The organism is Enterococcus sp. E4-150, assembly GCF_035726465.1.
GTDB classification, from domain to species: domain Bacteria; phylum Bacillota; class Bacilli; order Lactobacillales; family Enterococcaceae; genus Enterococcus_B; species Enterococcus_B faecium.
The window spans coordinates 171,094-228,764 of the sequence record NZ_JAPRGK010000002.1; the positions used below are offsets into that span (position 1 = coordinate 171,094).

At 38.4% G+C, this 57,671-nt stretch carries 56 protein-coding genes, 1 tRNA gene, 1 pseudogene and 1 other annotated feature (2 of these 59 only partly in view); of the genes and pseudogenes, 13 read left to right on the forward strand and 45 right to left on the reverse strand.

From position 1 onward, the window contains the following. Positions 1-203, forward strand: a pseudogene (locus tag OZ002_RS02845) (carbohydrate ABC transporter permease); its annotated part reaches 254 nt to the left of the window's first position; the annotation flags it as partial. Between the two features lie 156 nt (positions 204-359). Here the strand turns inward: OZ002_RS02845 and rbfA are convergent. From rbfA to rpsB, 15 genes are all read right to left on the reverse strand, one after another. Next, positions 360-707, reverse strand: coding sequence for a 30S ribosome-binding factor RbfA (gene rbfA, locus OZ002_RS02850; protein ID WP_002294142.1), 348 nt, complete (start codon positions 705-707; stop codon positions 360-362). A 26-nt stretch (positions 708-733) separates the two neighbouring features. Continuing rightward, positions 734-3,040 (reverse strand): translation initiation factor IF-2, encoded by a 2,307-nt coding sequence (infB, locus tag OZ002_RS02855; RefSeq protein WP_002288511.1) that lies wholly within the window; start codon positions 3,038-3,040, stop codon positions 734-736. 12 nt (positions 3,041-3,052) lie between these two features. Then, positions 3,053-3,364 (reverse strand): YlxQ-related RNA-binding protein, encoded by a 312-nt coding sequence (locus OZ002_RS02860; RefSeq protein WP_002288509.1) that lies wholly within the window; start codon positions 3,362-3,364, stop codon positions 3,053-3,055. Next, on the reverse strand, positions 3,361-3,654 hold the full coding sequence (rnpM, locus tag OZ002_RS02865; protein WP_002288501.1) for an RNase P modulator RnpM: 294 nt from the start codon (positions 3,652-3,654) through the stop codon (positions 3,361-3,363). The genes OZ002_RS02860 and rnpM overlap by 4 nt, the downstream gene beginning before the upstream one ends. Positions 3,655-3,675: 21 nt before the next feature. Next, positions 3,676-4,851 carry a transcription termination factor NusA gene (gene nusA, locus OZ002_RS02870; protein ID WP_002288500.1) on the reverse strand — a complete coding sequence of 392 codons (1,176 nt, stop codon included), beginning with the start codon at positions 4,849-4,851 and terminating at the stop codon, positions 3,676-3,678. A gap of 23 nt (positions 4,852-4,874) precedes the next feature. Continuing rightward, complete coding sequence (gene rimP / locus OZ002_RS02875; protein ID WP_002288499.1) at positions 4,875-5,348, reverse strand: ribosome maturation factor RimP; 474 nt, start codon at positions 5,346-5,348, stop codon at positions 4,875-4,877. Positions 5,349-5,491: 143 nt separating this feature from the next. Continuing rightward, the gene (locus OZ002_RS02880) at positions 5,492-9,844 is read right to left on the reverse strand and encodes a PolC-type DNA polymerase III (protein ID WP_002294138.1); all 4,353 of its coding nucleotides are present in this window, start codon (positions 9,842-9,844) and stop codon (positions 5,492-5,494) included. Positions 9,845-10,055: 211 nt separating this feature from the next. Beyond that, positions 10,056-11,765 carry a proline--tRNA ligase gene (locus OZ002_RS02885; RefSeq protein WP_002297401.1) on the reverse strand — a complete coding sequence of 570 codons (1,710 nt, stop codon included), beginning with the start codon at positions 11,763-11,765 and terminating at the stop codon, positions 10,056-10,058. A gap of 67 nt (positions 11,766-11,832) precedes the next feature. Beyond that, a complete protein-coding gene (gene rseP, locus OZ002_RS02890) occupies positions 11,833-13,101 on the reverse strand; it encodes an RIP metalloprotease RseP (RefSeq protein WP_002294136.1) in 1,269 nt (422 codons plus the stop codon). Positions 13,102-13,261: 160 nt separating this feature from the next. Further along, on the reverse strand, positions 13,262-14,062 hold the full coding sequence (locus OZ002_RS02895) for a phosphatidate cytidylyltransferase (protein ID WP_156248964.1): 801 nt from the start codon (positions 14,060-14,062) through the stop codon (positions 13,262-13,264). Beyond that, positions 14,059-14,871 (reverse strand): isoprenyl transferase, encoded by an 813-nt coding sequence (locus tag OZ002_RS02900; RefSeq protein ID WP_002294134.1) that lies wholly within the window; start codon positions 14,869-14,871, stop codon positions 14,059-14,061. Before OZ002_RS02900 ends, OZ002_RS02895 begins: the two co-directional genes overlap by 4 nt. A 194-nt stretch (positions 14,872-15,065) precedes the next feature. Next, on the reverse strand, positions 15,066-15,623 hold the full coding sequence (gene frr, locus OZ002_RS02905) for a ribosome recycling factor (protein ID WP_002293875.1): 558 nt from the start codon (positions 15,621-15,623) through the stop codon (positions 15,066-15,068). Positions 15,624-15,625: 2 nt separating this feature from the next. Continuing rightward, positions 15,626-16,348: a UMP kinase gene (gene pyrH / locus OZ002_RS02910; RefSeq protein WP_002293877.1), complete on the reverse strand. Its 723-nt coding sequence runs from the start codon at positions 16,346-16,348 to the stop codon at positions 15,626-15,628. A 135-nt stretch (positions 16,349-16,483) separates the two neighbouring features. Further along, the gene (gene tsf, locus OZ002_RS02915) at positions 16,484-17,365 is read right to left on the reverse strand and encodes a translation elongation factor Ts (RefSeq protein WP_002293878.1); all 882 of its coding nucleotides are present in this window, start codon (positions 17,363-17,365) and stop codon (positions 16,484-16,486) included. 98 nt (positions 17,366-17,463) lie between these two features. Next, a complete protein-coding gene (gene rpsB / locus OZ002_RS02920) occupies positions 17,464-18,246 on the reverse strand; it encodes a 30S ribosomal protein S2 (protein ID WP_002293880.1) in 783 nt (260 codons plus the stop codon). Positions 18,247-18,604: 358 nt separating this feature from the next. Here rpsB and OZ002_RS02925 point away from each other — a divergent pair, with 358 nt between their 5' ends. The 3 genes from OZ002_RS02925 (at position 18,605) to phnX (ending at position 21,170) form a co-directional block, all read left to right on the forward strand. Further along, a complete protein-coding gene (locus OZ002_RS02925) occupies positions 18,605-19,084 on the forward strand; it encodes an arginine repressor (protein WP_002293881.1) in 480 nt (159 codons plus the stop codon). 216 nt (positions 19,085-19,300) lie between these two features. Then, positions 19,301-20,392 carry a 2-aminoethylphosphonate--pyruvate transaminase gene (phnW, locus tag OZ002_RS02930; RefSeq protein WP_002317790.1) on the forward strand — a complete coding sequence of 364 codons (1,092 nt, stop codon included), beginning with the start codon at positions 19,301-19,303 and terminating at the stop codon, positions 20,390-20,392. Next, positions 20,385-21,170, forward strand: a complete 786-nt coding sequence (gene phnX, locus OZ002_RS02935; RefSeq protein WP_125179156.1) for a phosphonoacetaldehyde hydrolase — start codon at positions 20,385-20,387, stop codon at positions 21,168-21,170. Before phnW ends, phnX begins: the two co-directional genes overlap by 8 nt. Before the next feature lie 345 nt (positions 21,171-21,515). Here phnX and argS read toward each other — a convergent pair whose 3' ends face one another. From argS to arcA, 4 genes are all read right to left on the reverse strand, one after another. Continuing rightward, a complete protein-coding gene (gene argS / locus OZ002_RS02940; protein ID WP_002306430.1) occupies positions 21,516-23,207 on the reverse strand; it encodes an arginine--tRNA ligase in 1,692 nt (563 codons plus the stop codon). Positions 23,208-23,282: 75 nt separating this feature from the next. After that, positions 23,283-23,480 (reverse strand) — a binding site (T-box leader). A gap of 147 nt (positions 23,481-23,627) precedes the next feature. Continuing rightward, positions 23,628-24,575: a carbamate kinase gene (gene arcC / locus OZ002_RS02945; RefSeq protein ID WP_002288434.1), complete on the reverse strand. Its 948-nt coding sequence runs from the start codon at positions 24,573-24,575 to the stop codon at positions 23,628-23,630. A gap of 114 nt (positions 24,576-24,689) precedes the next feature. After that, positions 24,690-25,709 (reverse strand): ornithine carbamoyltransferase, encoded by a 1,020-nt coding sequence (gene argF, locus OZ002_RS02950; RefSeq protein ID WP_002288437.1) that lies wholly within the window; start codon positions 25,707-25,709, stop codon positions 24,690-24,692. A 90-nt stretch (positions 25,710-25,799) separates the two neighbouring features. After that, positions 25,800-27,029 carry an arginine deiminase gene (gene arcA / locus OZ002_RS02955; RefSeq protein WP_325082849.1) on the reverse strand — a complete coding sequence of 410 codons (1,230 nt, stop codon included), beginning with the start codon at positions 27,027-27,029 and terminating at the stop codon, positions 25,800-25,802. A gap of 460 nt (positions 27,030-27,489) precedes the next feature. Here arcA and OZ002_RS02960 point away from each other — a divergent pair, with 460 nt between their 5' ends. Beyond that, positions 27,490-28,191: a Crp/Fnr family transcriptional regulator gene (locus tag OZ002_RS02960; RefSeq protein ID WP_002288442.1), complete on the forward strand. Its 702-nt coding sequence runs from the start codon at positions 27,490-27,492 to the stop codon at positions 28,189-28,191. A 609-nt stretch (positions 28,192-28,800) separates the two neighbouring features. On the opposite strand, the gene tsaD is transcribed toward OZ002_RS02960, so the two are convergent. The 7 genes from tsaD to galE form a co-directional block, all read right to left on the reverse strand. Next, entirely contained in the window at positions 28,801-29,817 is a 1,017-nt protein-coding gene (gene tsaD / locus OZ002_RS02965; RefSeq protein ID WP_002306427.1) for a tRNA (adenosine(37)-N6)-threonylcarbamoyltransferase complex transferase subunit TsaD, read from the reverse strand. Beyond that, positions 29,814-30,278 carry a ribosomal protein S18-alanine N-acetyltransferase gene (gene rimI / locus OZ002_RS02970; protein WP_002293888.1) on the reverse strand — a complete coding sequence of 155 codons (465 nt, stop codon included), beginning with the start codon at positions 30,276-30,278 and terminating at the stop codon, positions 29,814-29,816. The genes tsaD and rimI (OZ002_RS02970) overlap by 4 nt, the downstream gene beginning before the upstream one ends. 6 nt (positions 30,279-30,284) lie before the next feature. Beyond that, positions 30,285-30,827: a ribosomal protein S18-alanine N-acetyltransferase gene (rimI, locus tag OZ002_RS02975; protein WP_002293890.1), complete on the reverse strand. Its 543-nt coding sequence runs from the start codon at positions 30,825-30,827 to the stop codon at positions 30,285-30,287. Then, on the reverse strand, positions 30,811-31,533 hold the full coding sequence (tsaB, locus tag OZ002_RS02980; protein WP_231596130.1) for a tRNA (adenosine(37)-N6)-threonylcarbamoyltransferase complex dimerization subunit type 1 TsaB: 723 nt from the start codon (positions 31,531-31,533) through the stop codon (positions 30,811-30,813). Before tsaB ends, rimI (OZ002_RS02975) begins: the two co-directional genes overlap by 17 nt. 190 nt (positions 31,534-31,723) lie before the next feature. Further along, on the reverse strand, positions 31,724-32,704 hold the full coding sequence (locus tag OZ002_RS02985) for a LacI family DNA-binding transcriptional regulator (protein WP_156248963.1): 981 nt from the start codon (positions 32,702-32,704) through the stop codon (positions 31,724-31,726). 23 nt (positions 32,705-32,727) lie between these two features. Then, positions 32,728-34,212 (reverse strand): UDP-glucose--hexose-1-phosphate uridylyltransferase, encoded by a 1,485-nt coding sequence (gene galT, locus OZ002_RS02990; RefSeq protein WP_156248962.1) that lies wholly within the window; start codon positions 34,210-34,212, stop codon positions 32,728-32,730. An 11-nt stretch (positions 34,213-34,223) separates the two neighbouring features. Beyond that, a complete protein-coding gene (galE, locus tag OZ002_RS02995) occupies positions 34,224-35,213 on the reverse strand; it encodes a UDP-glucose 4-epimerase GalE (RefSeq protein WP_049142479.1) in 990 nt (329 codons plus the stop codon). Between the two features lie 248 nt (positions 35,214-35,461). Between galE and OZ002_RS03000 the strand changes: the two genes are divergently transcribed. Further along, positions 35,462-35,629 carry a DUF3042 family protein gene (locus tag OZ002_RS03000; protein WP_156248961.1) on the forward strand — a complete coding sequence of 56 codons (168 nt, stop codon included), beginning with the start codon at positions 35,462-35,464 and terminating at the stop codon, positions 35,627-35,629. A 61-nt stretch (positions 35,630-35,690) separates the two neighbouring features. Here OZ002_RS03000 and OZ002_RS03005 read toward each other — a convergent pair whose 3' ends face one another. From OZ002_RS03005 to OZ002_RS03050, 10 genes are all read right to left on the reverse strand, one after another. After that, complete coding sequence (locus OZ002_RS03005) at positions 35,691-37,502, reverse strand: FAD/NAD(P)-binding protein (protein ID WP_325082852.1); 1,812 nt, start codon at positions 37,500-37,502, stop codon at positions 35,691-35,693. Then, positions 37,499-37,864, reverse strand: a complete 366-nt coding sequence (locus tag OZ002_RS03010) for a DUF488 domain-containing protein (RefSeq protein ID WP_002288459.1) — start codon at positions 37,862-37,864, stop codon at positions 37,499-37,501. Before OZ002_RS03010 ends, OZ002_RS03005 begins: the two co-directional genes overlap by 4 nt. 162 nt (positions 37,865-38,026) lie before the next feature. After that, on the reverse strand, positions 38,027-38,422 hold the full coding sequence (locus tag OZ002_RS03015; RefSeq protein WP_002293900.1) for a rhodanese-like domain-containing protein: 396 nt from the start codon (positions 38,420-38,422) through the stop codon (positions 38,027-38,029). Positions 38,423-38,439: 17 nt separating this feature from the next. After that, positions 38,440-39,402: an ROK family glucokinase gene (locus OZ002_RS03020; RefSeq protein WP_002293901.1), complete on the reverse strand. Its 963-nt coding sequence runs from the start codon at positions 39,400-39,402 to the stop codon at positions 38,440-38,442. Then, the gene (locus tag OZ002_RS03025; RefSeq protein ID WP_002293902.1) at positions 39,402-39,614 is read right to left on the reverse strand and encodes a YqgQ family protein; all 213 of its coding nucleotides are present in this window, start codon (positions 39,612-39,614) and stop codon (positions 39,402-39,404) included. The genes OZ002_RS03020 and OZ002_RS03025 overlap by 1 nt, the downstream gene beginning before the upstream one ends. A gap of 20 nt (positions 39,615-39,634) precedes the next feature. Continuing rightward, a complete protein-coding gene (locus tag OZ002_RS03030; RefSeq protein WP_002289885.1) occupies positions 39,635-40,333 on the reverse strand; it encodes a rhomboid family intramembrane serine protease in 699 nt (232 codons plus the stop codon). 19 nt (positions 40,334-40,352) lie between these two features. Next, on the reverse strand, positions 40,353-40,895 hold the full coding sequence (locus OZ002_RS03035) for a 5-formyltetrahydrofolate cyclo-ligase (protein ID WP_049142477.1): 543 nt from the start codon (positions 40,893-40,895) through the stop codon (positions 40,353-40,355). A 131-nt stretch (positions 40,896-41,026) separates the two neighbouring features. Continuing rightward, on the reverse strand, positions 41,027-42,031 hold the full coding sequence (locus OZ002_RS03040; protein ID WP_002293903.1) for a FecCD family ABC transporter permease: 1,005 nt from the start codon (positions 42,029-42,031) through the stop codon (positions 41,027-41,029). Next, positions 42,028-43,017, reverse strand: a complete 990-nt coding sequence (locus OZ002_RS03045; protein WP_002293904.1) for a FecCD family ABC transporter permease — start codon at positions 43,015-43,017, stop codon at positions 42,028-42,030. Before OZ002_RS03045 ends, OZ002_RS03040 begins: the two co-directional genes overlap by 4 nt. Then, the gene (locus OZ002_RS03050) at positions 43,014-43,820 is read right to left on the reverse strand and encodes an ABC transporter ATP-binding protein (RefSeq protein ID WP_002293905.1); all 807 of its coding nucleotides are present in this window, start codon (positions 43,818-43,820) and stop codon (positions 43,014-43,016) included. The genes OZ002_RS03045 and OZ002_RS03050 overlap by 4 nt, the downstream gene beginning before the upstream one ends. Positions 43,821-43,985: 165 nt before the next feature. On the opposite strand from OZ002_RS03050, the gene OZ002_RS03055 reads away from it, so the two are divergent. Beyond that, positions 43,986-44,942 carry an ABC transporter substrate-binding protein gene (locus OZ002_RS03055; RefSeq protein ID WP_002293906.1) on the forward strand — a complete coding sequence of 319 codons (957 nt, stop codon included), beginning with the start codon at positions 43,986-43,988 and terminating at the stop codon, positions 44,940-44,942. A gap of 76 nt (positions 44,943-45,018) precedes the next feature. Here the strand turns inward: OZ002_RS03055 and OZ002_RS03060 are convergent, their stop codons facing one another. After that, positions 45,019-45,537, reverse strand: a complete 519-nt coding sequence (locus tag OZ002_RS03060; protein WP_002324997.1) for a dihydrofolate reductase — start codon at positions 45,535-45,537, stop codon at positions 45,019-45,021. An 87-nt stretch (positions 45,538-45,624) separates the two neighbouring features. Further along, complete coding sequence (rpmG, locus tag OZ002_RS03065) at positions 45,625-45,789, reverse strand: 50S ribosomal protein L33 (protein ID WP_002320810.1); 165 nt, start codon at positions 45,787-45,789, stop codon at positions 45,625-45,627. A 214-nt stretch (positions 45,790-46,003) separates the two neighbouring features. Here rpmG and OZ002_RS03070 point away from each other — a divergent pair, with 214 nt between their 5' ends. Further along, positions 46,004-46,450, forward strand: a complete 447-nt coding sequence (locus tag OZ002_RS03070) for a DUF2188 domain-containing protein (protein ID WP_002293914.1) — start codon at positions 46,004-46,006, stop codon at positions 46,448-46,450. Between the two features lie 193 nt (positions 46,451-46,643). On the opposite strand, the gene asnB is transcribed toward OZ002_RS03070, so the two are convergent. The 4 genes from asnB to OZ002_RS03090 all read right to left on the reverse strand — a co-directional run bounded on the left by asnB (position 46,644) and on the right by OZ002_RS03090 (position 50,964). Further along, positions 46,644-48,539, reverse strand: a complete 1,896-nt coding sequence (gene asnB / locus OZ002_RS03075; RefSeq protein WP_123840048.1) for an asparagine synthase (glutamine-hydrolyzing) — start codon at positions 48,537-48,539, stop codon at positions 46,644-46,646. 324 nt (positions 48,540-48,863) lie between these two features. Next, positions 48,864-49,838: a choloylglycine hydrolase gene (gene bsh / locus OZ002_RS03080; RefSeq protein WP_123840049.1), complete on the reverse strand. Its 975-nt coding sequence runs from the start codon at positions 49,836-49,838 to the stop codon at positions 48,864-48,866. A gap of 327 nt (positions 49,839-50,165) precedes the next feature. Beyond that, positions 50,166-50,253, reverse strand: a tRNA-Ser gene (locus OZ002_RS03085). 144 nt (positions 50,254-50,397) lie between these two features. Further along, positions 50,398-50,964 (reverse strand): TetR/AcrR family transcriptional regulator, encoded by a 567-nt coding sequence (locus OZ002_RS03090; protein ID WP_156248949.1) that lies wholly within the window; start codon positions 50,962-50,964, stop codon positions 50,398-50,400. A gap of 255 nt (positions 50,965-51,219) precedes the next feature. Here OZ002_RS03090 and OZ002_RS03095 point away from each other — a divergent pair, with 255 nt between their 5' ends. Both OZ002_RS03095 and OZ002_RS03100 read left to right on the forward strand, forming a co-directional pair. Then, the gene (locus OZ002_RS03095; RefSeq protein WP_002293921.1) at positions 51,220-52,551 is read left to right on the forward strand and encodes a DUF1576 domain-containing protein; all 1,332 of its coding nucleotides are present in this window, start codon (positions 51,220-51,222) and stop codon (positions 52,549-52,551) included. After that, on the forward strand, positions 52,517-52,870 hold the full coding sequence (locus tag OZ002_RS03100; RefSeq protein ID WP_002293923.1) for a hypothetical protein: 354 nt from the start codon (positions 52,517-52,519) through the stop codon (positions 52,868-52,870). The genes OZ002_RS03095 and OZ002_RS03100 overlap by 35 nt, the downstream gene beginning before the upstream one ends. 91 nt (positions 52,871-52,961) lie before the next feature. Here the strand turns inward: OZ002_RS03100 and OZ002_RS03105 are convergent, their stop codons facing one another. Beyond that, positions 52,962-53,381, reverse strand: coding sequence for a cupin domain-containing protein (locus OZ002_RS03105; protein WP_002306407.1), 420 nt, complete (start codon positions 53,379-53,381; stop codon positions 52,962-52,964). Continuing rightward, positions 53,382-53,726: a carboxymuconolactone decarboxylase family protein gene (locus OZ002_RS03110; RefSeq protein WP_002293927.1), complete on the reverse strand. Its 345-nt coding sequence runs from the start codon at positions 53,724-53,726 to the stop codon at positions 53,382-53,384. It lies immediately after the preceding gene. Between the two features lie 348 nt (positions 53,727-54,074). Here OZ002_RS03110 and OZ002_RS03115 point away from each other — a divergent pair, with 348 nt between their 5' ends. Continuing rightward, complete coding sequence (locus tag OZ002_RS03115) at positions 54,075-54,671, forward strand: TVP38/TMEM64 family protein (protein WP_002287776.1); 597 nt, start codon at positions 54,075-54,077, stop codon at positions 54,669-54,671. 123 nt (positions 54,672-54,794) lie between these two features. Further along, on the forward strand, positions 54,795-56,594 hold the full coding sequence (locus OZ002_RS03120; RefSeq protein ID WP_156248948.1) for a glycerophosphoryl diester phosphodiesterase membrane domain-containing protein: 1,800 nt from the start codon (positions 54,795-54,797) through the stop codon (positions 56,592-56,594). Between the two features lie 277 nt (positions 56,595-56,871). Here OZ002_RS03120 and OZ002_RS03125 read toward each other — a convergent pair whose 3' ends face one another. Further along, a complete protein-coding gene (locus tag OZ002_RS03125; protein ID WP_002297633.1) occupies positions 56,872-57,084 on the reverse strand; it encodes a hypothetical protein in 213 nt (70 codons plus the stop codon). 462 nt (positions 57,085-57,546) lie between these two features. Here OZ002_RS03125 and OZ002_RS03130 point away from each other — a divergent pair, with 462 nt between their 5' ends. Continuing rightward, a protein-coding gene (locus OZ002_RS03130; protein ID WP_002293931.1) for a hypothetical protein crosses the window boundary here: on the forward strand, positions 57,547-57,671 show its 5' portion. The gene runs 25 nt beyond the window's last position; 125 of the gene's 150 nt are visible here — the first part of the coding sequence; it begins with the start codon at positions 57,547-57,549; its stop codon lies off the right edge, out of view.

A 57,671-nucleotide genomic window follows, 5' to 3' on the forward strand; every position in this document is an offset into this window, starting at 1 on the left:
GCGTAATCGGAAATATCAATAACTTCAACGTGGTTTTTCTTTTAACTGTCGGCGGACCGACAAACTCAAACTTTTATGGTGCAGGTTCCACTGATCTTCTAGTTACTTGGCTATACCTGACTGTCACTAAAATAGATTACAATCTAGCTTCCGTTATCGGTATCTTGATCTTTATCTATATGCAAAAATTTATATACTACTAGAAAAAAGAAAGTCGAATTTTTTACTTTTCTTTTTCTCTTTTTTGGTTAGCTGACACGCCGCAAGACTAAAGTCATGGAACTCTTAGGTAATACGTCTTAATGAAAACAAAAAAATCCCGCAACCCCTGATTTCACAGGATTTGCGGGATTTTTTGATTAGTCTTTGTTCAAGTCGCGAAGCAATTCATCGATATGGTTGCCATAGACAACTGATTCATCAAGTTCAAAGAACAATTCAGGTGTCTTATAAATACTTAGATTGTGCCCTAATTCTCGACGAATCAATCCTGATGCTTTATTCAATCCATCTTGTGCTTTTTTCTTATCTGATGCTAAGTCAGATAAAATGCTGTAATAGATCGTTGCTTGCTGTAAGTCCCCCGTAACTTTCACATCTGTGATCGTTACGTTCTCCACACGAGGGTCACGGACCTTTTTGCGCAAAATATCATTGACTTCTTTTAAGATTTCTTGACCGACTCGGCGATCACGGTAGTTAGCCATAATGATTGGCCTCCTTTTATCAGTTTTTAGTCATTTTTGACTTCTTCCATGATAAATCCTTCAATTACGTCATCTACTTTGATATCATTGAATTTTTCAATCATTGCACCACATTCATAACCCATTTTGACTTCTTTCACGTCATCTTTGAATCGTTTCAGACTTGCAAGTTGTCCTTCATAGATTACGATTCCGTCACGGATTACACGGACACCGCTATCTCTACGAATATATCCTTCTGTTACATAGGCACCTGCAATCGTACCAACTTTAGAAACTTTGAAGGTTTCACGAACGATCATTTGACCAGTGATTTTTTCTTCAAATTCAGGGTCTAGCATCCCTTTCATCGCAGTTTCGATTTCTTCGATGGCTTTATAGATGATACGGTGAAGACGAATATCGACTTCTTCAGTATCAGCTTGCACTTTTGCCTGCGGTGTAGGACGAACGTTGAAACCGATGATAATAGCGTTGCTGGCTGCTGCTAAGGTTACATCACTTTCATTGATTGCTCCGACAGCTGAATGGACGATTTTTACACGGACACCTTCCACATCAATCTTCTTCAATGATGCAGCCAGTGCTTCTGCTGAACCTTGTACATCTGCTTTGATGATTACGTTAACTTCTTTCAATTCGCCTTCTTTCAGGCTTTCAAATAAGTTATCCAAAGTCACACGGCTTGTGGCAGCACGGTTTTCCAATAATGCACGTTTGGCGCGTTCTTCACCCGCTGCACGTGCTGTCTTTTCGTCTTCGAAGACTACGAAACGGTCACCTGCTTGAGGTACATCATTCAAGCCAGTGATTTCTACTGGCGTTGCAGGTCCTGCTTCTTTATCGCGACGGCCAAGATCGTTTGTCATTACACGGACACGTCCGTAAGTATTACCGACAACGATTGGGTCACCAACGTGAAGTGTTCCTTCTTGGACAAGTAAGGTTGACACAGGACCTTTACCTTTATCAAGACGTGCTTCGATTACTGTTCCGATTGCGCGTTGTGTTGGATCTGCTTTTAAATCTTCTACTTCTGCGACTAACAGGATCATTTCCAGCAATTCTTCGATGTTTTGGCCGAATTTCGCTGAGATCTCAACAAAAATCGTTTCTCCACCCCATGCTTCAGGAATTAATTCATACTCACTTAATTCTTGCATAACATGCTGAGGATTTGCACCTGGTTTATCAATTTTATTTACAGCGACGATGATTGGAACGCCTGCAGCTTTGGCATGGTTGATTGCTTCAACTGTTTGTGGCATGACGCCATCATCTGCAGCAACAACTAAGATCGTGATATCTGTGATACTTGCTCCACGTGCACGCATACTTGTAAAGGCCGCATGTCCTGGTGTATCCAAGAAAGTGATTGGTTTACCATCAATATCGATCTGGTAGGCACCGATATGCTGCGTGATTCCGCCTGCTTCTCCGCTTGTTACACGTGAATGGCGCAATGTATCCAATAAGGTTGTTTTCCCGTGGTCTACGTGTCCCATAATCGTTACTACTGGCGGACGTGAGACTAATTTATCTGGATCGACTTCTTCTGCCTCGAAGAATTTATCGATATCAGCAATGTCAACTTGGACTTTTTCTTGTGGTTCCATGCCATAGTCCGTCGCTAACAGTTCAATCGTATCTTTATCCAGTGCTTGGTTTTGATTGACCATGACACCAAGCATAAATAATTTTTTAATGATTTCTGCTGGCTCACGATGAATTTTTTTCGCAATATCTGCTACATTCATACCTTCAGTATACTCTAATACATCTGGCAATTCACGGAATTTGCGTGGTGGTACAGCTGGTTTAGTTGATTGTTGCTGTTTGCCTTTTTTACCTTTTTTATTATAACGATTACGGTTATTATTATTAAATTTGCCGCGATTGTTATTGTTTGGTTTGTTGTTATTGTTAGTACGGTTTTGATTGCCGCCTTGGCTCGTTCCTTGACGATTTTGGCTGCTGGTATTTCCCGTATTATTTTGGTTTGTTGTTGGTTTTTTTCCTTGATTCACTTGACCGCTCCCTTGACCGCGATCTTGATAACTGCGGTTATTTTTATTTTTTTGTTGATTGTTCGTTGTTTCTTTTTTACGTTGATCGTTCGGCTGTTGATTGGCTGGTTTTCTGCTTGCTTGTTGTGCAGCTTGTTGTTTCGTGCTTGGGTTTTTGAACGCTTGTTGCAATTTCTTCTCATCATTGCTAGTAATCGCACCCATATGGTTTTTCACATCGATGCCAAGTTGTTGTGCTTTTTCCACGACGTCTTTACTAGATTTTTTGAGTTCTTTTGCTAATTCATAGATTCTTTTGTTGCCCATGCAATCACCTTCCTAACCTTCAATTAGCTCCTTGGTCTTCTTCGCAAATCCGGCATCCATTATTCCGAATACCTTGCGAGGTTTTCCGATCATCTGCGTGATTTCTGCTTCAGAAAATAGCTCAAAGCAAGGAACTTCATAATATGAACTCTTATCTTTTATCTTTTTTCTTGTATTCTCGCTTGCATCGGTTGCCACAAACACCAATTTTGCTTTTTGTTTGCGGATTTCAGCAATGGTCAGTTCTTCACCCGTGATTAGTTTTCCCGCGCGCATCGCTAGACCGATGAGATTCATGGCTTTTTGCCGATTAACTGTATTCATTTTCCAAATAACTCTTTACGTGCTTTTTGGTGAGTGACATAGTCAAGAAGTTCTTGATAAAACTCATCTGTTAATGTTGTTTCGAGTACTCGATCGAGAATTTTTTTATCCCAAGCTTGTTGTACTTCTTCCGGCTCAAGTGAGACATACGCTCCTCGTCCAGGCATTTTTCCAGTTGGATCGATCGATACTTCCCCTTCTTTTGAACGGGTGATTCGGACCATCTCTTTTTTAGGTTTCATTTCACCTGAAACCACGGATTTGCGTAAAGGAATTTTCCTTTGTTTCATCTCTTTGCCTCCTTACTAAAGTTAAGCTTCTGGTTTTTCTTCGACCGTTTCATTGTTGAATGCAATTGTTTCATATTCATCGTCTGTTAAATCTGACTGAACGATTGCTTCATCATGCAGTTCTTCTGTTTCTTTTTGTTGTTCTTGATTTTCATAAAATTCCGTCATGTCAGATTCTGATTTGATATCGATTTTATGGTTAGTCAATTTAGCAGCTAAACGTGCATTTTGTCCGCGTTTACCGATTGCTAGCGATAATTGGTAGTCTGGAACGACAACTGTGCAGGCCTTTGGATTTGTCTCATCGAAGATCACATCCATGACTTGTGCAGGATTCAATGCATTTGCAATGAATACAGCTGGATCTTCATTCCATTCGACGATATCCATGTTTTCGCCTTTTAATTCATTGACGATTGCTTGAACTCGTTGTCCCTTTGGCCCGACACATGTACCGACTGCATCGATATTTGGATCATTTGAGCGAACTGCCACTTTTGAACGATCGCCAGCTTCACGGGCGATGCTGACAATTTCAACGATTCCATCATAGACTTCTGGTACTTCTTGTTCAAATAAGCGACGCAATAGGTCTGGATGGCTGCGGCTAACAAATACTTGCGGACCTTTAGACGTATTTTCTACTCGGGAAACATAAACTTTGATTCGATCATGTGGTTGATAAAATTCATTTGGCATTTGATCTTGTTTAGAAAGAACTGCCTCAATTTTACCAAGATTGACATAAATATAACGTTTATCCTGGCGTTCGACGATTCCTTGCATGATGTCTTTTTCATAAGCACTGAATTCGTTATAAATAATCGTTCTTTCTGCTTCACGTACACGCTGTAAAATAACTTGTTTAGCCGTTTGCGCAGCGATCCGCCCAAAATCTTTTGGTGTTACTTCAAAACGGATCGTATCACCGATCTCATATGCTGGATTGATTAAAAGTGCATCTTTCAATGAGACTTCCAACTGTGAATCCATCACTTCTTCCGTTACTTCTTTTACTGCATAGACATGGATCTTTCCTTTTTTCTGATCAAATTCCACTTCGACGTTTTGTGCTTGGCCATAGTGACGTTTGTATGCAGAAACCAATGCTGCTTCTAAAGCATCGATCACGATTTCTTTTGAGATCCCTTTTTCAGCTTCTAAAGCGTCTAACGCATTTAACATTTCTTTACTCATTTTTTTCTGATTCCTCTCCGTGATTAAAATTGGATAGCTAAGCGAGCTTTTGCAATATTTTTTCGGTCAAAAGTCAATTCTTTTTCTCGTGTTTTTATGCGTATTTTCAATGTAAGCTGTTCAGCATCAAATGATTGAAGAAATCCTTCATATTGTTTTTCGCCATCTACTGGTTGGTATAAGGAGACATGGACATAATCACCAAGTGCCTTTTCATAGTCGCTTTCTTTTTTCAATGGCCGCTCTGCTCCCGGGGAGGATACCTCCAGGAAATAAGCTTGAGGAATCGGATCTGGATCTGCTGCATCAAGTTTTTCACTCAGTTTCTCACTGACAAAGGCGCATTCTTCGATATCGATACCGCCTTCTTTGTCAATAAATACTCGTAAGAACCAGCTTTTTCCTTCTTTTACAAATTCGACTTCGACAAGTTCAAAATTTTGTTCATCTAAAATCGGTGTCACCATTTCTGTGACTGTTTCAACGACGCTACTCAAAAGTTTCGCCTCCTTAAAAATTAAGTGCGTAATTCCATTAAAAAGAGTGAGCGAAAAATCCGCTCACTCACAGTTAGTATCATTACCTATAAGAACTATACCATACTCTGCTTAAAATTACAAGCAGACAGGAAAACAGATGCTTATAGCATATCGAATAACGATAATTGATTTTCATCTGGTAGATCTTTCAATACGCCATTGTCGTTCATATATTCGATCAATGTTTTTGAAACTTTACCGCGGGTGGCAAGATCTTCTTTGGATAAAAATGGACCGTCTTTTCTTGCTTCAACGATTTGTTTTGCCACGTTGGTTCCCAAACTTGGGACAGCTCTAAATGGTGCGATCAACGTATCACCTTCAATAACAAAGTTTACGGCATCCGATTTATACAAATCAATCATTCCAAATTTGAATCCTCGTTCCAGCATTTCATTGGCTAACTCCAGCACTGTCAGTTGATTCTTTTCTTTTACGGAAGCATCTAATCCTTTGTCCGTGATTTCTTTCATTGCTTGTTTCACAGCATCTTTTCCTTTGCACATGGAGACTAGATCAAAGTCGTCTGCACGTACAGAAAAGTATGCACAGTAATACAAAATAGGGAAATAAACCTTGAAATAAGCGACACGAAGAGCCATCAATACGTAAGCTGCAGCATGGGCTTTCGGAAACATATATTTGATTTTTGAACAAGAATCGATATACCAGTCGGGCACATTATTTTCTTTCATAGCCGATAGATAGGTTTCTCGCAATTCATCAGGGATCTTGTTCCATTGTCCTTTACGAACAGTTTCCATGATTTTAAATGCCATCCCGCTATCTAATCCAGCATGGATCAAATAAACCATAATATCATCACGACAGCCGATTACTTCCGCCAGTGTCGCATCTCCTCGTCGAATCAATTCTTCCGCATTTCCTAACCATACGTCTGTACCATGAGATAGTCCGGAAATTTGCAGTAGTTCTGCAAAAGTTGTAGGATGCGTTTCTTCTAGCATCCCTCGAACAAAACGAGTGCCGAATTCTGGAATACCTAATGTCCCTGTTTTGGAATAAATTTGTTCCTGACTTACTCCAAGTACTTCAGGACCGGCAAATATCCGCATCACTTCCGGGTCATCCGTAGGGATCGTTTGTGGATCGATCCCTGATAAATCTTGAAGCATCCGAATAACAGTTGGGTCATCATGCCCTAGAATATCTAATTTCAATACATTATCGTGAATCGAGTGGAAATCAAAATGAGTCGTTTTCCATTCCGAATTTTGATCGTCTGCTGGATATTGGATCGGCGTAAAATCATAGACATCCATATAATCGGGAATAACGATGATCCCCCCTGGATGCTGGCCGGTTGTCCGTTTGACTCCAGTAGCGCCTTTTGCTAATCTGTCGACTTCTGCACTTCGAAACTGCAGATTATTGTCCCTTTCGTATCCTTTTACATAGCCATATGCTGTTTTGTCGGCGACTGTACCAATCGTTCCGGCACGGTAAACATAGTCTTCGCCAAACAATACTTTCGTATAGTTATGGGCTTCTGCTTGATAATCACCTGAGAAGTTCAAATCAATATCGGGCACTTTGTCTCCATGGAATCCTAAAAATGTCTCAAATGGAATATCATGACCGTCTTTGTTTAAGCGTGCACCACATTTTGGACATTGTTTTTCTGGCATGTCAAATCCAGAACCATACGTACCATCTTCAAAAAACTCGGAATATTGGCACTCTGGACAATAATAATGAGGGGCTAACGGATTAACTTCAGTGATTCCTGTCATCGTCGCAACAAAGCTAGAGCCAACAGAGCCACGTGAACCTACTAGATAGCCATCTTCATTACTTTTATGCACTAGTTTTTGGGCGATCAGATAAATAACCGAGAAGCCATTACCATTAATAGAATTCAACTCTTTTTCTAATCGTTTTTGAATGATCTCAGGTAACGGATCTCCGTACATTTGTTTTGCTTTTGTGTAACTCAATTCTGATATTTCATCTTCTGAACCTGGAATCTTCGGTGTATAAAGTTCATCTTTGACTGGAATCACTTCTTCGCAGATATCTGCGATTTTATTCGTATTTTCTACTACGATCTCTTTCGCTGTTTCTTCCCCTAAAAAGTGAAATGCAGTTAGCATCTCATCGGTTGTTCGGAAATGGACATCCGGCAAACTATGACGATTCAACGGATTCGCTCCGCCCATAGAATTGATCAAAATTTTTCGGTAAATGGCATCTTCTTCGTTCAGATAATGTACATTACCTGTTGCAACAACGATTTTATCCAAACTTTTTCCGATTTCTACCAAATTTTGGATAATTTCTTCCAAATCATGTTCATTTTTTACCAATTCTTGCTCGATCAAAGGCGCATAGACCGCTTTTGGCATAACTTCAATATAATCGTAGAATTTTGCTCGGTTTCTTGCCTCTTCTACCCCTTTTTGCATCATGGCTTCGAATATTTCTCCCTTATCACAAGCTGAGCCGATCAATAGATTTTCACGCATCTTTTTCAATTGGGAGCGTGGTATTCGTGGGACGCGTTCGAAGTATTCGACATTCGACATTGAAATCAGTTTGAACAAATCTTTCAGTCCTGCCTGATTTTTTGCTAAAATCGTTACATGGAAAGGTCGAGCCCTTTTGTAAGAATCTCCTTCTCCGATATGCTCATTTAGCTGATCATGATAAAGCATGTTATGATTGTCCATTGCCTCTTTCACAAAGATCCATGCTAAGTGACCAGTTGCTTCAGCATCATAGATTGCTCGGTGATGCTGTTCCAAGCTGACACCAAATTTTTTAGATAACACACCTAATCCGAAACGTTTGAATTGAGGATACAGATATCTAGCTAATTCCAACGTATCAATGACTGGATTGGCCGCTTCAGGAATACCATACCTTGCGTAGCTAGTATTCAAGAACCCCATATCAAAAGCCGCGTTGTGGGCTACCAAAATTGTATCTTTTGAAAATTCAAGGAACATCCGCAATACTTCTTCTTCCGACTTTGATCCTCGAACCATTTCATCCGTGATACCAGTCAGATCTACCGTTGTTCGTGACAAAGGATGTCCTGGATCGATAAATTCATCAAAACTTTCGATCACATTTCCTTTATACATTTTGACTGCGGCTAGCTCGATGATCGTGTCATATACTGCAGACAATCCTGTCGTTTCCACGTCAAATACGACATATGTGGCTTCACTCAATGCTTCATGTGCATCATTATAAGCAATTGGGACACCATCATCTACGACATTCGCTTCCACGCCGTATAAGATTTTCACACCTGCTTTTTTTCCAGCACTATGTGCTTCCGGAAAGGCTTGCGCACCACCGTGGTCTGTAATGGCGATAGCTCGGTGTCCCCATTTCCCTGCTTGTGCCACAAGATCAGAGATGCTGTTTGTTGCATCCATCGTACTCATATTGCTATGAACATGAAGCTCTACTCGTTTTTCCCCTTCAGGAGCATAATCTTTGCGAGGTGTATGTTTGACTTCTATGATATCTTGCGCATTCATGACCAAATCACGGACAAACGTATCTTCTTGAATACTTCCTCGTACCTTTAACCAGCTACCGACACTGATCGCATCAAATACTTGTTCATCTTTTTCGCCGTTCGAGAATTTTTTGACGATAAATGATGAAGTATAATCTGTGATTTTCAAAGTCAAGATCTTGCGTTTTGAACGTAGTTCTCTGACTTCTTTGTCGAATACGTACCCCTCAAGTGTGACTCTTCGTTCTTCTTCAACGATACTGATCATTGGTGTCGTTGGTTCATCGGCTGGAATATTTCGTCCTAGCTGGATGGGTCCTTCAAGAGCTGGCGATTGCTCTTTTCTTTCCTTTTTCTTTTGTTCGTGGACAACTAGACTTTCAGCTGCTTGCTTCATAAAGGCTTCTGCCTGTTCTTGTTTGCGTTCTTCAAAAAGTTTCAATACTCGTTCCGCTTGCTGCTCATCCACTTCTGGTTCGATACGAAATTTTGGGAATCCGTAACTGACGAACAACTCTTCTACTAATGGCAAGTATTGTTGCTTCAAATAAGAAATAGCTCCTGTACTGTCGATTGGCAAGATGACTTTACGATCTTTTATCACAGGTACCTGCGTTTTCAATACTTGCTGTGCTAGTGGTGTATCGCATTGCTGATTTTCCAAAGCTTGGGCCCAGTAATCTTGCAAGAGCTGTTCATCGAATGTCTGGTCATCTGCTAAGATATTCAGTTTGACTTGTGCAATATCTTTAAAAGCGATAGTCAGATGCTGAGTCAATGACCGATATAGCATAATAGGCAAAATTTTGGAAAAATGCAGCGTAAATTCCCATAAACGCGATTTACGATGGACCACTACACTATCCATTTCACCAGCAGTAAGCAGTGGATGATTTTTTTCTGCTTCCTCTAGTTGGATTTGTTCCAACAGTTTTTCAAATAAATCTCGTTTTTCTGACAAAGATATACGCCCTTTCTGATGAGAAACAATGCAATTGATCGCATCTTATCCTCTTCTTTTTCAGTACCTTTTAGTATACTCGTTTTTTCTGAGTTTTACATTAAAAAATTGGAACTGCGATTCAAATCGCAGTTCCAATTTTAAAAGCGAATCATCAGATTGTCAAAAACAGCTGATTCAGCTATTTTTATTTTCTGTGTTTTAACGCTTATTATTCGCCTTGGTTCAAGAGGATTGGTAAAGTATTCGCCAATTCTTCTTTACGTACTTCAACCATTTCGCCAGTTTTCTTGATTTTCACTTCTACGATTCCATCCACTGCTTTTTTACCGACAGTGATTCTGATTGGACAGCCAATCAAATCAGAATCCGCGAATTTCACTCCTGCGCGTTCATTTCTGTCATCAACCAGTACTTCATAGCCAGCTTTTGTCATCGCTTCTTCTAGTTCATTCGTCAGGTTTGTTTGGTATTCGTCTTTTAGATTCATTTGGACGATATGCAGATCAAATGGCGCAATTCCTTTTGGCCAATTGATTCCTTGTTCATCTGAATGTTGTTCTACGATTGCTGATAATAAACGACTTACACCGATACCATAACAGCCCATAATCACAAATTTTTCTCGTCCATTTTCGTCTAGTACAGTTGCTCCCATAGATTCACTGTAACGAGTGCCGATTTTGAAGATATGTCCGATTTCGATTCCTCGAGTAAAGGCAAGAACACCGTTGTTGTCTGGTGAAGGATCTCCTTCTTGTACAAAACGAAGATCTTCATAAGAAAGCACAGTGAAATCGCGTTCTGGATTCACATTTTTATAGTGGAATCCTGTTTCGTTCGCTCCAGTAATGGCATTCGCTAAATCTTGAACATAACGGTCTGCATATACTTTTACGTCATCTGAAACACCGACTGGTCCGACAGAACCAAACTCAGCACCTAGATATTTTTGTGCTTCTTCTTCCGTCGCTTCTTCTAAAAAGTCAGCAGATAAAAAGTTTTTCAGTTTTACGTCATTGACTTCATGGTCTCCGCGTACCAAAACAAGGACAGGTTGTTCATCCGCAATGAACAATACAGACTTGATGATTTTTTGAGGTTCAACAGAAAAGAAATCTGCTACTTCGTCAATTGATTTTACGTTAGGTGTAGCTACTTTCTCCAATTCAAGCTGTGTTTCATGCGATTTTTTTGATACATAGTAGCTTGTAGCCATCTCCAAGTTTGCAGCATAATCACTTTCAGTCGAATAACAGATCGTATCCTCCCCGATTTCTGAGATCGCCATGAATTCTTTTGAGTCTTTCCCGCCCATTGCGCCGCCGTCTCCGATGATCGAGCGAAATTCTAAGCCACAACGCTTGAATACTTCGGTATAGGCTTTTTCGTAATCTTTATATGTCTCGTCCAAACTTTCTTCCGTTGCATGGAAAGAATATGCATCTTTCATGATAAACTCTCTTCCGCGAAGCAAACCGAAGCGAGGTCGTTTTTCGTCACGATATTTAGGTTGGATTTGATAAAGATTTAAAGGTAATTTCTTATATGAATTGATTTCATTACGCATCAAATCAGTAAAAGTTTCTTCGTGAGTTGGTCCAAGGATCATTTTTCGATCATTGCGGTCTTTGAAACGATACAAGTTTGGTCCATATGTTTCGTAACGCCCGGATTCTTCCCAAAGTTCTGCTGGCAAGATGGCAGGCATCAGCATTTCTACCGCTCCGATTTTTTCAAATTCTTCCCGCATAATGCGTTTCAGTTTTTCCAATACACGATTTGCTAATGGCAGATATGAATAAATACCCGCTGATACTTGGCGGATATATCCAGCTCTTAGCAAGATTTGATGGCTTAATACTTCTGCATCATTTGGAACTTCGCGTAATGTTGGAATCAACATTTTTGATTGTCTCATTCTATATACTCCTTTATTTCCTCAAAATAGTTATCGTTTGTTATTATACCCTATTTGTCAACTTTTTCTAGAAAAAGAATCGTTGAATATCGTTCCATGTAACTAGCACCATCAACAACATTAAAAATCCAAAGCCAGCTAATGTCAATATTCCTTCTTTTTCTTGACTTAATGGTTTCCCGCGAATCCCTTCAAAAATATTCAAGACTAATTTCCCGCCATCTAAGGCAGGAATCGGAAGCAGATTGACGATTCCGAGATTCATTGAAAGAAGCGCCATCAAACTAATAACAGTTGTTACACCTTGATTTGCTGCTTCTGAAGACAATTGGTACATCATGACAGGTCCGCCTAATTTATCTAAACTGAAACCTGTAAATAGTGATCCTAAGGCTTTGAAAATTTCCAATGAACCGCTGAAAGCTTGACGCGTCCCTCCAATGATCTTATCCATAAAACCTGTATTCATTGGGGCTTTTATACCAAGTTGGCCAACTTTTTCGCCATTTGACTCTACAGATTTCGGTGTCACGTCGACAGATTGCACCTGACCTTCTCGTTCGATCTTAAAGTCTAATGTTTTACCTGGATTTTTCGTAATGACTGTTGTCAGATCATTCCATGAATGGATTTCTTTTCCGTCCACACTGACTACCTCATCATTTTCTTTTAAGCCTGCTTCTGCCGCAGCTCCATTAGGCATGATCTCTCCTACGCGATTAGTGTTCGTCACTTGAACACCACCTTGCATAAATGCCAGAATGATGAATAACACGATTGCCAAAATAAAGTTATTCATGGGTCCAGCAAAGTTGGTCAGCATACGCTGCCACAATTTAGCCGATTGGAACTGTACGTCTTTTGGCGCAATTCTGATTTCTGTTCCGTCGTTTTCAATAATCGTCGCATCGTGATCAACAGGGTAGGTTACTACTTCTGTTTCGTCTCCATTCACATAACCAGTGATAGTCAGCTCATCTTCTAAATCGTAACGGCTCAATTCCATCGGGATAGCATTTGTCAATTGGATTTTCTTACTTAAATTTATCTTCTCTACGATGCCGTCAGAATTTAGTAAAAGAGAAAGAGGCATTCCTGGTGCCATTTCTGTTTCATCATCCCCATTGCCTGCCATTCGAACATAACCGCCAATAGGTAATAGGCGAAGCGTATATGTTGTCCCGTCTTTTGCTTGATGCCCATAAATTTTCGGACCCATACCGATAGCAAATTCGCGAACGAGGATTCCTGATCGTTTCGCAAAGAAGAAATGACCAAACTCATGAACAATCACTAATATACCAAAAACGATGATAAATGTCAGAATCGTTTTCATAGCTTTTTTCTCCTTTACTTGTTTTTTGTGTTTTTTATAAAACAACGATAAAACACTATAATTTTACCATAGTATACCAAAGACACCAATAGTATCAATATAATGAAAAATAAAAACCTGCGTCTTTTATGAAATTCACAAAGAAACGCAGGTATACTTACTAAATAATGCCAAATAAATGCATGATAGGAAATACAAACAGCAAACTGTCGAAACGGTCTAAGATTCCACCATGGCCTGGTAAGATATTTCCCGAGTCTTTCACATCATAATGACGTTTGATTGCAGATTCGACCAAATCACCAAATTGTCCGACTGCTGAAAAAATAATCGTCATCAGAAGCATGACAAACATACCATGATTGAATAGTTCTTTTGCTGGGTATAGCAATAAATAAAGAAATGCGACTACAACAGCACTACCGATACCACCGAGCGCACCTTCAATCGTTTTGTTGGGCGAAATATCAGGACTTAACTTATGCTGACCATAACGTCGACCAACCATATATGCTCCGATATCAGTTGCCCAAACAATAAATAGACCAAATATCAAAACAGCCAAGCTTTCTGTTCGTGCATTGACAAAATTCTGGAAACCTATTCCCACATACAAGCTGACAAGCACAGGAAAACCTGCTTCATCAATCGTATACGTATTTTTAGAAATAACTGATGTTCCTAAAAGAATCATAACTATAAGATAAAATAACATAAATGTACTTACATTCTCTGGAAGAAAGAAAAACCATCTTTCTTTTGGCAAAACAAGTAACACTGCACCAACGGCGGATAAAACTCCTTCAAAACTTAAGAGTGTCAATCCTTTCATCCGGAACAGCTCGTAAACTCCTACTACCGCTAAGATTGCTGCTGTAAGCTCAACCGCTATGCCTCCGATCCATATAATCGGAATAAACAAGACTAGCGCCAAAGCTGCTGTGATCACACGTTGTTTCATGACTGATCCCCTTTCTCATCTTCTGTTTTTTTTACACCGCCGAATCGACGGTCTCGATTTTGATAAGAGGCGATTGCTTCTTCAAGATGTGCACCATCAAAATCAGGCCAAAGCGCTTTTGTAAAATACAGCTCACTATATGCGATCTGCCATAACAGAAAATTACTAATTCGCTCTTCTCCACTTGTACGGATCATCAGCTCAGGATCTTGTAACTCTTTAGGCAAGAAACCTGTCATTAAATGCTTAGCAATCAATTCATCATCGATTTCTTCTGCGTGTATTTCTCCTTTTGCTACTTCTTCGGCAATTTCTTGGACAGCAGTCACGATCTCTGCTCTGCTTCCATAATTCAAAGCAAAATTCAATACCATTCCAGTATTGTTTTTTGTTTGCTCAATTGCACGTCTTACAGCATCTTGCGTATGTTCTGGCAATACGTTTTCATAACCCATGACATGAACTTTGACATTTTCTTTAATCAATTCTGGTACGAACGTATCAAAGAAGTCGACAGGTAGTTGCATGAGAAAACTTACTTCATCTTTTGGTCGCTTCCAGTTTTCAGTCGAAAAGGCATAAAGCGTCAACACTTTCACTCCAAGCCTTGATGCTTTTTTTGTGACTTTCTTTACTGTTTCCATGCCTTCTTTATGGCCAGCAACTCGTGGCAAACGACGGTTTTGCGCCCAACGACCATTGCCGTCCATGATGATGGCAATGTGCTGAGGAATCGGTCCATCGGTATTAAATTGAAATTCGCTTTTTTCTTGAATATATTTGTTTTTTTGCGGAAAAAAACGTAACATTCTTTTTCCTCCTATACTTAAAAGATTCCCACTATCTTAAGTATTATAGCAATATCTAACTGTTTTTCCTATGAAATCATTGTTTTTTTATTTAAAAACTGAATAATTTTTTCTTTTTTTAATTTTTAAATAAAAGAAATATAAATAAAAACAGAGGAAGCGGAATGATCCGCCCCTCTGTTTTTATGATTTTATTAAACTTCCAATAATTCTTTTTCTTTATCAGCAGCGATCTTATCTACTTCTTTGATGCTGTTATCTGTCAATGTTTGTACGTCTTTTTCTAATCCGCGCAAATCATCTTCGGTAATATCACCATTTTTTTGTTGTTTTTTATATTCATCGATCGCATCACGACGGATGTTACGAATCGCGATTTTTGCATTTTCTGCTTCTTTTTTAACATCTTTAGCTAATTCTTTTCTGCGTTCTTCTGTCAGTTGCGGGATAACTAAGCGAATGACATTTCCATCATTGGTTGGACTGATTCCGATATCACTTGCCATAATAGCTTTTTCAACATCTTGAAGAATGCTCTTGTCAAAAGGTGTGATCATTAAAACACGTGCTTCTGGAATTTGGATTGATGCCATTTGGTTCAATGGTGTTGGCGCACCGTAGTAGTTCACAGTAATACGGTCCAAAAGGCTAGCGTTCGCACGGCCTGCGCGGATTTGCCCAAGTTCACGTTGAAGATTTTGTGCTGCTTTTTTCATTTTTTCTTTTGCTTCTGTCATAATTGCATCTGCCATTTTTATTTCCCCCTTACAGTTGTTCCGATATTTTCGCCTAAGATTGCACGGCGAATATTTCCGTGTTCATTTAAATTGAAGACAAGCAGTGGAATATCATTATCCATGCTTAGTGAACTTGCAGTTGAATCCATGACTTGTAATCCTTTGGCAATAACTTCCAGATGAGTCAGTTCTTCAAATTTTACTGCATTTGCATCTACTTTCGGATCAGCAGAATAAACACCGTCTACATTGTTTTTAGCCATCAGGATAACATCTGCGCCGATTTCTGCCGCGCGTAATGCTGCTGTTGTGTCTGTCGAGAAGTACGGGTTGCCGGTACCGCCTGCAAAGATAACGATCCGTCCTTTTTCTAAATGACGTTCTGCTTTACGGCGAATATATGGCTCTGCGATTTGACGCATTTCAATCGAAGTTTGCACGCGTGTCGGTACACCCACGTTTTCCAACGTATCCTGTAAAGCTAAGGCATTCATAACTGTAGCTAACATACCCATGTAATCAGCTTGAGCACGTTCCATGCCCATTTGTGCTCCGATTTGTCCGCGCCAGATATTTCCGCCGCCCACAACGATTGCCATTTCAACGCCCAGCTCGTGAACTTCTTTGATTTCTTGGATGATTTCTTTGATTACTGGTGGTTTGATTCCAAATCCTGCATCCCCAGCTAAAGCTTCTCCACTCAATTTTAAGACTACACGCTGATATTTCGGTGTGACCATGTTCATTCCTCCAATATTTTCTATTGCCATTTTACCATACTTAGATGATTTCGACACTCTAAGACTGGTTTTTCTTGTTTTGCTTAAAAAAAGGGAGCGCACAAACCGTGCGTTCCCGTCTGTTATTCAACAGAATTATTTTTTCACTTGGCTCATAACTTCTTCTACAAAGTTATCTTCGCGTTTTTCGATACCTTCGCCAACTTCGAAACGTACGAATGTTTTAACAGTTGCGCCTTTTGATGCAACGTATTTTTCAACAGTCATATCAGGATCTTTAACGAATGGTTGGTCCACCAAAGCGATTTCTGCTTTGAATTTCTTCAAGCGTCCTTCTACCATTTTTTCAACGATATTCGCTGGTTTGCCTTCGTTCAATGCTTGTTCTGTAAGAACAGTTTTTTCATGTTCTAATTCAGCTTCTGGAATTTGTGATTCGTTTACATAACGAGGATTGATAGCTGCTACGTGCATAGCTACGTCTCTTGCAACTGTTTCGTCAGTTGTTCCATCTAGAACAGTCAATACGGCAATACGTCCGCCCATATGCAAGTATCCACCAAATGCAGCATTGTCGTCTTTTTCTACAACTTCAAAGCGACGGAAGCTGATTTTTTCTCCGATAACTTGAGTTGCTTCGATCAAGTCAGATTCAATTGTACCTTTATCTGTTTTGATTTTCATTGCAGCTTCCATGTCTGCTGGTTTGTTTTCAGCAACAAGTTCTGCAATTTCTTTTACTAAATCTTGGAACATTTCGTTTTTAGAAACAAAGTCTGTTTCTGAGTTTACTTCAACGATTGCTGCAGTGTTACCTTTCACAGCAACTGAAGCCAATCCTTCAGCTGCAATGCGGTCATTTTTCTTCGCAGCCTTTGCCATTCCTTTTTCACGTAAAAGATCAACTGCTTTTTCCATGTCGCCTTCTACTTCAACTAATGCTTTTTTCGCATCCATCATTCCTACGCCAGTCATTTCGCGTAGTTCTTTTACCATTTTAGCTGTAACGTCTGCCATGTTTAACTCCTCCTGTGTGTTTTTCTTTTTAAAAAAAGCTGCTTCAAAGGAGAGTGAGGCTTGTCGCCCAGCCTTTGAAACAGCTCCATCATTCAAAATTATTCTGCTGAAGAATTGTCGCCTTCAACAACATCTACGATTTCTTCGATTGATGTTGCTGTGTTTTCTTCTGTGAAATCTTCTTCAACTACTTGATCTTCACCTTGGTTTCCTTCGATGAAAGCATCAGCCATTTTTGAAGTAATCAATTTAACGGCACGAATTGCATCGTCGTTTGAAGGGATTACTACGTCGATTTCATCTGGATCGCAGTTTGTATCAACCATAGCTACGATTGGGATATTTAATTTGTGTGCTTCTTGAACAGCAATACGTTCTTTACGTGGGTCAACGATGTACATTACATCTGGGATTCTTGGCATATCAGCGATACCGCCTAAGAATTTTTCAAGACGTTCACGTTCTTTGTTCAAACCAGCAACTTCTTTTTTAGGTAGAACTTCAAAAGTTCCATCTTCTTCCATTGCATTGATTTGTTTCAAACGGCTGATACGTTTTTGGATAGTATCCCAGTTTGTCAATGTTCCGCCTAACCAACGATGGTTAACGAAGTATTGTCCTGCACGAGTTGCTTCTTCTTTGATTGCTTCTTGTGCTTGTTTTTTTGTACCTACGAATAATGCTACGCCGCCTTCTTCAGCAACGCTCTTCATGTAATCATAAGCTGCATCTACTAATTTAACTGTTTTTTGCAAGTCAATGATGTAGATTCCGTTTCTTTCTGTGAAGATATATTTCTTCATTTTTGGATTCCAGCGACGAGTTTGGTGACCAAAGTGTACGCCGGCTTCTAGTAATTGTTTCATAGAAATTACTGCCATGTTTGTTTCCTCCGATTTGGTTTTATTTTTCCTCTTCTTATCTTCTACCTTGCCGGCAAACTTTTTCAAGCACCTACCGACAATCCAATAAGAATGTGGATTTGCTGATGCATAAAGCACCCTCAGCTATTATACAGACAAAAGATCCGTATCGCAAGAGCAAATATACTTTTCTGCTCAACATTCAATAGTTTACCTGAAAGATAAAAAGAATTCAAGAAAAACAGTAGATTTCTCTTTGTTTCTTTATTATCCTTTTTCCATAAAATAATTTTAGGTATAAAAGACGAATATTATTGGGCAATCCTTCTTTTTTTTGTTATGATACATGTGAAATCTTTCGTAAAGGAGAAAGAAAATGCGCAAAGCTCAAAGACATTTGCTGATTAAACAAGTCATTGAAGAATTCCCGATCCGTACGCAAGAAGAACTATTAAACAAGCTTGGGCATTATGGCGTTACCGCCACGCAGGCAACGATTTCTCGAGATATCCGTGATCTAAAAATCGTGAAGGCACCTGATGAAAATGGCGTTTCCCGCTTCGTATTGTTTCGCGAAAAAGGAACTCCTGAAACTAGGACTGAGGAAGAGGATCGGCTGGTTCAAATGATTGAAGACATTGTATTGAAAGTCGAACGAGTCCACTTTTTGACGATCGTCAATACCTTGCCAGACAATGCTCATTTATTTGCATCTGTTTTAGATGAGATCAAACCTCCCTCTATTGTCAGTACAATTGCTGGATTCGATACGATCATGGTCATCTCGGAAAATGAGGAGGACGCAAAACGAGTAGAAGAATTTCTTCACCATCCAACTGAAGTATCACTTTTTTAATCAGAGCACGTATTCCTAATATGGAATGCGTGTTTTTTTATTTTCAATATTTTCCTTATTAAATAAACCTTTACACTCTTTACAAAAATACATCATTTTTTATTCAAATTTTTCAACACCTTGATTGAATCACAATAATCATCATTTATATTGGATGTTAACAAGAGCAGCTTCTTGCTCTTTGTGTATTTCAAAAAAGAAATGAAAGGAAATCATATGTATAAATTATTAACTCCTGGACCATTGACGACTTCTGAAACAGTGAAAAATGCTATGCTGATCGATCATTGTACTTGGGATCAAGAATACAAAGAAATTACACAATGGATAAGAAAAAAATTACTGGATCTTGCTCAAGTATCGGAAGGAATATACACAACGGTCTTAATGCAAGGTAGCGGCTCCTTCGGGGTAGAATCGGTATTAAGTTCTGTGATCAGACCAGAAGATACTGTACTGATTTGTTCAAACGGCGCATATGGACAACGAATGATCAACATGTGCGAATGTCTGAAACTGAACTATACCGTTTATGAGGTATCGGAACATCAAATCCTCCAAGCTCATGTGATTACACAGCTGATTGAAGAGAATCCGTCTATCTCCGCACTAGCAATGGTCCATAGCGAGACTACTTCCGGTATTTTGAATAATTTGGAAGAGATTGCTGCTGTCACACAAGAAAGAGATCTTTTGTTTATAGTGGACGCGATGTCAAGCTTTGGTGGGATACCGATTCGTGTAGCCGAACTAGGGATTGATTTTTTGATTTCCAGCTCAAACAAATGTATTCAAGGTGTTCCGGGCTTTTCTTTTGTACTTGCTAATAAAGCGGAACTGGAAAAACGAAAAAATGTGAGTCGAAGTTTGTCACTTGATCTATATGACCAGTACCGCGTGATGGAAAACGAGAATGGCAAATGGCGTTTCACTTCCCCTACCCATACGGTTTTGGCTTTTCAACAAGCGCTGAAGGAACTAGAGGCAGAAGGAGGAATCGAAACTCGATATTCACGTTATCTCGCCAATAATCATGTGCTACGACAAAAAATGACAGAGATGGGGTTCCAGCCTTTCATTCAAGAATATCAGGGGCCATTCATCACCTCTTTTCTTTACCCTAAGGACTGGCGATTTGATTTTAATCATTTTTATCAGTATTTAAAGCAAAATGGATTTGTGATCTATCCCGGGAAAATCAGCGATCATGAATGTTTTCGTATCGGAAATATTGGCGAGATCTATCCGGAAGATATTTTGGAACTGACAGCAATTATCAAAGACTATAAGGAGAACGTTAATGATTAAAACTGTAATTTTTGATTGGGCAGGAACAACTGTGGACTTTGGCTGTATGGCTCCTGTCCACGCTTTTAGAAATGCTTTTCTAGAAAAAGGAATCCAACTGACTGACAAAGAAATCCGCGAACCGATGGGAAAATTAAAATGGGATCATATCCAACAGCTTCTTTCCCTCCCTTCTGTCAAAGAACAATGGATAGCTATTTATGGACAACTACCTCAGGAAAAAGAGGTGGAGGAATTGTATCAACAATTTGAACATTATCTGTTTAAAGATTTGGCCCAGCATTCTACCTTGAAACCCGACACATTGGAAACGATCGAACAGTTGAGAAACGCTGGGATCAATATTGGTTCCACGACTGGATTTACTGCTCCTATGATGACAATCGTAGCAGAAACCGCAAAAAAAGAAGGGTATTCACCAGACTTCATGGCAACTTCTGAAGACGTCGAAGGGTATGGTCGACCGTTTCCTTATATGATCCATAAAAACATGCAGTACTTCAAAAACAAGTCGGTTGATGAAGTAATCAAAGTCGGAGATACGGTCTCAGATATCCAGGAAGGGAAAAATGCCGGAGTGTTGACAGTAGGTGTAATTGAAGGTAGTTCGCTAATGGGGATTTCTTATGATGAGTACCAAAAATTAGAGATGGGGAAAAAAGATCGTTTAAAACAGTCTGTTGCTCTTAGATTCCAACAAGCCGGCGCTGATATTTGTGTAAACAATTTAAAAGAGTTAACAGAATACATTTTGTACGCTGACAAGAATCCAGAATGACTTTTATACAAAATAAGAGGTTGTGAAAAAGCTGCCCTGCATCAAGTAATAAGAACAGCCAAACAAAAATAGCTCCTCATATTTTTCGTTTGGTTAGGCTTATTACCGCAGATGCAAGCTTTTGAACACCGTTTATTCGAAAAAAAAAGGGAGCTGTGACACGACTTTTGTCACAGTCCCCTTTTTTGCAAACAAACAGTGTTTAAGAGACAACCTCTCCACTAAACGGTGTTCATTCAGCTGACTCTCGGTATTTGCTCAAAAAACGATAAAATTTGAAAAGCTATTTTCTCTTTTGTTTCTCTAATACTCGGATCAGAACGCTGATTTCACATTCTCTTTTTCTTACATCTTATCTGGTGCATGAAGTCCTAGCAAACGAAGGTCTTCTTTCAATAATACAGTCACTGCATAAACTAGAGCTAAGCGTGCTTCTTTTTGTTCATCATCAGCTAAAATCTTCGTATGAGCATAGTATTTGTTGAATGCTTGTGCTAATTTGATTGCATGTTTCGCAATCACTGACGGTTCGTATTTTTCCCCAGCAGACAAGACCGTTTCAGGGTATTTTTGAACTAATTTAACCACTTCCCAGCTGGTATCGTCATTCAATGCATAGTCTGCTGTTTCTGAAGGGACAAATCCTGCTTTTTCCAACAGGCTGACTGCACGAGCATGTGTATATTGCACATAAGGTCCAGTTTCTCCTTCAAATCGAACAACTTCTTCCAGGTTAAAGTCAAATGTATTCAGTCGATCGTTTTTCAAATCGTGGAAAATGACTGCCCCAACCCCAACTTGTTTAGCTACAGCATCTTTGTTTTCCAAATCAGGGTTTTTCTCGCTGATTTGTTCTTTAGCAGATTGGATTGCTTCATTTAATACTTCTTCTAATAAGACGATCTTTCCTTTACGAGTTGATAATTTTTTACCACCTTGTGTGATCAAACCAAATGGAATATGGTGCATGTCGTCAGACCAGTCAAAGCCCATTTCCTTCAAGACAGCTTTCAACTGTTTAAAATGATAGCTTTGTTCATTCCCTACTACATATAGAGATTGTTTGAAGTCGTAAGTACGTTTACGGTACAATGCAGCAGCTAAGTCACGTGTAATGTATAGTGTCGCACCGTCTGACTTCTTAATCAACGCTGGATTCAGGTCATAAGCAGATAGGTCAACGATCTCTGCACCTTTATCCTCGTTCAGCAAATGTTTTTCTTCTAAAAGTTTGACGATTTCATCCATCTTGTCATTGTAGAAAGCTTCACCGTTCAACGAATCGAAACGTACTTCCAGCAGATCATAGATTTTATTGAATTCTTTCATCGATTCATCACGGAACCATTGCCATAATTGAATAGCCTCTTCATCGCCTTCTTCCAGACGTTTGAACCAAGCACGAGCTTCTTCATTTAATTCTGGTTCTGTTTCAGCTACTTCATGGAATTGGACATATAAACGAAGCAATTCATTGATTGGTTCTGCTTTAACAGCTTCTTCTGAACCCCATTTTTTGTAAGCAACAATCAGTTTTCCGAATTGCGTGCCCCAGTCACCTAAATGATTGATGCGGATTGGCTGGTATCCGATTTTTTCCATAATGAAGCCAATCGAATTACCGATAACTGTCGAACGTAAATGTCCCATTGAGATTGGTTTTGCAATATTTGGAGAAGACATATCGATTGGTACTGTTCCTTGATTCCCGATATTGCTATCCCCATAATGTTCTTTTTCTTTCACTACTGTTTGCAAAACTTTTTCACTGATAAGTTCTTTATTCATGAAAAAGTTCAAGTAAGGTCCAACCACTTCGATTTTTTCAAAGTTGGCAGAGTCGATTTTTTCTGCTAAATCTGCAGCGATTTGCTGTGGTGCTTTTCGGTAAACTTTTGCTAATGAAAAGGCTGGAAATGCAACATCTCCGTGTTCAGCTGATTTTGGATTTTCTAGTAATTGTTCGACTTGTTCCAGTGTTAAATCATCTTTGACAGCGTCATAGACAGCTTTTGCGACAAGATCTTTATTATTCATCTTTATTCCTCCTAAAGTGCTCCCTTGATTGTTAAACAAAAAAATCTCTAGCGACGGCATACTTAGTATGCCATCACTAGAGACGAGATTTCCCGCGGTACCACTCCAATTGTCCTAAAAAAGGACCAGCTCCATCTGATATCGGTAGACGACCGTCTGTTTAAAACAGAATTCTCCAAGTGCGCTTCGTTGTATCTTCTTCATTCGGCTTCCACCACTTCCGAATTCGCTAGCCAAGAATGATACAAGTACTATCTTGTTCAACAAATCTTAGTCTTATTAAACTTTCTTGAATTATATCAGAAAAAAAAACGAAAGGCTAGTCGTTTCTGATAAAAAAACAATCCAGATGGCCTAAAGGAGAAGAAATACCACCTGGATAGCTATAAATCATTTCGTAAATACGAAAGACTTAACAAATTAATCAGCTACGATAATCGTTCCTTCTTCAGAAGCTAAAAGATTCTCGATATTTTCTAAAGAAGTGATGATTGCCTTAGCGTTTGGTTTTGCTTCAACAAATGCAATAGCTGCCTCTACTTTCGGAAGCATGCTTCCTGGAGCAAATTGCTTTTCATCAATGTATTGTTTCATTTCTGAAACAGTAACAGTTTCTAATTTCTTTTGATCTGGTTTTTGGTAATTGACATACACATTGTCTACTCCTGTCAATACGATCAGCAAATCCGCATCGATGATTTCGGCTAATTTTTCTGAAGCAAAATCTTTATCGATTACGGCTTCTCGTCCTTCTAATCCAGTAGCTGTTTCTACAACAGGAATCCCACCGCCACCAACAGAGACTGTGATAACTCCTTGATCTACCAGCGTTTCGATGACACGTGCTTCTTTAATCGAGATGGGTTTAGGGGAAGCGACTACTTTTCTCCATCCACGTCCAGCATCTTCTTTGAATGTCACAGTGGAGTCAGCATTCATTTGTTCTTTGGCTTCTTCTTCCGTGTAGAATGGACCGACTGGTTTACTTGGATTTTTGAATGAAGGATCATTTTCATCCACAATAACTTGAGTGACTAAAGAAACCACATCTTTATCGATCCCTTTTTCCTTCAGTACTTCGCCCATGGCGTTTTGTAACCAGTAACCGATAGATCCTTCTGTCATTGCAACACATGTATCTAAAGGCATTGCCGGTGTTTTCTCAGAATCAGCAGCTTGCTGCTGAATCAATAGGTTACCGACTTGCGGACCATTTCCGTGGGAGATGATCAATTCATCTCCTTGTTCGATAAATTTCACTAAATACTTTGCTGTTTCCATTAACGCTTCTTGTTGGGCTTTTGCACTTGCATCCGTAGACAAGATAGCATTACCCCCTAAAGCGACAACTACTTTTCGTTTGGCCATTTCATTCGTCCTTTCTTCAGTTCTACCGAATTTTCTAGATAACAAAACGAGCCAGCGTTTTGTGATTTTCCCTCAATGCTGACTCGTTTTTTCGTGAGATGAATGTGGTTATGCTTAAACGCGAGGGATAAACAAGTTACCTAATGTTGCTGCCATGATCGCTTTGATTGAGTGCATACGATTTTCTGCTTGGTCAAATTGACGAGCATATTTGCTGCGGAAGACTTCATCTGTTACTTCCATTTCAGTGATGCCAAAGCGTTCTTTCATTTGTTCACCGTAAACAGTGTTTGTATCATGGAAAGCTGGCAAGCAGTGCAAGAAGATCAAACGATCTGTGTTGTGTGTTTTTTCTACCATTTCCATATTGATTTGGTAAGGTTTCAACAATTTGATACGTTCTTCGAATTTATCTTCTTCACCCATTGATACCCATACATCAGAATAAAGGACGTCTGCTCCGTCTACACCTTTATCAACATCGTCGGTAATCATCAATTGTGCACCAGATTTTTCAGCAAAGCCTTCTGCCATTTTGACGATTTCTTCTTCAGGTTGTAATTCTTTTGGTGCAACGATACGCATATTCGCTCCTAAAATTGCACCTGTGACTAATAAAGAGTTAGCCATATTGTTTCGACCATCTCCGCAGTAAGCAACAGTGATACCTTCTACTGTTCCAAAGTTTTCTTGGATAGTTAAAAAGTCAGCGATCATTTGTGTTGGATGCCATTCATCAGTCAAGCCATTCCAAACTGGAACACCAGAGAATTCTGCTAGTTCCTCTACCATTTTTTGACTGAATCCACGGAATTCGATTCCATCAAACATACGACCTAGTACTTTAGCTGTATCTTCTGTGGATTCTTTTTTACCTAATTGGATATCATTTGCACCTAGATATTCAGGATGTGCACCTAGATCGATCGCTGCAGTAGTAAATGCAGAACGAGTACGTGTAGATGTTTTTTCAAATAAAAGCGCAATATTTTTTCCTTCTAGATAGTGATGTGGGATACCACGTTTTTTCAAGTCTTTCAAGTGTTCTGAAAAATCGATCAAATATTGTAATTCTTCTTTTGTAAAGTCTTTTTCTGCTAATAAGCTTCTTCCTTGGAATACTGATTCTTTCATATTAAACATTCTCCTTTAGATTGTTTTTATTTAAGATTAAAGAGGAAATCCCGACGGCAGCTGACAGTAAGACCGCCGTCAGGAAACAAATTACTTCAAGTCTTCACGGACAAGTGGTTGGCTCATGCAGCGTGGACCACCACGGCCTCGTGACAATTCACTTGAATTGATTTCTAACACTTTGATGCCATAGCTACGAAGCAATTCGTTCGATACATAATTTCGGTTATAAGTGACTACAACACCTGGAGCGATCGCCAATGTGTTTGATCCATCATTCCATTGTTCTCGAGGTGCAACGATCTCATCTCCATTACCAGTTGGGATCAGTACAAGATCATCTAATCCAAGAGCAGCTTTCATCGTTTCGTGTAAGTTATCTGAATGAGTAATCTTGATATCATCACCATCTGGTTCGATTGTAAAGACATCCATCTTACCGTCTTTACTTTGAATTGCTGGATGGATAGTGAATTTATCGTGATCTACCATTGTAAATACGGTATCCAAATGCATCATTGCACGGTTGTTTGGAATTTTGATTGCTAACACTTTTTCAAATCCTGAATTTTTTGCGAATAGGTGGCGTGCTAATTTTTCTAAAGCTTTCGCATTAGTTCGTTGAGAAATCCCAACAGCTACTACTTTATCGCTTAAGATCAATTCGTCTCCGCCTTCGATATGATCTGGATTTTCACGATCCAACCATACTTCGATTCCTTTATTTGCAAATCTTGGATGATGTTTCAAAATATATTCTGTAAACATCGATTCACGACGACGTGCTTCAAAAGTCATCTTATTGACTGTCATCCCATTTCCCATTGATGCGGAAGGGTCGCGTGTAAAGTACAAGTTTGGCATTGGGTCCATGTAAAATGGATAGTCATCGTCTGCTGACAGATCGTATAGACTGCTAGAACGTACTTCGATATCTTTTGTACGAACCCCAGCCATGATTTTATCTACCATTTCTTGCGTTTCCATTGATAGAAGGAACTCATGAAGACCCTCTCTTACAGCATTCGATGCAATATGAGATTCATCCAACATTTTATTCAAGAATTGTTCTTTGACATTGCCTGCGTCAATCGCTTCTGCTGCTAATTTTTCCAAGTAAAGAGTCTCGACGCCTTCATTTTGCAATGTCTTTGCAAAGTTGTCATGTTCTTCTTGAGCAATCGGAAGATATGGAATATCATCGAACAACAGACGATCCATAATATCTGGTGTCAAATTTTCCACTTCTTGTCCAGGCCTTTTCAGTAAAACTGTCTTTAATCTCCCTATTTCAGAGAAAACGTGAATAGGTTTATCCATGTTGTGTTGCCTCCTTCTTTTTGATTACATGTATAGGATATCCTCCTTTTGTAATCACTTTCATAATTTTGTCTCATTCAAAATGAGACATTCCTCACATTAATATTCGATAATTAAATAATTAAACGTTTTTCTATTTTTAAGCGTAATTTATTCATTTTTTATTCTGTATACACTTTCAAAAAAATATTTATTCATTGAAAAAATTTTTTTGAATAAATTAAAAAAATAAATTATATTAGCGTTGTTAGCGTTTACTATATGTATTATTGTTGTTTTTTATACACAAATCATTCGCTTCAAAACAAATTATTCAATACCATTGTATATTTTTTACATAATAACAAATTATATTTGTAAAGTATTAAAACTTGTTTCTAATGTTGGTATGTTAAAACTTTACAAATTCTTTAAAAAAAGTGACAATAAATATAGTGAACAATAAGGAGAGGACTTTTTAATGCGTGTTAATAAAATCGATTTTCACTTTTCAAAACTCAGATATCAACCTGATTTTGAACATTTCTCGGATGAAGAGTTCCAACAGATCAAGGAACATACTGTTCTTCGTTCTTATAAAAAAGGACAGATCCTTTTCGACGATGGTGATCCCAGACAACGGTTGTATATCTTGACCAAAGGACTCGTTCGTTTAGAACGTTATGATGAAAGTGCAACTTATTACTACTATGACTATGTGAATACAAATAACCTTTTTCCTATGTCAGGAATGTTTGGAGAAGAGACCTACACTTATACAGCTCAAGCGATGACTGATATTGAAACATTCTACCTTCCTGTTTCCTACTATGAAAAATTAGCACGAAAAAATCCCGAACAGTTGATCTATATGATACAAAAAATTTCTAAAGTAGTTGAAATACATGAATTGCGTATCCAAATCGGATTGACCTCTAGCGCCTTTGACCGGGTAAAACAAAATTTATTCATTTTGAAAGAAGAATTGGGCGTACCAACAAAAGATGGTCATATCACCATTCCTTATCCGATCACCTTAAAAGAATTAGCAGTGAATAGCGGCACGACACGTGAAACTGCTGGACAAGTAATCAAACAACTACGTGATTCCGGACTGTTAGATTATGACAAAAAGCGTTTTACTTTCTGTAAGACAGCTACTACTCCAGCTATGAGAGAATAACGCGAACAAAAATAAGCAGTGACCCTGATATTTATCAGGGTCACTGCTTATTTTCCTCCCTAAAACTTCTGAAAGATCCGGCAGTTTTAGATAACTGGGCAAGACTCAAAGATTTTCTATGTGTGTTTCAGTTATGTAATATTCACTGTTTGCAAAAAATACTGATAGATTAACTAGAGGAAGCGTCTTGTCCTCATCCGACCTAGATTATTCGATATTCCTCGACAATAAACGATTAATCAGTGAGGGCAATCAGAGGAACGGATAATGATGAATAAGCTGTAAAAAATAGCAAAATAACAATAATGATTAAAAGTATGTAAAAAATAGGGCTTTGACAAAAGCGTGTCACAGCCCTTATTTCGATTAAACGGTGTGTACCTGTCAACTCTTCGGTCACAAGTCATAATGTTCATAAACATGAGGAGCTGTTTTTTGAAATTGTTCCTTGTGAATCAGAGTTAAACGACAGGCTTACGAACTCTTGATTAAACGGCGTTCAAAAGCTTGCATACGCGGTAACAAGAACAGCCAGGTCAAAAACATGAGAAGCCGTTTTTTCTGGGCTGTTCTTATTACTTGATGCAGGGCAGATTTTTCACAACCTCTTTATTCAGATAAAACCAAGCTTGGATCAGCATTCAACTGATAGCTAGCAAAATTTCTTTTTTGCATTTCCACATGTGCTGCTGCTCCAATCATTGCAGCATTATCTCCACAAAGTCGAAGAGGGGGAATCACTAGTTCTACCTCAGGGAGTTTAGTTGCCAAAGCATCCTGCAATCCTTTACGCAACCCTTGATTGGCCGCTACACCTCCAGCTACAATCAGTTGCTTGACTGGATAATTTTGACAAGCTCGAAGTGTTTTAGTAATCAATACATCGATCACACTTGCTTGAAAACTAGCTGCTAAATCATTTTTGTCTAGATCTTCTCCACGCTGTTGTGCATTATGCACCAAATTGATAAATGCACTTTTTAATCCGCTAAAACTGAAATCATAATTATCTTCATGGATCATCGCTCGTGGAAAATGGTAATTATCTTTTCCCTGATGAGCTAGCTGATCGATTTCTTTTCCGCTTGGGTAAGAAAGACCTAATACTCTTCCAACTTTGTCATAAGCTTCTCCTGCTGCGTCATCTCTTGTCTCCCCAATGATTTCATATGATCCATCTTCTTGCATATAGACTAATTCTGTATGTCCTCCGCTAACAAGAAGTGCCATCAATGGAAACTGGAATGGTTTAACCAGACGGGCTGCATAGATATGCCCTGCCATATGGTTTACAGGAATAAGCGGCAATTGGTGTGCCCAAGCAAAAGCCTTAGCTGCAGAAATACCAATCAGCAACGAGCCGACAAGTCCTGGTCCATAAGTGACAGCGACTGCCGATAAATCTTCTGCCGACACACCAGCTTCTACCAGTGCATCTTCCAAGCATAAGGTAATTTGTTCTACGTGATGGCGGCTAGCTACTTCAGGAACTACGCCACCAAAACGTTTATGACTGTTTATTTGAGAAGCAACGATGTTAGATAAGATCTCTGTTCCATTTCTAACGACCGCTACACTCGTTTCATCACAACTTGATTCAATCGCCAGAATCAATTCTTCATTCATTTCATCGTCTCCGTTTTTAACTTTCTGCTCATAATGATCGCATCTTCCGTCGGATTGCGATAATATGATTTCCGTTTACCTAATATACGAAACTTTTCTGATTCATAAAGTTTTCTTGCTGCTTCATTAGATAGACGTACTTCTAAAAAAACATGCAGCGAATCTTTTATTTGTTCCGTAATCAGTAATTGTAACAAATGCCGTGCATGCCCTTTTCCTTGTTCTGAAACTGCAACAGCAATATTTGTGATCTCGACTTCATCTATTACTTTCGAGTATCCAATAAAGCCACAGATCTGGTTATCTTCAACTAAAAGCAGATAATCAGAGTGAGGCTGTTGGATGTCTGCCAAAAACTGCATTTTCGTCCAAGGTGAACCATGTGGATAAGCATTTTCGCTAATCATCCATACGCATTCTGCCAAGTACGCTTCATCAAAATCTTTTTTTCTGCAAATCAACTAATCTCACTCATTTTCTAAAAGTTTTATCATATCCAATGCATCTTCTTTTGTTTCAGTGTAATATCTTTTTTTGATCGTTGTTGCTTGAAAACCTAACTTCCGATAAAGTCTTTGTGCATCTTGATTACTCATACGCACTTCTAATGACATCGTCTCACAGCGATTCATTATAGCAAAGTTCTCGATTTCGTCAATAAGCAGCGAACCGATTCGTTTACGCTGATATGCCGGTCGAACGGCAATATTCGTGATATGGCAATCTAAACCGAACGCTCTTGAACCGATAAAACCAATCATTCTTCCATTATCAAAGATACCTAGATATAGATGAGGAAGCGGTGACTTCAATTCTGATATAAAGGCACTTTTTGTCCATGGCAATTCGCCATTATAGACTTCTCGTTCGACATCCAGCAGCTCTTTGATATCTTCTGTAGTCAATTCTCTTAGTACGTAACGACGATCGATTTGTTCGATTGTTTTTTCTGTATAAATCATTTTATCTTGAAAAAAGCTTCTGGCATACGCTCTAAATTTTTTCAACATAACTTTCGTCTCCAGGTGTGTGCGTCTCCAACCATTTTTCTTCTGCTTCTACCCGTTTTAAATAGCGAGGAAGAAAATCTTGTTTCTCTGCAACTGGTTCAGCTAAAGCACCTAATTGAGCCACAGTTACACCACTTGGAATATCCCATGCTGGAACTGTATTAATCATTGCACTAGGCAATATTTCCTTTATTTCAGAGAAGAATTTGTGACAATCACTCCCGACGAAATAAATAGCTTCATTCAGCTTTTGTAGTTGTGTGAACAAATCAGAAGCAGAAATATGTACATCTTCAAGTACAGTTTCTAATCTATTTTCTTTCCAGCGGTATGCCCCAGCGTATACATTTTTTCTTCGAGCATCAAACATGGGCACAATAATATTATCCATACCGATGCAATTAGCCGCGATGGTTTTCAGACTAGATACTCCTACTAGCTCTTTATCTAATGTATAAGCAATCGTTTTTGCTGTCGTTACACCTATACGAAGCCCTGTATAAGAACCGGGACCATCAGAAACCGCGATTCGGTCAATGTCTTTTGGACTTATTTGAAGATCTGCAAACAATTGGTCGATTGCAGGCATCAGTGTTACACTGTGGTTGCGTTTGATATTTGTTTGTATTTGTCCAAGAATTTGTTCGTCTTCTACCACACCGATCGCCAAAGTTTGGTTTGCAGTATCTATTCCTAATGTAATCATATATTTGATCCTTTCTGCTATGACATTCTCGCCTTCCATTGTAGCATACTTTTTTATTCTGAGGATGAAAATACCAAAGGCAAAACTAGTACAATGATACATGATTTTCTGCTGGCGGGCAAATTTTGCCCCTTCCTGAAACACAAAAAAGCTGCGGTATCACTCCATTTCCCCACAGCTTTTCCATCTTTTATTTCGTTGATTCTCGAATAATCAACTCTGTTTCCACAATAATCTTTCTTGAAACCGGTGCTTTGGAATTACTTAATTGAAGAATCGTCTCCACTGCTAGCTCTCCCATCCATTCGGTATAAACTTTTACAGTAGAAAGAGAGGGCGTTACATATTTCGCTACACTGACATCATTGAAGCCCATCACAGAAATATCTTCTGGTACCACTAAACCTTTTTCTTGAATCGCTTTCAGTGCGCCAATCGCTAATGCATCATTAGCTGCAAAAAGCGCATCAGGAACATGCGGATTCGTTTTTAAATACTGCTTAACTGCTTGATATCCTGACTCGACAGAAAAATCTGCTTCGATAATTGGACCTTCGTCGTAGCCTTTTTCTGCCAAAACTTGTTGAAATGCCATAATTCTGGGATCTTTTAGCCGCTGATGGTTTTTCTTCGTATATTCTGTTCCAGCAAGCATAGCGATATATTGCGCTTTATGGGAGACAAAGTGTTCAATGACTTTTTGAACACTTGACTTAAAGTCGACAACTAGAGAGTCGATTCCTTGAGAAGTGCCGTCAGAATCTACCAAAAGCAAGGCATTTTGGGATCCTTTCATTTCTAATAACTGAGCTTCGTCGAATTTTCCTAGTGCGATCGTTCCATCTGCCGGAAGATCACTAATGGAATCCCACGTTTCTTTCAATAAAGTAACGTTTGCTTCTTCTGCCTTTTTTTCGATTCCTAGGCGAATAGATAAATAATAAAGATCTTCAAGCTCTTCCGTATCGTCGTACCACTGGATCAGGCGAAGCGTTTGCTTAGTATTTGCTGCATTTTTACGATGTTTCGTATAATTTAAGCGTTCTGCTGCTTCAAAAATTTTTTGCTTTGTGGCTAAGCCAACGGAAAGATCAGGATCATAGTTGAGAACTCTTGAAACAGTAGCAGGAGAAACTCCTGCCAACTGCGCAATGTCTTTAATTGTTGCCATTTGTCTCTCCTCCTTTTTTACGTTTATAAAATTGCAGTAAATCGTTCAAACGCTGCCTGTCCTTTTTCATCTCGCTTGAATACTCCAGCGTCTTCCAGTACACGTGCAAAAACCTGACCTACAGATTTTTGTACGACATCGGTGACCGTATCTTTCGTCAAATCAGGATGTTCTTTTTTCAATTGTTCTGCCCACGGACGATGATATTCAGCCATCTGATTTTCTTCTCCTAATAAGAAATGCTCTACTTCTACTAGTTCTGGTTTCAATCGAGGTGGTAAAACAGCAAGCCCCATTACTTCGATCAACCCAATGTTCTCCTTTTTGATATGTTGGACATCTTTATGTGGATGAAAAATCCCATCAGGATGTTCTTCTGAGACATTGTTGTCTCGAAGGACAAGGTCCAACTCAAAGTAATTGTCCCTTCTTCGTGCAATTGGCGTAATCGTATGGTGTGGTATACCATCTGCTGAAAAAGCTCTGATAGATACTGTTTCATCCGAATATGCTTTCCACTTTTCCAATACTGAGTTAGCTGCTTCAATCAGCAAGTTTTTCTCTGTTGATTGCAAACGGATCACAGACATCGGCCATTTCACGACTCCTGCGATGACTTGCGGATAATCTGCTAGTTTGATAAGTTTTTCTATCGGTGCTTTTGCCATAGGAAATTCATGACGTCCTGCCTGATAATGATCATGAGAAAGAATCGATCCTCCAACAATCGGCAAGTCAGCATTCGAACCAACAAAGTAATGAGGCAAGACTTCAGTAATCCGAAGCAGTCTAGCAAATGTTTCCTTTGTGATTTTCATCGGGCGGTGTTGTTCTGATAAAATGATCGAATGTTCATTGTAATAAGCATAAGGGGAATATTGGAATCCCCAGCTTTCACCGTCTAGATTCATTCGAATAATCCGGTGATTGGTGCGGGCTGGATAGTTCAAGCGACCTCTATATCCTTCGTTTTCCATGCAAAGCATGCAGGTAGGATAGTCTACTTTTACCGCCTCGCGTTCTACTGCGATTTGTTTTGGATCTTTTTCTGGCTTAGATAAATTGATTGTGATTTCCAGTTCACCATACTCCGACTCTGCCGGAAATTTGATGTTTTTTGCGATGGCTCTTGTTTTGATGTAGTCATTTTTCTTACTTAAATTAAAGAAATACTCAGTTGCTTCCTCTGGGCTTTTCGAATAGTGCTGTGCAAAGAATGCATTGACGACTGAAGGTGGCGGTGTGAGAAAATCCATTAATTGCGCTTCAAAAATCTCTTGTTCTGCTGGCAATTCTGAAAGAACACCATTTTCTCTTGCCTTAGCGACAAGCTGATCCAATAAGTCTACAGATTCTTCCTTAACTGGTCTTACTTCAATGCTTTCTAGAGCATCTTCTCCTACCATCCCTAAAAGACGATTCTGTAAATATAAGCGGTCCATTTCCATCCATCCGCCAGCTTCGATCGCAAGTGTGGCAAAATCACAAATCGTTTGACTGATTGACATATCTCATTCCCCTATTCTTCATAACCATTTGGATGGCTGACATGCCAATCCCATGCTGTTTTGATAATTGCTTTGATATCTGTGTATTCAGGTTTCCAGCCCAGAATCTCTCTCGCTTTTTCACTTGAAGCGACTAATCGGCTAGGATCTCCAGCTCTTCTTGGTGCTATTTCTGCTGGAATTTCTTTTCCTGTCACTTCTCTAGCTGCTTCTAGCATTTCCTTGACTGAGTATCCTTTGCTGCTGCCTAAATTGAAGAAGTTGCTTTCATTTCCTTCTTTCAAGTATTCCAAAGCTAAAATATGTGCAGCAATCAAATCTTCTACTTGAACATAATCTCTGATACATGTTCCATCTGGTGTATCATAATCGTCTCCATAAACAGCCAAGGCTTTTCTTTGACCAAGAGCTACTTGTAAAATGATTGGGACAAGATGCGTTTCTGGTGTATGATCTTCTCCGATAGATGCATCTGCTTTTGCTCCGGCTACATTGAAGTAGCGCAAAGCGACATAGCGCATGCCATATGCTTGGTCACACCACTTCATCATTTTTTCCATCATCAATTTACTTTCACCATACGGATTTTTAGGATTAGCTGGTGTATCTTCTGTGATTGGAGACTCTTTTGGTTCTCCGTAAGTTGCTGCAGTAGAAGAGAACACGATTTTATTCACATTGAACTCGTGCATGACTTCAAGTAAGATTTGCATACCGTATACGTTGTTGTTGAAATACATCAATGGTTTTTCGACAGATTCTCCTACTAAAGAGCTTGCAGCAAAATGGATTACTCCTTCAAACGGTTCCTTTTCAAATACGGAACGTAGAAATTCTTTATCCCGGATGTCTCCTTCATAAAAATGAGCATCTGGATGTACTGCTTGTTTGTGACCTGTGAGCAAATTATCTACCACAGCTACTTGATACCCCTTTTGAACTAGCTGGTCTACAGCGTGCGAACCGATATAACCGGCTCCGCCTAGTACTAAAATTGTCATAAAAAACACTCCTTTGATTAGTAAAATTGTGTTTGTTGATTCTATATAATTTAAAAAAACGAAGTTTACTTTTATGGTGAAAACAAACAAAGTAAAATTTCGTAAATTCATATGGTAAATTTATAATAAAACATTTAGTAAACATTTTCAAGGATTTTTTGCAAAGGTTTACAAACAAACGTAAAACTAGCCTTTTTTTCTCTTTTGTTCCATAATAGATATAACAAATAATAAATGAGGTGGATTCAATGAAAAAATTTGTATCTGGAATATTAGTAGGAAGTCTGGCAACAGCCGCTGCCGTTGCTAGTTTGGTCGCTTCTGTGAAAAAAACAGTGATCGATCCAATTGACGAAAAAGAAGCAATGATCGAAGAAAACCGTAAAAAAGCAATGCGCAAACGCGTTTCTCGTTAATAATTATTTAAAAATACGCATGAAGACTTTTGAAAGAACAGATAAGTCATCATGCGTATTTTTATTTGTCAGTCAATATAAGTTGTGCTATTTTATCTGCCTGTCTCAGATTCCATGGATCTGTATAAGGTCTAGCTACTGCTGCAGTTAGCCAATCCACACCTTCAACAGGTATTCCATAGCAATAAAAGTCAGACTGGATTTCCCCTGAAGCATCAATCACGCGATTCGTACCTCGCTCAACATCTATAGCTTCTGAATGATAACTTCCTGTATTATCTGAAAATGAAAAAGGGCGAACAAGTTTGTTTTCCTTCAAATTTTTTATGACAGGATTACTTGAACGAGAAAAGCTTGTTTGTGGCAATCGAGCTTCAATCAAATAGCGACTGCTGATTTCTTTATCTTGTAGAGAAATAACATAGCGGTTGTGCTTTTGCTGAATATCAAGTGGCGGTTCGATCAAATGAAAAATACCCGCATCTATCAGTGCTGCTAATTCTTTCGTCCGAATGACTGGCGGACCGATCGTTAAAAAGCTATTTAGATGAGTAAACCATCCCCATAGTATTTCTTTGTATTCCTTTGCAGAAAAAACGTGCCATTCAATAGCCTGCCGGATTGGATCACGCCAGTCTTTTAATGCATCAAATGTTGAAGCAAATGCTCCTGTGCAATTGCCTTTTTCCGCTTCTTTTATCTGCCCTTCAATAAATGCTCGGCTAGCTTCTGCAAAGGACTCATCCTGATAGGTAAGAGGAATTTCTAAATACGACCAATCCCATCTATAAGGGATTAGTGCTGGATGCTTTCCGAGATACTCCTCTGAAGAGAGGGAGAGAAAATCATGCTCAAAATTTTTCTTTGGAATCGGCAAATGATATTCTTCGATGATTTTCTTGTAATAAAACAACTCAACGTCTTTTTTCAGATAGTCAAAAAATGTTTCGCCAGTCAAAAATCCCGACTGATGCCATTGCTCCAGGTTTTCTTTTGTTAGTAACCGTGGCCATGCCATTGCTCCGCCTTGCTTTTGGTTTCTTCCTCGAGGGTAATAAGGGAGCCCCCTTCTTGATCCACTGTATACAATCGGTTCCTTGCCTGATGGATGATAGACAAGTTTTCCTTTTTCGTTCTCGAAGCGCCCTCCTCTTGATACTGTAAACAATCCGACATAATCAAAAAAACTTAAGCCTAGACCTCTTAAAAAGACATTTTCTTTAGGCGGTATCTTCGAAAGATCGACATCTGCAGGATTAGAAGGAAGCTGATACAGTAAATCATTTTTCTTTGCGTAGTCTACCCACACTCTTTCTTCTTCTGTCTCATCATTTTCCCAGTGACCGCTTGCTAAAACAAGCTGATCGATAGAATAGCTTTGCTGATCTGTCTGTAAAAGATAACCATCTTTTCTTTTGCTGACTTTTTTTACTAAAGAATAAACAAACTGAATAGAAGCTGGAAATTCTTCTTGCAACTTTGAGAAAAACCAGCGTTGATAGAGTCCGTATAAACATCGAGTAGATTGCTGATCTTTTTCCAGACGATTGATTTCTTCTATAATTAGTTGCTTATTTTTGGTTACCGTCTGTTCGATATAATCTGTAGCAGGTCCTTTACTCCATTGAAACAAGTTGGGTCCCTGTGTTACCAATCCTCCACTGGACAATGTTTCATCTGTAAAAAGCGTCACTTGTTGAGAAACAGAATTCATTAATAACTCCGGTGGCTGATTCAACCGCCAAACTCGACCTCCAGGACCATTGGGATCCAAAAGAAAAAGTTCAAGAGAATGTCTGTCCTGATTATTATGGAGAATCCTTTCTGCTACACTTAATCCTCTAGGTCCGGCACCAATGATCCCTATTTTCATTTGCATGCCTCCATTTCGATAAATTTTTTCAATAAAACAGCATGGTTCTGATGTTCATTTTTTGCACCATAAACAAAAGTAATGACTGGATGTTCTTTCATAAGTTGACTGAGTTTAAAAATAGCTTGCTTCTTTTCTTCTTCGAAAATCAATTCTTGCTGGTATTTCTTTGCAAATGAAGCAAATCGTTCTGGTACATGGTCAAAAGTTTTGCGTGCTTCATTACTAGGTGCAATTTCTTTCAACCACAGATCTAACTGCGCTTTTTCTTTTGAAATTCCTCGGGGCCAGAACCTATCCACGAGTATTCTATAGCCATCCTCTTTTTCAGCATCAAGGTAAACACGTTTTAATTTGATCATAGTTGTTTCCTTCTTTCTGCCTTTTCGCTTAGCTTATATATGTAGATAATAGCACAAAATAAAAAAAATGAACGGCACAACTATCCATTGCGCCGTTCATGTGATCTTGGTCAAAATCTAATGATTGATTCGGTTTTTAAAGCTGTCATACAATCATCTGTTTTATACTTTTTTACTTTTGATTTTTCCAGACCATCCGTCATATCCACCCTTAAGTAAATAAATCTCTTGATAACCTGCTTTACGTAATTTATTTGCTGTACGGATGCTCAAACTTTTCTTTTGATCGTAAATATAGACAGGCTGGTCTTTTCGAATAGATCCTAATGAATCTTTCAAAACAGTGTAAGGGATGTTTCTTGCACCTAAAATATGCCCAGCATCAAACACATCTTTTTCGCGAACATCGATTACTTGTGCTTTTCTCATTCCTTCTCGAAATTCTTCTTCTGTCAAAGTCGTTGCTGAACGCTTGGCCATTACTCGTAGATAGACTTCCCAAAAGATGATTGCAAGCACAATCAATAGCAAAATGATATTAATTACCCATAAAACCATGTAATGCCTCCGTTTTTTTAAGCAAATTTCAAGGCTAATGAGGCAGCGCCAATGACACCAGCTTCATTTCCAAGCTCTGCTAATTTGATTTTTGTTGATTCTCTTACTTGCGGGAAAGTAAATTCTTTAAAATATTTCTCTACACGGCTGCGTAAAAATTCTCCTGCTGCCGATACTCCTCCACCTAACACAATACTTGACGGATTCAATGTATTCCCCAAGTTGGCGCAAGCTAAACCTAAGTAGAAGCATACGCGATCAACAACCATCAATGCAAACGGATCGTCTTCTTGAGCCATTTCAAAGATATCTTTACTTGTTACTTCTTCACCGTTGTCTAACATTGCTTTCAGTTTTGAATCTCCTGCGTATTCTTCTGCCAAGTAACGACCTAGACGTACCACACCAGTAGCGCTAGACACAGTTTCTAAACATCCGCGTTTACCGCAAGTACATTCGAACCCTTCAGGATCCACAGTGATATGGCCGATCTCTCCGCCTGCTCCGCTCACGCCGTGAATCAAATTTCCGCCAGCAACGATACCACCGCCAACACCTGTTCCTAGAGTAACGAATACAACGTCTGGATCGTTTTCTCCAGCACCTTTCCATCGTTCACCTAAAGCAGCAACATTCGCATCATTATCGATAGCGAATTTGATTCCTGTTCCTGCCTCGATCAGTTTTTTCACAAATTGAACTTCTGTCCAGTTTAAGTTATACGCACCAATAACCGTTCCAGCTTCGCTGTCCACGCTTCCTGGGGTACCCATGCCGATTCCGATAAAGTCTTCGGCTTTCATATTATATAAATTCAAACGATGGTTGATTGATTCAATGATTTCAGGAACGATATGCTTACCATCATCCAAAATATTGGTATCGATGCTCCATTTTTGTTGAATCTCTCCTTCTGGTGTTAAAATTGCAAATTTTGCTGTTGTTCCACCTAAATCAATCCCAATAATCTTCTTGTCCATTACAAATTTCCTTTCTTTCGGCTTTCTTCAATTCGGTGCTCTCTTTTTAATATGCGCCACGCTGTCATGTATGTATCATGATCAATCAAACGGCTATCATACAGATTACGCAATTCGATAGTCATTAATTCAATGTCATAGATGCGTGCACCCACATAGATAAAGATGCCAAATTTTTTGAACAGCTGCTGTACATCATATAAGCTCTCCATCTTTAAGCACTTCCTTCATATTATACAAGTAAACCATATTTTTTTAAACCCAGTAAAATACATATTACAAAAAGAAATACAAAAACTAGTGTAGAAAGAATCCTTTGGTGTATCGAATAGCTTGTCTGTTGTTTCGGTAGACCCAAAACATTCCCTAACACTAATCCGCCAATTAGCCCACCGACATGTCCCCAAACATCTACAGAGGTATCCAGAAGACCAAAAACAAATGTCAACACAATAAATAAAAGAAAATGTCTGACTAGCTGCTGGATCGCTGGATTATGTTTAAAATGAAACCCTAAGATAAACAACGCACCGAACAAACCGAATATCGAAGTACTCGCACCACCAGACAGAACATTCGCTTCGTTAAAAGCAAAGCTTGCTGTATTTCCCATTATCCCGCTGAACATATAAATCAAGAAAAAACGCCAATGGCCATAGATTGCCTCGATTTGCTGCCCCATAAAATACAATATCAGTGAGTTCATTACGAAATGCATCAGTCCAAAATGGATGAAGATTGGTGTCACTAAACGCCACCATTCATTGAAGTGAACAAGATAAGGACCATACATTCCGGCATAATAAGGGATCTCAAGTCGCGGAAATAATTCCATCATGAGGAAGACCGCTGTCTGTATCCCTAAAAAAGCATAGGTCCATAACGGTCGTCTTAACCATGCACGCAATTTTATTTGCTGTTGATAATTCATGAAAACCTCCCATTTCATTTTAGTCAATAAACAATTGTTGGATCTTCTGATCAAAGCTCTCCGGTTGCCATTGTTCATTCAATTGTTCACGAAAAACAAGGCTACATGTTTTTTTATGAAAATTATTTAAATACCGGTCGTAATAACCACCGCCAAAACCGATTCGATAACCGGCTCTATTGTAGATAATACCTGGTACAATGAGGAGATCGATCATCTCCGGCAAATAGAGCTTCTCTGATTGTGGCTCAAGAACACCAAAACTCGAACGTACAAGAACGGACTGTTCATCCATTTCATAAAACGCCATCTGACGTTTCGGCAAAGTTTTAGGTACAACTATTTTCTTTTGTTCTTTTTCTGCTCGTTGGATAACCGGCTGTGTATCCAGTTCAAATTCATTCGATAAAGTCGTCCCTATCACTTTTGCTGACTTCCAGTACTCGCTGGCGAATAGCTGTTTATAGATTCGCTGTTCTTTTTCCTTTTTCTTGCCACTTTTGGCCAGATTTTTCAGCTTTTCGATTCCTTTCCGGCGTAATATTACTTTCAATTGGTCCAAAAACTCACCCTTCCTTCTCTCATAAAATGGTATAGGAAAAAAAGAAAAATAGCAATCGAACTTTCAAATAAATGCATAAATAGAATAAAAAGAAGACCTAGAAATGATTGGCCTTCCTTTTTTAATGAATTTCAACTGTTCAGCGCGTGTTTTTGTCTGATAAAAAGTGCATACAGAAAATATGGCGCACCAAAAAGGGCAATCAAAATTCCTGTAGGTACTTCCCCACTTGGTAGAATCACTCTAGCAACCATATCTGCACTAAGCACAAAAATGGAACCGAACAAACCGCTCAGAACAAAGGTCCAGTTATTTTCTTTACGTACGACTAGCTTCGCAGCATGAGGAGCTAGTAGTCCTACAAAAGATAAACTACCTGTCACCGCTACACTACCGCTTGCCAAAGCAACAGCTAACAACAAAAGGATTTTTTGACTTTTAGCCACGTTAAGGCCTAATCCTTGCGCGCGTTCTTGACCAAATGATAGCAATCCAATCCTCTGTGCATAAAGTCCTCCTAGCGGAATTAAGATAACCGCCCATGGAAGCAATGCCCAAACATAAGGCCAGCTCGCACCCCAGATTGATCCCGCTAACCATGCATTCACAAATCCATAATTTTCCTTAGATAATTGGATCGTGCATAGCAATGTTAATGCAGAAAGGCCGGCATTAACGGCAATACCGGACAATAAGATTCGATTCATACCCAAAAAGCCATTTCGATCATAGGCCGCAAGATAGACACAGCAAGCAGCTAAAACACCACCTAGAAAGGCTACAACTAGCAATAGAAACGGCAGCGAATAGTGCGAAAAGAAACCTAAATAAAGCATCACTAAAAATCCTGCTCCGGCATTAATGCCCAATATACTAGAATCTGCCAATTCATTTCTTGTTACTCCTTGCAAGATATAACCAGAAACGCCAAGACAAGCTCCTGCTAATAAACTGATCAGTAATCGAGGAACTCGAAATTCTCTAACAATCAGCGCCAAAGAAGATGATTCTTTCCCTATGAACGTGGCAAAAAGCTGATCCAGGTAAATAAAAGGCGTACCAATCATTAAACTACCTATAGACAGGATGACAAGTACAAAAAGCAAGAAATAGAACGTCCAATATATTTTTTTCACCGTTGTTCCCTCCTTACTTGTATCAGTAAAAACGGAACGCCAATCAATGCAATGACTAATCCAAAAGGTGTTTCAAAAGGGGGATTGATCATCCTCGCTGTAAAATCCGCCAACATAACCAATCCACCGCCAACTAAAAAAGAGACAGGTAGAACATAACGATAGTCCGTTCCAACCATTCCACGAACAACTGGCGGAACCAACAGTCCAATAAAGGAGACTGGACCGACTAACGAAACTGCTATGGCTGCCAACACTGCGACTAGACAGAAAACAATCAACCGCGTTCGTTTAGGATGACTTCCAAGAGCTAATGCATGTGTTTCACTCAAATGAATCAAAGATATTGCTTTTCCTAATGAAAAAGAAACCAAAACAGCAAGTATATATAAAGGAAACAATACTGCTAATTGTTTCCATGTGATATTGGCAGCTCCGCCTACAAACCAAAAAGCAAGATCCTGCTGCAGATTAAAGAATTGGGTCAGTGCTTGGCTGATAGCAGTAAAAAAAGAACTAATAGCTACGCCAGCTAAAATAAGCTGTAAAGGATTCATGCCCATTTTCGAAAACTGCAAAAAACCAAATACGAGCAAAGTTACAGCAAAAGAACCTGCCAATGACATTAGAAATACAGAAAAATCAGAAGCTTTAGGCCAAAAAGCAAAACTAAGGGCCATTGCCAACGAAGCACCCGCGTTGATTCCTAGTAAGCCTGAATCTGCTAAAGGATTTCTTGTCACTCCTTGCATCAATGCACCGCTCAATGCAAAACAACTCCCTACAAGAAATGCTCCCGCCACACGAGGCAAACGAATATTTCGTATGATTTGGTGACTTTGTTTTGATCTATCAAAATCAAACAACGCCTGCCAAAAATCTGCTTTTCCCACAGTCGCTGCGCCATTTGAAAGAGCAACAAAAAAAATAATCAAAAGAACAAAACAGACCAAAAGCAGGAGTCTATTTTTCTTCATAGTCCTCATAATTGATCCTCCTGCTCTTTTGGCAACAAATCATAGGTTAGAAAAACTGGTTTATTTGTTCTTGGAAGCGTGACAATCGTTGCATCAATCTCAAATATTTTTTTCATACACTCTTTTGTGATCACTTCTTCAGGTGTACCTTCTGTGATCAACTTACCGTTTTTCATTGCTAATAAATAATCTGAAAAACGTGAAGCATGATTAATGTCATGAATCGACATCAAGATCGTTGTTTGTTTCATTTGATTGATTTCAGTCAATAACTGTAGGATCTCTAATTGGTGTGCCGGATCTAAAAATGTTGTCGGTTCATCCAAGATCAAGATATCTGTTTCCTGAGCAAGCGCCATAGCGATCCAGACACGCTGGGTTTGTCCACCAGACAGCGTTGCGATATCCCGCATACGAAATCCAGCTAGACCTGTAGCATCCAACGCCCACTCGATTGCTTCATGATCTTGCGTGTCCATGCCACTGAACAGTTTTTGATAAGGGTATCGTCCGTAAGATACTACTTCTTCTACTGTCATACCTGTAGGGTGTTCACTAGTTTGTGCTAATAATGCAATTTTTTTTGCAAGTTCTTTTGAACTGTATGTAGAGATATCAGAGTTATTGACAATGATCTTTCCTGATTTCACAGGTAGTATACGGGTAAAACTTTTCAATAAAGTAGATTTTCCACTTCCATTTGGCCCAATCAAACTAGTGATTTTCCCTTCAGGAATCGTAACAGACATGTTTTCAATGATTTTTTTGTTTTCGTAGCCGGCTGCAATGTCAGCTGCTCTTAATCTCGTCATTTCACCCATCCTTTCGCTGAAAATCATTCTCAATTATGACGCTGTTTCAACATTTCGTCAAGCGCTACTTTCATATCTATAGCCAAATGAAGCGGTTGACAGCGTTCGAAATATCAGGAATAATAACCAATGAGAAAGATTCTCAATTATGTCAGGAGGAAAGAAATGAAATTAAAAACAAAAGTATTCACATTATCTAGCATATTGCTGCTGGCTGGAGTACTGAGCGCTTGCTCCCCCTCTTCAGATAAAGAAACAGCTACAACTGCCAATTCGACGACTTCATCCAATAGTACTCATACAGTCACAGATACACTTGGACATAAAGTAGAGATTCCAAACGCGCCCAAACGGATCATCGGCAGTTACTTAGAAGACTATCTGATTGCACTAGGAGAAAAACCTATCGCCCAGTGGACTGTTGGCAGTGGTTCCATTCAAGATTATCTGCAAGATGATTTAAAGGATGTCCCAACGATTTCTTATGACCTTCCTTATGAGAAAGTGTTAAGCTTTGAGCCTGATTTGCTGTTGATTTCTTCTTCCGCTACTGTCGAAGGCGGGAAATACGAACAATATAGCAAAATCGCGCCAACTTATGTTGTAAAAAACGGAACAGATGTCACATGGGAAGAACAACTAAAAGATGTCGGCAAAGCTTTGGCAAAAGAAAAAGAGGCAGAAAAAATCATTTCCGATTATCAAAAATCCATCAAGAAAACTCGAGAAGAACTAGCAGATAAAATCGAGAACAAGACAGCTGCAGTGTTGTGGGTGACCAACAACTCAGCCTTTATGGTCAGCAAAAATCGGTCAAGTGGAAGAATCGTATACGACGATCTGGAATTTGGTGTTCCTGATCTAGTGGAAGAGGTCTCCAAAAAAGCCACTTCTGACTGGTCTGCTGTTTCCTCTGAAAAGCTAGCTGAATTAGATGCTGACTACATCATCCTTGTGAACAGTGACAAAGATGCTGCCATGTTCAATGAACCAAGCTGGAAGAATCTTAAAGCAGTGACAGACAATCATGTACTGCAATTCGGACCTGAATCTAGCTGGCTATATAACGGACCTATTGCCAGTCAGGAAATGGTCAATGATATCAAAGAAAAACTAAATTGATTTTAACTAAAAAAAGCATCTTCACGATTAGTCGTAAGATGCTTTTGTTCTTATTAACAAACTAGACGCATAGATTTTATTCTTCTTTTGAAGCAACCCTATTTTTTACTCTTTCCCATTTTTGAAAACGATGGGCATATAGATTTTCTTGATCCGTTATCCCCTCATACTCCTCTATAAGGGTGAAGTCTGAAAAATCAATATTCCCAATATACGTATCGCCTTCAAACGTGCTATCGATCAATGTTCGCCAGATCCGACCAGTGTAAGGAAGAAGTTCTTGAAAAATCCGACTACCACCCGAAACATAGATATCTTCTGAGATCGTTTGACTATACGACAAAAGTTCATCGATCGAATGCATTACTTCCGCATTTTCTTTCGTACGAAAATTTGGTTGCGTTGTCAACACGATGATATGGCGATAAGGAAGTGAAAGATCCCCCATTCCTTCATAGGTCTTTCTTCCCATCACTAAAATTCGATCCATTGTATGTTCGCGAAAGAAACGCATATCATTTGGCAATCGCCATGGTAACAAACCATTTTTGCCGATCAGACCATTTTTATCTTGTGCCCACATGGAAATAAACATATTATCCGCTCCTTATGATTTTAGATGTTTTGAGATAAAAAAAGTCTCAATTCTTTGACCAGCAAGGAATTGAGAACTTTAAAAACATTATTTTGTTTCACGGTGCAAAGTAACTTTGCGTTCGCGTGGGCAATATTTTTGTTTTTCCAAACGATCAGGATTGTTACGTTTGTTTTTGCTTGTTAGATAGTTACGTTCTTTACAAGAAGTACACTCTAAAGTGATGTTTACGCGCATGTTTTTCCCTCCCATTTTTACAAGAATCCTCTAAGATGACTCTCAGACTTGATTATCTTACCATGATTTTTTCTAGATTGCTAGTGTTTTTCACGATTTTGTTAAGTAAAACTACTTGACGATAAATACAACGGTTTTACTTCTCAGACAAAATCTTTTTCTTTTTGTATAAATACCCTTACACTTGTTTATAGAGACTATGTTTTTTTAAATAAAGGAGGATACTAATATGCCATGGAACATGAAGGACTTTCCTGCATCAATGAAAAACTTAGATAAACTGACAAGAAAAAAGGCGATCGACATCGCAAATGCTCTATTAGACGAGGGTTACCCTGATAGCCGTGCGATCCCAATTGCCATTGATCAAGCAAAAGAGTGGTATGAAAATGCTAGTGAATCAGAAAGACGAACATTCGAAAAAGAAAAAAATCCAAGTAAGTCGGATAAACATGATACGAATCCTCGTGCCGGAAAATTGCTTGATTCAGATGTGATCGTAGAATATGCCGAAGAACAATGGATCGTGAAATCTAAAGGAGCAAAAAAGGCTAGCAACCATTTTGATACAAAGAAAGAAGCGATCGAAAAAGGAAAGCAAGTAGCACAAAACAAAGAATCAACTTTGGTCATTTATAAAAAAGATGGGACAAAAGAAAAAGAAATCGATTATTGAACATATGTAAAGGGGTTGTGACGAAAATCGTGTCACAACCCCTTATGTTCGAAACAATGGTGTTCCTCTGCCAACTCCGAACCACAAGTCATAATATCTATAAAACGGGAAGAGCTGTTTTTTGAAATTGTTTCTTATCACTCGGTGTTAAACGGTAGGAGAAAACCTATTTTTTATTGATATTTGATTTTCATCAAACAGTCACATAGTCGATTGCTTCTGCTTGCGGAATCGTTTCATCTACAAAGTAGACTTTATACCATGTCAAGAAACTGAAGATTGTCCAGATTTTTCTTTGCTCTTCTTTACGTCCTTCGTGATGGTCATCTAGCAACTTCATGATTTTTTCTTGATCAAAAAATTCTTTTGCAAAATCTGCTTCGAATAATGCTTTGACTTGTTCGTAGCCGTGTTCTTCTTTCAACCAAGCTTTGATTGGCACAGGGAATCCTAATTTCACACGATTCGACCATTCTTCCGGAAGATGTTTGTTCGCAGCTTGTCTGAAAATATCTTTTGTGTTGTTTTGATTCAATAAGAACTTACTTGGTATTTGTTGAGCCAATTTCATGACTTCGATATCCAATAAAGGTACTCGGACTTCCAAAGAACTTGCCATAGAAAGTTTATCTGCCTTCAACAAGATATCTTTTGGCATCCATTGATGAAGATCGACATATTGCATCTTATTGACTTCATCTTTGATTCCTTCTGTTTTGTCGTAATGAACAGTCATGATTTCATCCACAGATGGTGCTGTTTGATATTTTGGTGTCAACACTTCTGATGCTTCTGATTCTTCGAACACTCGAGCATGACCGATAAAATATTCTTTTGCAGGAGCAAGTGATTCATATAAATGGATCCGTCCATGGAAATTTTTCATTTTTCCGATTTTACGTCCTAAATTATAGCGTGTTCCTTTTGGTAATTTTTTCAATCCTTGAGCAATCACACGGATGAATTTTGAATTCGTATGGAATCCATACGTTTGGTATCCCGCAAACAGTTCATCCGCCCCTTCTCCAGATTGGACTACCCGCACGCTTTGTGAAGCAAGATTTGCTAAAAAGTACAAAGGTACGCAAGAAGGATTTGAATCAGGTTCATCTAAGTGATACTGGATCAAAGGGAATGCTTTGAACGACATGTCTCCGTCGATCACTGCTGCTGTATTATCTAAGTCCAATAGTTCGGTTAGTTTTCTGGCTTCAATCGCTTCATTATAGGTTTTATCATCAAACCCGATTGAGAAAGAATGATCTGGTTTCAATACAGAGGTTACATAACTGGAATCAACCCCGCTGGATAAGAAAGAACCAACTTCTACATCACTGACCGTATGTGCTTCAATAGAAGCTTGAACGGTTTCGTCGATTTTTTCGATCCATTCTTGTCGGGAATGCGTTTCTTTTGTTTCAAAATCTGCATCCCAATATTGCTGAATGTCTAGTTTTCCATCTTTATACGTATAATAATGGCCTTCAGGCAAACGATAGACATCTTTGAAGAATGTTTCGCCGTTTAATGGAGAATATTGGAAAGTCATATAAGGTTTCAACGCTTCTTTGTTCAATTCTTTGTTAAAATCAGGATGAGGCAGAAAACTTTTGATTTCTGAACCAAACATAAATGTTCCGTTCATTTCTGCATAATAATATGGTTTGATCCCAAAGTGGTCTCTTGCACCGAATAACTCATTCTTTTCATTATCCCAAATAGCAAAAGCAAACATTCCGCGGATCTTTTGCAATAATTCTGTTCCCCATTCTTCGTAACCATGCAAAAGGACTTCTGTATCTGCATGTGTTTGAAAAACGTGGCCAGCTGCAATCAATTCTTCTCTCAAAGGCTGGTAATTATAGATTTCGCCATTAAAAATAATGATCTTTGTCCGATCTTCATTGTAAATAGGCTGAGTACCGCCCTCTAAGTCAATAATACTTAATCTTCTGAATCCTAAAGCAACATGTTTATCGATATATTCTCCTGAACTATTAGGTCCACGGTGAACGATTCGATCCATCATTGTATTAATAATTGTTTTTTTGTTGTCCTTGTCGTTAACAAAACCTACAATACCGCACATTTAACTTTCACATCCTAATATAAAATTACTGTTTATTTCATTCATATGCATCTTATCATAGAATAAATAGCGGACGAATATTTTCTCTCTTACAGTTTCGTCACGTGAAAACAAAAGATGAAAGTTTCTGTTTTTACAGAAAATAAAGTCCCAATATCTAATTTACCATGTTTTCTTTTTTGAGGCTATCTTATTCTCTTCGTGTTAAAAAAATATTAGTGGATGCTATTTCCAAAAAAACCAGCAAAAAAAGACACGACCTAAAGATCGTGTCTAATTATGACTGTATCAGAAAATATGATACCAAACGGATCTATTCATTAATTAATTGACATAGTTTATCTGTTGCTCTTTTATGACTGGATAACTGACCAATTCATGACGATCCAAGTCTTCTTTATTCATATTTACAGCAGTAATCTGACTGTCTTCATACGTACGATAATAATAAATCCCTTTATCAATGTTACAGCAAGAAGAATAAATCGTATATTCGTATTTTCCTTCTCCAGTATCGCATACTCCTTTTTGTTGCTCGACTGAGCCTAGTATATGAAAAAATTGACTGATACTTTCAGATTCTGAATCACCTGATGCAGCATTCATTTTAGTAAATGTGGCTTTTACAAATCGAGAAACAGAAGAGAGATCTCCAGGTAATCCCAATCCTCCCATCCCACGACTATAAACATTCAAGCTGATCTGGTTTGAAAAATGATTTTCTGGTGTTCCATTTGATAGCGAGCGATAATTGTTCAGATTAAATAATTGATAATCAAATGGCGGATTATTTGTCAACACACCGACAGGATTATCATATAAATGAAGTCCATCTTTCATACTTTCAATTACTATCGATTTTTCTTTATCAGCTAATAACCAGTGTAAAGGTGACAAGGGTAGTTTTTCACTAAAATCGATATTGACTAGATTGATAGTAGCCAATAATTCTTTAGCTTCGTCTATGGTTGAGCATTGCCCTAGTATCCATGGAATAAACTCAAATGGTGCAACGTTATCTTTTCCTTCTTGTAATTCTTTATAATCAGCATTGCCAGGAAAATTCAGTCCTGCCATACTCAATCCTTTTTCATTTGTAGCCTCATAATAGAGTGGATAGTTGGCTACCCCAGCTGCTATCCCAATCATTGCATAATGTTTATCTAAATTTTTTACCTTTCTAAAATCGAAACGATAATTTCTTGGAGTAATAGTGACTACTTCATTATAAGACATCTCATAATCAAAATTCCTTCCAAAATAATGGTCTTTCGTCGCATAAGTGATTGCGGTACACATCGTTTTCCCTCCTAAAACAAATCGTTTTTACACTTTTATCTTACATCTAGTATTTTTTTTATCAAAAAAAAGGCCAAAGAAGATTGATTTACTAGCATTTATAAAAAATAGTACTCAGGGGGAATCAAAAAATATTGTAGGCTAAAAGTACAACAAAAATAAGGGGCTGTGACAAAAGCATTGTCACAGCCCCTTATTCCTTCATAAGCTTGCATCTGCGGTAATAAGCCCAACCAAATGAAAAAATAGGAAGAGCTATTTTTGTTTGGCCGTTCTTATTACTTGATGCAGGACAGCTTCTTTACAACCTCTAATCGTTAATATATAAGGAAGGTACAGGATTTGAACCTGCGCGCCGGTATTAGCCGGTTCGCCGGATTTCGAGTCCGGTGCATTACCACTCTGCCAACCTTCCGTAAGTACTATTTTTAAACTTTTTCCACGAAATGTCAAGCCTATTTCTAATAGATAAATAACAGAAATCGCTTTTTTTAGCAAAAAAGTCCATTGACAGTTTGCAGCCAACGGACTTACCGATCAAATTCATACTGATAGAACACTATCTGATTATTTCAGGATTATCTAATGCTAAAATCGAGTCAATTGTCCGTTTGATCAGTGCAATGATTTGTTCTTCTGTTGGATGCATGATATTTGATGACATCAATGACGCTAAGCCAGTCACTGCTACCCACGTACCAGTATGCAGAGCATCGACATATTCATCCGATAATTGATTGTATCTTTCATCTTCTTTAACTATTTCACAGAAATAATTGTATGAAAAATCATGCATTTTCTTTCCGTCCCCATGTTCATCAATGTACAATGCCATGTAAAGACTATGATTCTTTTTTGCAAAGTAGATATAGTTCAAACCGAGATCAATGATTTTATCACCAGTACGTTCAATAGGGAAAACATCTTCTTTTAGTTGTTCAAAGATAGAATCCAGCAACGTATTTTTTAAATCTTCCATGTTTTTGAATTCCAGATAAATCGGCTGTGTCGAAATCCCCATCTTTTTAGCAATATTTCTCGCAGTAAATCCTTTAAACCCTTCCTTTGCAACAACATCATAAGCAGCTTTTAGAATTTGATCCTTGGTATAGACTTTTCTTCTCATTAAAACTCCCCCACTTCTTTACTGCAGTATATGTTGTTTTATTGTACCCTATTTTTAGCATTTTTTGCAAACATTTTACTCAAAACGTTATATTTTAAATTTTTTTCTCAGTCTTCTTTAACTTTTTTTGCAAAATTAAAAAAATTTGGTTAAATTCAATGGGTTCCCTTACATTTTTAGTTTTGACCTAAATGATAGTTGACCAAATCTTTCATTTCAAGTTATAGTTAAAGAAAATGAAAAAGAAGGTGTGTAATGGAAAACGAAACTGACGTTATTTATATTCATCCTCAAAAACGAATCGTTTCACAGAAAAGAAAGTATTTTTATCTTGGTTTTACAGGTGCTTTTTTTCTTTTTATTGGCTTGCTTTCTGGTACTCCTACTGATAATTGGAGTGGATTGCTAACTATTCTTACCTCGCCAAGCAATCTTTTGACAGATTATTTTGCTTTAGGCGGTTTCGGAAGCGCATTCATAAATGTGGGGATTTTGACCTTACTTTCTGTGCTTTTAGCTTATCGGCACAAGGTGATTTTAAACGGTCCCTTATTTGCTTCGATTCTAACAGTTACCGGTTTCTCTTTTTTTGGCAAAAACCTTTATAATTCTATCTCAATCATTTTAGGTGTGTATCTATACGCTGTATTTGTCAATAAACCTTTTTCTCAGTACATCATGATCGGACTGTTTGGTAGCGCATTATCACCGGTCGTTAGTTATATCACTTTTGGTATGCGTTTTCCTTTACTGATAGGTATTTTATTGGGGAATTTAGCTGGCATAGCAATTGGTCTACTTCTTCCGCCCTTAGCTGCTCAAACTTTAGTTTTCCATCGTGGATTTACACTTTATAATATTGGATTCACCTCTGGGTTGATTGCGATGACTTTTACTGCTGTTTTGAGGTTATTCAGCTATTCAATCGTCGAAAATACATTGGTTTCCAATGAATATCACTTTCCTCTCATTTGGATTATTTTTGGCTTTTTTTCGCTGACAGTCGGAATTGGTTTCTATTATAATTCCTTTCGGCTTTCGGGGATTCGAGAGATTTTCGATTCATCTGGAAAATTGACAACTGATTTCATTGCTAATTCTGGTATTGGTGCTACTTTGATCAACATGGGCTTAGTTGGTCTGATGCTGTCTTCTTATGTTTTACTGGTTGGCGGTCAGTTAAATGGACCTGTCATCGGTGCTATTTTATCTGCGGTTGGTTTCAGTGCTTTTGGTTGTCATTTAAAAAACAGTTTTCCGATACTAGTCGGAATATTTATTGCTTCTTTGTTTGGAACTTTTCATGAGATCACCAGTACTGGCATGCTTGTTGCAGCTGTGTTTGGGACAGGTCTCGCGCCCATAAGCGGTTTTTACGGCAGTTTTTACGGTGTAATAGCTGGTGTGCTACATATTGCTCTTGTCCATAACGTCAGCACTTTACACGGAGGACTAAATCTATATAACAGTGGTTTTTCAACTGGTTTCGTTGCAGGTATCCTTGTACCGATACTAGATAACTTTACCGCTGTCAGAAAGGAAAAAAAGACACTTGGAAAAAGAATTATCAAAAAGAATCATCGATGAGCTTCTTACTTATTTATATTCCCATGAAATAACTGAAATACGTATTGGAGTAGAATTTGCTGAGGAAGGGCTTTTCATAGAGATACAGGGTACGGCAGAAACTCAGCCAGAAGATTTAGATGTACTTGCTGATTTGCTGAACAATCCTCGGGACCCTAGTATGGAAATCTACTATCAGGAACTATTAGGTAATCCCCGACATGATCGGGAAGATTATCATCTGTTAGGTAGTTTGATTGATGACGTGGAAATCATGTACGCCCAGCCGATTATCAATATTAAGATCTTTCGACGTGCTTCTCCTCGTTCCTATTATTAACCCTATTTTCTATTTATAAAAGACTGAATCAAAAAAGCAGCTCCTGAAAGTTCGATTAAAATCTACTTTCAGGAGCTGTTCAAGCTTGACATTATTGATTTTCCAATCCTTCATACACTTCATCTGTTACAGGTTCTAAAAACTCTGAGTTTCCGGAAGTGATCGCTAAATGTTCAAACCAACTGTCTTTTGTAGCACCATGCCAGTGTTTGATTCCTTTGTGCGTCACCACAACGTCTCCAGCTCTTAATCGTCTTGCTGGCTTTCCTTCTTCCTGGTACCATCCTTCTCCGCCAGTCACAAGTAAGATTTGATATCCATCTGTATGGACATGCCAGTGATTGCGACAACCTGGTTCAAATGTTACATTCCCTACACCAACAGAAACTTCGGGATCATTCACTAACATATTCAGATAGCTTTGCCCAGTAAATACCTGAGCGTAAGCTTCGTTTTTTTCCCCTGCTGGAAAAATCACGCCATTGTGTATTTCTTCGTATTTTGTCATCATTTACGCCTCTTTCTTGTTTACGCTGTTTCCTTCTAGATAGATTTCTTTTGCTAAGTTAAAAGCTGACCAAGCTTTTGGCCATCCTACATAAAAAGCTAAATGGGTAATGATTTCTGCTATTTCTTCACCAGTAATGCCATTTTGTTTGCCAATCTTCAGATGAGCTGGCAATTGTTCAAAATTTCCTCCTGAAATTAATGAAGATATGGTGATGATACTACGCTGATGAGCAGATAATTCTTCTCTGGACCATACTTGTCCAAATAAAACATCATCATTCAATTCTGCAAATTTTGGTGCAAAATCTCCTAATTGATCTCGTCCTGCGGTTTGTTTTTCTGCCACTTCTCTTATTCTCCCTTCACGACTGTTAGGTGATTCAACTATGGTTCTAAGGCAACTTTATTTTCTATTGTTTCTTCGCATTTCATTTTAAATGTAGTCTTTCAGCCTGTCCAATGCTTAGTTTATTCAGTCGATATGCTTTTTAAGCATAGTTGCTAACGCTTTTTTTATTTAAAAAAAACAAGTTATTAAATAAGTCTTTAGTTGGATGTTTTTTTGAGATCAATCTTTTATACTTATGATGAACTTACAAAATTGTTTGTTTTCTGTCATATCAAAAAATGGCGCAGTTAGTTGCTTTTCTAGTAAAGTATAGTTAACAAAGAACCTCTAAGGAGTTGATGAATAATGAATATTGCTGCCTCTCGAAAACTGATAAATTTCATATCCATTATCGGATTAGGCCTATCAATCGCGCTGACGATTTATTTTATTAATTTAGGTGTTTTCAAAGATTTGAATGCGTTAAGAGGATTAGTAGGTGATTCCATCATTTTAGGACCGATTATTTTTGTCTTCATCCAAATCCTGCAAGTAGTTATTCCAATCATTCCTGGAGGGATCAGTACTGCAGCTGGTGTCCTGATATTTGGCCCTTATGCTGGATTTATCTATAACTATATTGGAATCTGCATTGGTTCGATTATCATTTTTCTGCTAGGGCGTCGTTATGGAAAGCCATTCATACTTTCCATGATTAGCGATAAGACATATAACAAATATATTGGCTGGCTGGATAATCAAAACCGCTTTGAGAAGCTGTTTGCTCTAGCTATTTTTCTTCCAGTTGCTCCTGACGATGCGTTATGTTTGATGGCTGGATTGACAAACATGTCAGTGAAACGATATACACTAATCATTTTGATTGCTAAACCACTGTCGATTTTCTTATATAGTATGGCCTTGATTTATGGAGGCCAATATCTAAGTGGTCTTCTTGGATAATATTTATTTTGCAAAATTAGTCATTGATTGACAATGTTAAATCTGGGAAAGGGGCTGCAAAACACACTGCACCCTTTCCTTTTTCATTAGATTTGCGCTACAATGTGAAGAGCAGGTGATAGGATGAATTATTTAAAACGTAGCTTAGGTAATGCTTGGGACTTTTTAAAAGGAACACAAGCTTATTTCCGTGATGTCTTGCTGATGCATGGCTTTATTTTATTTATTTGTTTACCCTTATTGAGCAGTACGACCCGTTTTATTTTACACCGAGGGGCAATTGACTATTTGTCTTATGACAATATTCCTTCAATTTTTTCTCAACATCCTGGAGTTCTACTCTCGTTAATCGTAGTTTTGATGATGATTTTACTGTTAGTTTATTTCGAATTTACTTTTCTTTTGATGAGTGTCTTTTTTATTAAAAAGAAAGAACCAATCTCTTTGAAGCAACTCTTACACTTGACGATACTTCAGCTGAAGAAAGTGAGACCCATTACTTTTTTGTTTTTCCTTGCTTATTTTTTATTGATTCTACCGATCAGCGGATTAAGTTTTAATTCTGATCTACTGTCAAAAATAAAAATCCCCGCTTTCATTATGGATTTTATTTTTGCTAATCGTTGGATCATCGTCAGTTCCTTTTTACTCGTTTATATTTTCCTTGGCTATATTGGGATTCGACTGATTTTTGCTTTACCGGAAATGATTCTACGAGATCGTCCTTTTCGAGCAGCCATTCGGGAAAGCTGGTCATTGACCAAATCGCGTCTTTTGGCCATCACGGGCCAATTTATTGTGATTGGCGGTACGATTTTACTCCTTTCTTCTTTAGGATATATCGTTGTTATTTTGGCACAAAGTATGGTTGAACAATTTTTCCCAGACTATGCATTGATCAGCGCTGTGTTTGCTATGACGCTTTTACAAGGGATTTTATTATTCAATATCGTGATGTCTACCGTAGGGATTTTTTATATCATTGTTGATTTCATGGATGACGAAGGCTTCTTGCCTGAGATCCCTAAGTGGTTTATCCCACAAGCCCCCAACTTGCGTTTCTCTGCGCTGAAAAACACTGGTTTGACTCTTTTTGCAGTTTTTTTCGGTATTGGCGTCTGTCTTTACAATATGGATTATCTGACTTCAGCTGTTCAGACAAAACCAGTGACTGTCTCTCACAGAGGTGTGAGTACCCAAAATGGGGCGCAAAATACTTTAGAAGCACTTGAAAAAACAAGCAGAGACTATCATCCTGATTATGTAGAGATGGATGTTCAGGAAACAAAAGATGGTCATTTCGTAGTGATGCATGATGCAAATCTTCGTCACTTAACAGGGGTAAATGGAACACCACAGGATCTTACATTGAAAGAATTGACAAATCTTATAGTTACTGAAAACGGAGTGCAAGCCCCTGTTTGTTCTTTTGATTCTTATTTGGAAAAAGCACATAAGCTAAACCAAAAATTACTTATTGAGATCAAGACCTCTAAAAAAGATTCGGATGACCTTGTCGAACGATTTGTCCATAAATACCGCAAAGTTATCTTAGAGAACCATCATATTTTGCAAAGTTTGACGTACCAAACCGTTTCAGATTTAAAAGAAGCAGAACCAAACTTTTATGTGGGCTACATCTTACCTTTCAATATTGTTGGGCCCCCTGTGACGCCTGCTGATTTTCTGACAATGGAATATAGTACGATCAACCGTAACTTCATTAATTCTGCCCACCAAGACGGAAAAGAAGTATATGTATGGACAATCAACGATTCAGATGCCATGAGTCGCATGATGTTTTATGGTGTGGATGGTATCATAACCGATGAGATGGGACTACTAAATGAAAGTGTGAAACAAACAGATGAAGAAATCACTTATTCAGATAAACTGCTAAATTTTGTTTTGGGAGTCGGCTAATCAAAAATCGTTAATGAAAAAAGTCTTTATACAACAAAAAACGCATATACCTGCGGTGGCAGGTTATGCGTTTTTTGTTTGACGCTCATAATGTGTGCTTAACTTTCTCTTGATTCCTTCATCGCACGAACAATAGCTAAAATAGCAGGAATTGCAGAGATCACTGCAAGAATAATTCCCATTTTCCCTGAACTTTTTCTTTTTGGCATATCTTCTCGCTCCCTTCTGTCTTTATTTATATTATAAGGGAGTTCTTGCGAATTCTCAAAAATACTGTTTAAGAAACCAATTCAGCAGGTGCGCTAATATCACAGAATTTTACGAGCATGCGATACTTGCTTTCATTGATAAGTTGATAGTCTCGTTGGTCATAACTTTCAACATACACGACAGCCGTGTTGATATATGTACGTTCAATACAGCCGATTAGTTCATGAGATACTCCGATCGGTTTGCATATATAAGATCTTCCTACTTCTGCTTTTACCATTTCATTCCCTCTTTTTCTTTATTTTTATTTTGTTTTTTCTTTATTTTATAATAACAAATTACCTTATATTTGAAAACGTTTTTATTCATTTTTTTATTTTTTATTTTGAGTATCTTTCTGCTTTTTAGATAACTATTTTTTAACACGATCTTAGACGTTGTGACAAAAACGTTTGTTTATATTCCTATGTTGTTCGTGCGTTTTTTTCTTTATATTGCTAAGTTATTTATAAAGAGGTGAGCATATGATTTATATTCAAGCAATAGTATTTGTAACCTTGATGATTGGGCTACTTATCGGATTAAAAGAAAATAGCTAAACCATTTAAGAAAAAATAAATAAGGAAAATGATAAATGCTTTTTAATTGCATCAAAAAACGTACGATGCTAAACTTGGTATAAGTTCGAAAGTTTAAAGGAAACTTTCAAGAACTAAATTACATTACAAAGGAGATGGATTTTATGACGTTTACAAAAACAAATATGCAATACCGCGTAGCTTTTGATACAACTTCTAACCGTTTTATGGCGATTGATGCACAAAACGAAAATAACGTTGCGTTTGGTATTACAATCGAACAAGCAGT

Excerpts from the sequence above, each read along its gene's own strand:
- rbfA (WP_002294142.1), bottom strand. The coding sequence starts at position 707 with ATGGCTAACTACCGTGATCGCCGAGTCGGTCAAGAAATCTTAAAAGAA.
- infB (WP_002288511.1), bottom strand. The coding sequence starts at position 3,040 with ATGGGCAACAAAAGAATCTATGAATTAGCAAAAGAACTCAAAAAATCT.
- OZ002_RS02860 (WP_002288509.1), bottom strand. The coding sequence starts at position 3,364 with ATGAATACAGTTAATCGGCAAAAAGCCATGAATCTCATCGGTCTAGCG.
- rnpM (WP_002288501.1), bottom strand. The coding sequence starts at position 3,654 with ATGAAACAAAGGAAAATTCCTTTACGCAAATCCGTGGTTTCAGGTGAA.
- nusA (WP_002288500.1), bottom strand. The coding sequence starts at position 4,851 with ATGAGTAAAGAAATGTTAAATGCGTTAGACGCTTTAGAAGCTGAAAAA.
- OZ002_RS02885 (WP_002297401.1), bottom strand. The coding sequence starts at position 11,765 with ATGAGACAATCAAAAATGTTGATTCCAACATTACGCGAAGTTCCAAAT.
- rseP (WP_002294136.1), bottom strand. The coding sequence starts at position 13,101 with ATGAAAACGATTCTGACATTTATCATCGTTTTTGGTATATTAGTGATT.
- OZ002_RS02895 (WP_156248964.1), bottom strand. The coding sequence starts at position 14,062 with ATGAAACAACGTGTGATCACAGCAGCTTTGGCGCTAGTCTTGTTTATT.
- OZ002_RS02900 (WP_002294134.1), bottom strand. The coding sequence starts at position 14,871 with ATGTTACGTTTTTTTCCGCAAAAAAACAAATATATTCAAGAAAAAAGC.
- frr (WP_002293875.1), bottom strand. The coding sequence starts at position 15,623 with ATGGCAGATGCAATTATGACAGAAGCAAAAGAAAAAATGAAAAAAGCA.
- pyrH (WP_002293877.1), bottom strand. The coding sequence starts at position 16,348 with ATGGTCACACCGAAATATCAGCGTGTAGTCTTAAAATTGAGTGGAGAA.
- tsf (WP_002293878.1), bottom strand. The coding sequence starts at position 17,365 with ATGGCAGACGTTACAGCTAAAATGGTAAAAGAACTACGCGAAATGACT.
- rpsB (WP_002293880.1), bottom strand. The coding sequence starts at position 18,246 with ATGGCAGTAATTTCTATGAAACAATTACTAGAAGCCGGCGTACACTTT.
- OZ002_RS02925 (WP_002293881.1), top strand. The coding sequence starts at position 18,605 with ATGCGCAAAGCTCAAAGACATTTGCTGATTAAACAAGTCATTGAAGAA.
- phnW (WP_002317790.1), top strand. The coding sequence starts at position 19,301 with ATGTATAAATTATTAACTCCTGGACCATTGACGACTTCTGAAACAGTG.
- phnX (WP_125179156.1), top strand. The coding sequence starts at position 20,385 with ATGATTAAAACTGTAATTTTTGATTGGGCAGGAACAACTGTGGACTTT.
- argS (WP_002306430.1), bottom strand. The coding sequence starts at position 23,207 with ATGAATAATAAAGATCTTGTCGCAAAAGCTGTCTATGACGCTGTCAAA.
- arcC (WP_002288434.1), bottom strand. The coding sequence starts at position 24,575 with ATGGCCAAACGAAAAGTAGTTGTCGCTTTAGGGGGTAATGCTATCTTG.
- argF (WP_002288437.1), bottom strand. The coding sequence starts at position 25,709 with ATGAAAGAATCAGTATTCCAAGGAAGAAGCTTATTAGCAGAAAAAGAC.
- arcA (WP_325082849.1), bottom strand. The coding sequence starts at position 27,029 with ATGGATAAACCTATTCACGTTTTCTCTGAAATAGGGAGATTAAAGACA.
- OZ002_RS02960 (WP_002288442.1), top strand. The coding sequence starts at position 27,490 with ATGCGTGTTAATAAAATCGATTTTCACTTTTCAAAACTCAGATATCAA.
- tsaD (WP_002306427.1), bottom strand. The coding sequence starts at position 29,817 with ATGAATGAAGAATTGATTCTGGCGATTGAATCAAGTTGTGATGAAACG.
- rimI (WP_002293890.1), bottom strand. The coding sequence starts at position 30,827 with ATGTTGAAAAAATTTAGAGCGTATGCCAGAAGCTTTTTTCAAGATAAA.
- tsaB (WP_231596130.1), bottom strand. The coding sequence starts at position 31,533 with ATGATTACATTAGGAATAGATACTGCAAACCAAACTTTGGCGATCGGT.
- OZ002_RS02985 (WP_156248963.1), bottom strand. The coding sequence starts at position 32,704 with ATGGCAACAATTAAAGACATTGCGCAGTTGGCAGGAGTTTCTCCTGCT.
- galT (WP_156248962.1), bottom strand. The coding sequence starts at position 34,212 with ATGTCAATCAGTCAAACGATTTGTGATTTTGCCACACTTGCGATCGAA.
- galE (WP_049142479.1), bottom strand. The coding sequence starts at position 35,213 with ATGACAATTTTAGTACTAGGCGGAGCCGGTTATATCGGTTCGCACGCT.
- OZ002_RS03000 (WP_156248961.1), top strand. The coding sequence starts at position 35,462 with ATGAAAAAATTTGTATCTGGAATATTAGTAGGAAGTCTGGCAACAGCC.
- OZ002_RS03005 (WP_325082852.1), bottom strand. The coding sequence starts at position 37,502 with ATGAAAATAGGGATCATTGGTGCCGGACCTAGAGGATTAAGTGTAGCA.
- OZ002_RS03010 (WP_002288459.1), bottom strand. The coding sequence starts at position 37,864 with ATGATCAAATTAAAACGTGTTTACCTTGATGCTGAAAAAGAGGATGGC.
- OZ002_RS03015 (WP_002293900.1), bottom strand. The coding sequence starts at position 38,422 with ATGGTTTTATGGGTAATTAATATCATTTTGCTATTGATTGTGCTTGCA.
- OZ002_RS03020 (WP_002293901.1), bottom strand. The coding sequence starts at position 39,402 with ATGGACAAGAAGATTATTGGGATTGATTTAGGTGGAACAACAGCAAAA.
- OZ002_RS03025 (WP_002293902.1), bottom strand. The coding sequence starts at position 39,614 with ATGGAGAGCTTATATGATGTACAGCAGCTGTTCAAAAAATTTGGCATC.
- OZ002_RS03030 (WP_002289885.1), bottom strand. The coding sequence starts at position 40,333 with ATGAATTATCAACAGCAAATAAAATTGCGTGCATGGTTAAGACGACCG.
- OZ002_RS03045 (WP_002293904.1), bottom strand. The coding sequence starts at position 43,017 with ATGAGGACTATGAAGAAAAATAGACTCCTGCTTTTGGTCTGTTTTGTT.
- OZ002_RS03050 (WP_002293905.1), bottom strand. The coding sequence starts at position 43,820 with ATGACGAGATTAAGAGCAGCTGACATTGCAGCCGGCTACGAAAACAAA.
- OZ002_RS03055 (WP_002293906.1), top strand. The coding sequence starts at position 43,986 with ATGAAATTAAAAACAAAAGTATTCACATTATCTAGCATATTGCTGCTG.
- OZ002_RS03060 (WP_002324997.1), bottom strand. The coding sequence starts at position 45,537 with ATGTTTATTTCCATGTGGGCACAAGATAAAAATGGTCTGATCGGCAAA.
- rpmG (WP_002320810.1), bottom strand. The coding sequence starts at position 45,789 with ATGGGAGGGAAAAACATGCGCGTAAACATCACTTTAGAGTGTACTTCT.
- OZ002_RS03070 (WP_002293914.1), top strand. The coding sequence starts at position 46,004 with ATGCCATGGAACATGAAGGACTTTCCTGCATCAATGAAAAACTTAGAT.
- asnB (WP_123840048.1), bottom strand. The coding sequence starts at position 48,539 with ATGTGCGGTATTGTAGGTTTTGTTAACGACAAGGACAACAAAAAAACA.
- bsh (WP_123840049.1), bottom strand. The coding sequence starts at position 49,838 with ATGTGTACCGCAATCACTTATGCGACGAAAGACCATTATTTTGGAAGG.
- OZ002_RS03090 (WP_156248949.1), bottom strand. The coding sequence starts at position 50,964 with ATGAGAAGAAAAGTCTATACCAAGGATCAAATTCTAAAAGCTGCTTAT.
- OZ002_RS03095 (WP_002293921.1), top strand. The coding sequence starts at position 51,220 with ATGGAAAACGAAACTGACGTTATTTATATTCATCCTCAAAAACGAATC.
- OZ002_RS03105 (WP_002306407.1), bottom strand. The coding sequence starts at position 53,381 with ATGATGACAAAATACGAAGAAATACACAATGGCGTGATTTTTCCAGCA.
- OZ002_RS03115 (WP_002287776.1), top strand. The coding sequence starts at position 54,075 with ATGAATATTGCTGCCTCTCGAAAACTGATAAATTTCATATCCATTATC.
- OZ002_RS03120 (WP_156248948.1), top strand. The coding sequence starts at position 54,795 with ATGAATTATTTAAAACGTAGCTTAGGTAATGCTTGGGACTTTTTAAAA.
- OZ002_RS03125 (WP_002297633.1), bottom strand. The coding sequence starts at position 57,084 with ATGGTAAAAGCAGAAGTAGGAAGATCTTATATATGCAAACCGATCGGA.